Source organism: Citrobacter sp. wls716, assembly GCF_005280975.1.
Classification (GTDB): Bacteria; Pseudomonadota; Gammaproteobacteria; order Enterobacterales; family Enterobacteriaceae; genus Citrobacter; species Citrobacter youngae.
Window position 1 is genome coordinate 345,381 of record NZ_SZWX01000031.1, and the last position, 47,254, is coordinate 392,634.

45 protein-coding genes and 1 other RNA gene (1 of these 46 running past the window's edge) are annotated in these 47,254 nt (G+C 54.0%); 22 read left to right on the forward strand and 24 right to left on the reverse strand.

The window, feature by feature from the left end:
* From FDX24_RS11750 to FDX24_RS11785, 8 genes are all read right to left on the reverse strand, one after another.
* Positions 1–414, reverse strand: the 5' portion of a protein-coding gene (locus FDX24_RS11750) for an SDR family oxidoreductase (protein WP_137364345.1). 330 nt of this gene lie to the left of the window's left edge; 414 of the gene's 744 nt are visible here — the first part of the coding sequence; it begins with the start codon at positions 412–414; its stop codon lies off the left edge, out of view.
* Between the two features lie 61 nt (positions 415–475).
* Positions 476–3,349, reverse strand: coding sequence for an aminomethyl-transferring glycine dehydrogenase (gene gcvP, locus FDX24_RS11755; RefSeq protein ID WP_137364346.1), 2,874 nt, complete (start codon positions 3,347–3,349; stop codon positions 476–478).
* A gap of 177 nt (positions 3,350–3,526) precedes the next feature.
* Positions 3,527–3,916, reverse strand: a complete 390-nt coding sequence (gene gcvH / locus FDX24_RS11760; protein ID WP_005123344.1) for a glycine cleavage system protein GcvH — start codon at positions 3,914–3,916, stop codon at positions 3,527–3,529.
* A 25-nt stretch (positions 3,917–3,941) separates the two neighbouring features.
* A complete protein-coding gene (gene gcvT / locus FDX24_RS11765; protein WP_048213171.1) occupies positions 3,942–5,036 on the reverse strand; it encodes a glycine cleavage system aminomethyltransferase GcvT in 1,095 nt (364 codons plus the stop codon).
* A gap of 452 nt (positions 5,037–5,488) precedes the next feature.
* A complete protein-coding gene (ubiI, locus tag FDX24_RS11770; RefSeq protein WP_115642912.1) occupies positions 5,489–6,691 on the reverse strand; it encodes an FAD-dependent 2-octaprenylphenol hydroxylase in 1,203 nt (400 codons plus the stop codon).
* A 115-nt stretch (positions 6,692–6,806) separates the two neighbouring features.
* The gene (ubiH, locus tag FDX24_RS11775) at positions 6,807–7,985 is read right to left on the reverse strand and encodes a 2-octaprenyl-6-methoxyphenyl hydroxylase (protein ID WP_115642911.1); all 1,179 of its coding nucleotides are present in this window, start codon (positions 7,983–7,985) and stop codon (positions 6,807–6,809) included.
* Positions 7,982–9,307 carry a Xaa-Pro aminopeptidase gene (pepP, locus tag FDX24_RS11780; RefSeq protein ID WP_137364347.1) on the reverse strand — a complete coding sequence of 442 codons (1,326 nt, stop codon included), beginning with the start codon at positions 9,305–9,307 and terminating at the stop codon, positions 7,982–7,984. The genes ubiH and pepP overlap by 4 nt, the downstream gene beginning before the upstream one ends.
* Before the next feature lie 24 nt (positions 9,308–9,331).
* The gene (locus FDX24_RS11785) at positions 9,332–9,910 is read right to left on the reverse strand and encodes a YecA family protein (RefSeq protein WP_086523442.1); all 579 of its coding nucleotides are present in this window, start codon (positions 9,908–9,910) and stop codon (positions 9,332–9,334) included.
* A 167-nt stretch (positions 9,911–10,077) separates the two neighbouring features.
* On the opposite strand from FDX24_RS11785, the gene zapA reads away from it, so the two are divergent.
* The 3 genes from zapA (at position 10,078) to FDX24_RS11800 (ending at position 11,248) form a co-directional block, all read left to right on the forward strand.
* Positions 10,078–10,407 (forward strand): cell division protein ZapA, encoded by a 330-nt coding sequence (zapA, locus tag FDX24_RS11790; RefSeq protein ID WP_003026980.1) that lies wholly within the window; start codon positions 10,078–10,080, stop codon positions 10,405–10,407.
* Between the two features lie 41 nt (positions 10,408–10,448).
* Positions 10,449–10,632, forward strand: a non-coding RNA gene (gene ssrS, locus FDX24_RS11795) — 6S RNA.
* 19 nt (positions 10,633–10,651) lie between these two features.
* Positions 10,652–11,248, forward strand: a complete 597-nt coding sequence (locus FDX24_RS11800) for a 5-formyltetrahydrofolate cyclo-ligase (RefSeq protein WP_115642909.1) — start codon at positions 10,652–10,654, stop codon at positions 11,246–11,248.
* 380 nt (positions 11,249–11,628) lie between these two features.
* Here FDX24_RS11800 and serA read toward each other — a convergent pair whose 3' ends face one another.
* Positions 11,629–12,861: a phosphoglycerate dehydrogenase gene (gene serA / locus FDX24_RS11805; RefSeq protein WP_115642908.1), complete on the reverse strand. Its 1,233-nt coding sequence runs from the start codon at positions 12,859–12,861 to the stop codon at positions 11,629–11,631.
* Between the two features lie 271 nt (positions 12,862–13,132).
* Positions 13,133–13,792 carry a ribose-5-phosphate isomerase RpiA gene (rpiA, locus tag FDX24_RS11810; protein WP_086523812.1) on the reverse strand — a complete coding sequence of 220 codons (660 nt, stop codon included), beginning with the start codon at positions 13,790–13,792 and terminating at the stop codon, positions 13,133–13,135.
* A gap of 170 nt (positions 13,793–13,962) precedes the next feature.
* Here rpiA and argP point away from each other — a divergent pair, with 170 nt between their 5' ends.
* The 5 genes from argP to FDX24_RS11835 all read left to right on the forward strand — a co-directional run bounded on the left by argP (position 13,963) and on the right by FDX24_RS11835 (position 20,508).
* Complete coding sequence (gene argP, locus FDX24_RS11815; RefSeq protein WP_003026988.1) at positions 13,963–14,856, forward strand: DNA-binding transcriptional regulator ArgP; 894 nt, start codon at positions 13,963–13,965, stop codon at positions 14,854–14,856.
* 232 nt (positions 14,857–15,088) lie between these two features.
* The gene (gene scpA / locus FDX24_RS11820; RefSeq protein ID WP_115642907.1) at positions 15,089–17,233 is read left to right on the forward strand and encodes a methylmalonyl-CoA mutase; all 2,145 of its coding nucleotides are present in this window, start codon (positions 15,089–15,091) and stop codon (positions 17,231–17,233) included.
* Positions 17,226–18,221 carry a methylmalonyl Co-A mutase-associated GTPase MeaB gene (gene meaB / locus FDX24_RS11825; RefSeq protein ID WP_137364348.1) on the forward strand — a complete coding sequence of 332 codons (996 nt, stop codon included), beginning with the start codon at positions 17,226–17,228 and terminating at the stop codon, positions 18,219–18,221. Before scpA ends, meaB begins: the two co-directional genes overlap by 8 nt.
* 10 nt (positions 18,222–18,231) lie before the next feature.
* Positions 18,232–19,017, forward strand: a complete 786-nt coding sequence (gene scpB / locus FDX24_RS11830) for a methylmalonyl-CoA decarboxylase (protein WP_003026994.1) — start codon at positions 18,232–18,234, stop codon at positions 19,015–19,017.
* A 24-nt stretch (positions 19,018–19,041) separates the two neighbouring features.
* Positions 19,042–20,508: an acetyl-CoA hydrolase/transferase family protein gene (locus FDX24_RS11835; RefSeq protein WP_137364349.1), complete on the forward strand. Its 1,467-nt coding sequence runs from the start codon at positions 19,042–19,044 to the stop codon at positions 20,506–20,508.
* Here the strand turns inward: FDX24_RS11835 and FDX24_RS11840 are convergent.
* From FDX24_RS11840 to epd, 7 genes are all read right to left on the reverse strand, one after another.
* Positions 20,505–21,401, reverse strand: coding sequence for a LysR family transcriptional regulator (locus FDX24_RS11840; protein ID WP_137364350.1), 897 nt, complete (start codon positions 21,399–21,401; stop codon positions 20,505–20,507). The two genes, FDX24_RS11835 and FDX24_RS11840, sit on opposite strands and share 4 nt — an antisense overlap.
* A gap of 123 nt (positions 21,402–21,524) precedes the next feature.
* The gene (locus FDX24_RS11845; RefSeq protein WP_048213183.1) at positions 21,525–22,271 is read right to left on the reverse strand and encodes an oxidative stress defense protein; all 747 of its coding nucleotides are present in this window, start codon (positions 22,269–22,271) and stop codon (positions 21,525–21,527) included.
* 93 nt (positions 22,272–22,364) lie between these two features.
* Positions 22,365–23,000, reverse strand: coding sequence for an arginine exporter ArgO (gene argO / locus FDX24_RS11850; RefSeq protein WP_003027005.1), 636 nt, complete (start codon positions 22,998–23,000; stop codon positions 22,365–22,367).
* 149 nt (positions 23,001–23,149) lie between these two features.
* Positions 23,150–24,010 (reverse strand): small-conductance mechanosensitive channel MscS, encoded by an 861-nt coding sequence (locus FDX24_RS11855; RefSeq protein ID WP_048213184.1) that lies wholly within the window; start codon positions 24,008–24,010, stop codon positions 23,150–23,152.
* A 191-nt stretch (positions 24,011–24,201) separates the two neighbouring features.
* The gene (gene fbaA / locus FDX24_RS11860; RefSeq protein ID WP_003027029.1) at positions 24,202–25,281 is read right to left on the reverse strand and encodes a class II fructose-bisphosphate aldolase; all 1,080 of its coding nucleotides are present in this window, start codon (positions 25,279–25,281) and stop codon (positions 24,202–24,204) included.
* Positions 25,282–25,495: 214 nt separating this feature from the next.
* Positions 25,496–26,659, reverse strand: coding sequence for a phosphoglycerate kinase (pgk, locus tag FDX24_RS11865; RefSeq protein WP_003027032.1), 1,164 nt, complete (start codon positions 26,657–26,659; stop codon positions 25,496–25,498).
* Positions 26,660–26,698: 39 nt separating this feature from the next.
* Positions 26,699–27,727 carry an erythrose-4-phosphate dehydrogenase gene (gene epd, locus FDX24_RS11870; protein ID WP_137364351.1) on the reverse strand — a complete coding sequence of 343 codons (1,029 nt, stop codon included), beginning with the start codon at positions 27,725–27,727 and terminating at the stop codon, positions 26,699–26,701.
* 374 nt (positions 27,728–28,101) lie between these two features.
* Here epd and FDX24_RS11875 point away from each other — a divergent pair, with 374 nt between their 5' ends.
* Genes FDX24_RS11875 through FDX24_RS11895 form a run of 5 tightly spaced genes read left to right on the forward strand, consistent with a single transcriptional unit; the run spans position 28,102 to position 31,147 of the window.
* Positions 28,102–28,527 (forward strand): PPC domain-containing DNA-binding protein, encoded by a 426-nt coding sequence (locus FDX24_RS11875; RefSeq protein ID WP_003027037.1) that lies wholly within the window; start codon positions 28,102–28,104, stop codon positions 28,525–28,527.
* Between the two features lie 24 nt (positions 28,528–28,551).
* Positions 28,552–29,130 carry an ECF transporter S component gene (locus FDX24_RS11880; RefSeq protein WP_003027040.1) on the forward strand — a complete coding sequence of 193 codons (579 nt, stop codon included), beginning with the start codon at positions 28,552–28,554 and terminating at the stop codon, positions 29,128–29,130.
* Positions 29,131–29,838: an energy-coupling factor transporter transmembrane component T gene (locus FDX24_RS11885; RefSeq protein ID WP_137364352.1), complete on the forward strand. Its 708-nt coding sequence runs from the start codon at positions 29,131–29,133 to the stop codon at positions 29,836–29,838. It abuts the gene before it with no gap.
* Positions 29,826–30,503, forward strand: a complete 678-nt coding sequence (locus FDX24_RS11890) for an ABC transporter ATP-binding protein (RefSeq protein WP_137364353.1) — start codon at positions 29,826–29,828, stop codon at positions 30,501–30,503. The genes FDX24_RS11885 and FDX24_RS11890 overlap by 13 nt, the downstream gene beginning before the upstream one ends.
* Positions 30,497–31,147 (forward strand): ABC transporter ATP-binding protein, encoded by a 651-nt coding sequence (locus tag FDX24_RS11895; protein ID WP_137364354.1) that lies wholly within the window; start codon positions 30,497–30,499, stop codon positions 31,145–31,147. The genes FDX24_RS11890 and FDX24_RS11895 overlap by 7 nt, the downstream gene beginning before the upstream one ends.
* Before the next feature lie 60 nt (positions 31,148–31,207).
* On the opposite strand, the gene tkt is transcribed toward FDX24_RS11895, so the two are convergent.
* Positions 31,208–33,199: a transketolase gene (gene tkt / locus FDX24_RS11900; RefSeq protein WP_048213189.1), complete on the reverse strand. Its 1,992-nt coding sequence runs from the start codon at positions 33,197–33,199 to the stop codon at positions 31,208–31,210.
* 279 nt (positions 33,200–33,478) lie between these two features.
* Here tkt and FDX24_RS11910 point away from each other — a divergent pair, with 279 nt between their 5' ends.
* Positions 33,479–34,237 carry a M48 family metallopeptidase gene (locus FDX24_RS11910; protein ID WP_003027053.1) on the forward strand — a complete coding sequence of 253 codons (759 nt, stop codon included), beginning with the start codon at positions 33,479–33,481 and terminating at the stop codon, positions 34,235–34,237.
* A gap of 196 nt (positions 34,238–34,433) precedes the next feature.
* On the opposite strand, the gene speB is transcribed toward FDX24_RS11910, so the two are convergent.
* The 5 genes from speB to FDX24_RS23770 form a co-directional block, all read right to left on the reverse strand.
* A complete protein-coding gene (speB, locus tag FDX24_RS11915; RefSeq protein ID WP_137364355.1) occupies positions 34,434–35,354 on the reverse strand; it encodes an agmatinase in 921 nt (306 codons plus the stop codon).
* 135 nt (positions 35,355–35,489) lie between these two features.
* Positions 35,490–36,221 carry a hypothetical protein gene (locus FDX24_RS11920; RefSeq protein ID WP_061068541.1) on the reverse strand — a complete coding sequence of 244 codons (732 nt, stop codon included), beginning with the start codon at positions 36,219–36,221 and terminating at the stop codon, positions 35,490–35,492.
* Between the two features lie 151 nt (positions 36,222–36,372).
* A complete protein-coding gene (gene speA / locus FDX24_RS11925) occupies positions 36,373–38,349 on the reverse strand; it encodes a biosynthetic arginine decarboxylase (protein WP_115642900.1) in 1,977 nt (658 codons plus the stop codon).
* On the reverse strand, positions 38,342–38,488 hold the full coding sequence (gene yqgB, locus FDX24_RS11930; RefSeq protein WP_005123310.1) for an acid stress response protein YqgB: 147 nt from the start codon (positions 38,486–38,488) through the stop codon (positions 38,342–38,344). The genes speA and yqgB overlap by 8 nt, the downstream gene beginning before the upstream one ends.
* A gap of 91 nt (positions 38,489–38,579) precedes the next feature.
* The gene (locus FDX24_RS23770; protein ID WP_269149342.1) at positions 38,580–38,717 is read right to left on the reverse strand and encodes a hypothetical protein; all 138 of its coding nucleotides are present in this window, start codon (positions 38,715–38,717) and stop codon (positions 38,580–38,582) included.
* Positions 38,718–39,136: 419 nt separating this feature from the next.
* Here FDX24_RS23770 and metK point away from each other — a divergent pair, with 419 nt between their 5' ends.
* From metK to ruvX, 8 genes are all read left to right on the forward strand, one after another.
* A complete protein-coding gene (gene metK / locus FDX24_RS11935) occupies positions 39,137–40,291 on the forward strand; it encodes a methionine adenosyltransferase (RefSeq protein WP_115601494.1) in 1,155 nt (384 codons plus the stop codon).
* A 400-nt stretch (positions 40,292–40,691) separates the two neighbouring features.
* Complete coding sequence (gene galP, locus FDX24_RS11940; protein WP_003027074.1) at positions 40,692–42,086, forward strand: galactose/proton symporter; 1,395 nt, start codon at positions 40,692–40,694, stop codon at positions 42,084–42,086.
* A gap of 77 nt (positions 42,087–42,163) precedes the next feature.
* Entirely contained in the window at positions 42,164–42,661 is a 498-nt protein-coding gene (locus FDX24_RS11945) for a SprT family zinc-dependent metalloprotease (protein ID WP_003838223.1), read from the forward strand.
* 94 nt (positions 42,662–42,755) lie between these two features.
* Positions 42,756–43,463: a deoxyribonuclease I gene (gene endA, locus FDX24_RS11950; protein WP_061547624.1), complete on the forward strand. Its 708-nt coding sequence runs from the start codon at positions 42,756–42,758 to the stop codon at positions 43,461–43,463.
* A 74-nt stretch (positions 43,464–43,537) separates the two neighbouring features.
* Positions 43,538–44,269 carry a 16S rRNA (uracil(1498)-N(3))-methyltransferase gene (gene rsmE, locus FDX24_RS11955; RefSeq protein WP_137364356.1) on the forward strand — a complete coding sequence of 244 codons (732 nt, stop codon included), beginning with the start codon at positions 43,538–43,540 and terminating at the stop codon, positions 44,267–44,269.
* A gap of 12 nt (positions 44,270–44,281) precedes the next feature.
* On the forward strand, positions 44,282–45,229 hold the full coding sequence (gene gshB / locus FDX24_RS11960; RefSeq protein WP_003027083.1) for a glutathione synthase: 948 nt from the start codon (positions 44,282–44,284) through the stop codon (positions 45,227–45,229).
* 111 nt (positions 45,230–45,340) lie between these two features.
* The gene (locus FDX24_RS11965; RefSeq protein WP_048213499.1) at positions 45,341–45,904 is read left to right on the forward strand and encodes a YqgE/AlgH family protein; all 564 of its coding nucleotides are present in this window, start codon (positions 45,341–45,343) and stop codon (positions 45,902–45,904) included.
* The gene (ruvX, locus tag FDX24_RS11970) at positions 45,904–46,320 is read left to right on the forward strand and encodes a Holliday junction resolvase RuvX (RefSeq protein ID WP_061068855.1); all 417 of its coding nucleotides are present in this window, start codon (positions 45,904–45,906) and stop codon (positions 46,318–46,320) included. The genes FDX24_RS11965 and ruvX overlap by 1 nt, the downstream gene beginning before the upstream one ends.
* On the opposite strand, the gene FDX24_RS11975 is transcribed toward ruvX, so the two are convergent.
* Positions 46,317–47,254: type IV pilus twitching motility protein PilT (locus FDX24_RS11975; RefSeq protein WP_137364357.1), on the reverse strand; the 938-nt coding region annotated here is incomplete at its 5' end. The two genes, ruvX and FDX24_RS11975, sit on opposite strands and share 4 nt — an antisense overlap.

Consider the following 47,254-nt stretch of genomic DNA (forward strand, 5'->3'; position numbering starts at 1 on the left):
CACAATCGCCCCGCCCTGACCACCATGCTTAAACGACATTCGCTTTACCGCTTCCCGACAGCACAGAAAATAGCCGGTAACATTGGTCGCCATGACGCGATTAATGCGTTCAGCGGTTAAGTTTTCGACCGAGCTTTGCTCAAACAAGATCCCGACATTATTCACCAGGGCAGTCAGCGGCTCGCCTTCACGGTCAATAGACTCAAACATTGCTACAACCTGGCTTTCATCGCTGATATCCGCCCGTAAAGCAAACGCCTTCCCGCCAGCAGCGGCGATGCTGTTCACCACCTCCGTTGCCGCACGAATATTGTGATGAAAGTTCACCGCGACCATGTAGCCCTCTTGCGCCAGTTGCAATGCGGTTGCTCGGCCAATGCCACGACTGCCGCCCGTCACCAATGCTATAGCCATAACGTTTCTCCCAAAAAATAAAGGCGCCGAAGCGCCTTTAAAAGATAGTCGAATCAGCAGATTACTGATATTCGCTCATCGGTACGCAGGAGCAGAACAGGTTACGGTCACCGTAAACGTCATCAAGGCGTTTCACGGTTGGCCAGTATTTGTTCGCCACACCCACCGGGAAGACGGCGATTTCGCGGCTATAACCGTGATTCCACTCCGCTACCAGCTCGTTTTGCGTGTGCGGTGAGTTAACCAGTGGGTTATCTTCCAGTGACCATTCACCGGCTTTCACGCGATCGATCTCAGCGCGGATTGCCAGCATCGCATTGATAAAGCGATCCAGTTCCACTTTGCTTTCAGATTCTGTCGGTTCAACCATCAGGGTACCCGCGACCGGGAATGACATAGTCGGTGCATGGAAACCGTAATCGATTAGGCGCTTGGCAATATCCAGTTCGCTGATGCCGGTCTCTTCTTTCAGTGGGCGAATGTCGAGAATACATTCATGCGCCACGCGACCATCGCGACCGGTATACAGTACCGGATAAGCATCTTTCAGACGGCTGGCAATGTAGTTAGCGTTAAGGATCGCCACCTGGCTTGCCTGCTTCAGACCTTCTGCGCCCATCATACGGATGTACATCCAACTGATTGGCAGAATGGATGCGCTACCGAACGGCGCCGCAGAAACTGCGCCCTGACGGGTCAGCATTCCTTCAATCTGCACTACGCTGTGGCCCGGTACAAACGGCGCCAGATGCGATTTAACGCCGATCGGTCCCATACCTGGGCCGCCGCCGCCGTGCGGAATGCAGAATGTTTTATGCAGGTTGAGGTGCGAGACATCTGCGCCAATAAAGCCCGGCGTGGTGATCCCAACCTGAGCGTTCATGTTCGCGCCATCAAGGTAAACCTGGCCGCCGAACTGGTGCACAACGTCGCACACTTCACGGATCGTTTCTTCATAAACGCCGTGGGTGGATGGGTAGGTCACCATGATGCAAGAAAGGTTGTCGGCATGTTGTTCTGCTTTTGCTCGCAGATCGTCCAGGTCGATGTTGCCGTTCTTATCACAGGCGACAACCATGACCTGCATACCCGCCATCTGTGCAGATGCCGGGTTAGTACCGTGGGCAGAGGCCGGGATCAGGCAGATATCGCGATGACCTTCGTTACGGCTTTCGTGATAATGACGAATCGCCAGCAGACCCGCATACTCGCCCTGCGCGCCGGAGTTCGGCTGCATGCAGACGGCATCATAACCGGTCAGTTTTACCAGCCACTCGGAAAGCTGGCCGATCATCTGGTGATAACCTTCAGCCTGCTCTGGCGGGCAGAACGGATGCAGCTCAGCGAATTCAGGCCAGGTGATAGGGATCATCTCGGCAGCGGCGTTGAGTTTCATGGTGCAGGAACCCAGCGGGATCATTGCCTGATTCAGCGCCAGATCTTTACGCTCCAGTGAGTGCATGTAGCGCATCATCTCGGTTTCGCTGTGGTAGCGGTTGAACACCGGATGGCTGAGGATCGCATCGTCACGCAGCATGCTTTCCTGAATAGAACGGCTGTCGAGCGCCACGTCTTTATCCAGCGTATCGATGTTCAGAGCGTGACTGTCACCCAGCAGAACATTGAACAACTGCACCACGTTTTCACGGGTGGTGGTTTCATCGAGCGTAATACCTACCGCGTTATGGATATCGCTACGCAGGTTGATTTCTGCCGCTTCGGCACGCGCCAGCACCGCCGCTTTGTCGGCCACTTCAACACACAGAGTGTCGAAGTAGTGCGCGTGACGCAGCTTCAGCCCTTTCTGTTGCAGACCGGCTGCCAGGATATCAGTCAGGCGGTGGATGCGATTAGCAATGCGTTTCAGGCCAACCGGACCATGATAAACAGCATACAGACTGGCGATGTTGGCCAGCAGGACCTGCGAGGTACAAATGTTGGAGTTCGCTTTCTCGCGGCGGATATGCTGCTCACGAGTCTGCATCGCCATGCGCAGTGCGGTATTGCCCGCCGCATCTTTGGAGACGCCGATAATACGGCCTGGCATGGAGCGTTTGAATTCGTCTTTAGCGGCGAAGAATGCCGCGTGTGGACCACCGTAACCCATCGGTACGCCGAAGCGTTGTGCAGAGCCGAAAACGATATCCGCACCCTGTTTGCCCGGTGCAGTCAACAGTACCAACGCCATAAAGTCGGCAGCGACGCTGACCACAACTTTACGGGATTTCAGCTCAGCAATCAGTGCGCTGTAGTCGTGCACTTCACCGGTGGTGCCAACCTGTTGCAGCAGCACGCCAAACACATCCTGGTGATCCAGCGCTTTCGCCGCGTCATCAACTATGACGTCAAAGCCAAAGGTTTCTGCACGGGTGCGTACAACGTCCAGCGTTTGTGGATGAACATCAGCCGCCACAAAGAAACGGTTGGCATTTTTCAGTTTACTGACGCGTTTGGCCATCGCCATGGCTTCAGCCGCCGCAGTGGCTTCATCCAGCAGAGAGGCGGAGGCCATATCCAGACCGGTCAGATCCAGCGTCACCTGCTGGAAGTTCAGCAGTGCTTCCAGACGTCCCTGAGAGACTTCCGGCTGATACGGCGTGTATGCGGTGTACCAACCTGGGTTTTCCAGCATGTTACGCAGGATAACCGGTGGCAACTGCACGGCGGTGTAGCCCATGCCAATGTAGGACGTGAAGCGCTTGTTACGCCCGGCGATGGCTTTTAATTCAGCCAGCGCAGCGTATTCGGTCGCCGCCTCGCCAACCTGCGGCGGGGTTGCGAGCTGAATGTCTTTCGGCACAATCTGGCCGATCAGCGCGTTTAACGACTCGGCGCCAACCGCATTCAGCATCTCTTGCTGCTGCGCTGCGTCCGGTCCGATGTGGCGTTCAATGAAAGCGCCGCTGTTTTCAAGCTGGCTTAACGTCTGTGTCATGGGCGATGGTTCCTGAAACGTGCAGTGAATCGTAGGTGTCTCTACTTACCTGAATACGCAAAATAATTCGCGTTGCAGGACGGCGGCGACGCAGCACATCCCCAGGAGCTTACATAAGTAAGTGACTGGGGTAAGCGAGGAAGCCAACACACCTGCAACGTGAAGGATGAAGCGTATTTACTCGTCTTCTAACAATGCTTCATATGCGGTCGCATCCAGCAGCGATTCAATTTCGCTTTCATCGCTGGCTTTGATTTTGAAAATCCAGCCACCCGCATATGGCTCGCTGTTGACCAGTTCCGGGGAGTCGCTGAGCGCGTCGTTAACCGCCACAATCTCACCACCTACTGGCGCATAGATATCGGATGCCGCTTTTACGGACTCCGCAACGGCACAATCATCGCCCGCGCTGACGGTTGAGCCAACTTCGGGCAGGTCAACGAAAACCATGTCACCTAACAGCTCCTGAGCGTGTTCGGTGATACCAACGGTGTAAGAACCGTCAGCTTCTTTGCGCAGCCATTCATGTTCTTTGCTGTATTTCAGTTCTGCAGGTACGTTGCTCATCAATCAATCTCCAAAAAAGGATGAATTACGCGACGGCTTTGCCGTTACGCACAAAAACAGGTTTAGTCACTTTTACCGGCATTTCGCGGTTACGAATTTGCACAATCGCCGTGTCGCCGATACCCGCAGGGACACGAGCCAGCGCGATGCTGTAACCCAGGGTTGGGGAGAATGTCCCGCTGGTGATAATGCCTTCCTGCTGGTTGCCGGAAGCATCGGTGAAACGCACCGGCAGCTCATTACGCAGCACACCTTTCTCGGTCATCACCAGCCCAACCAGCTGTTCGTGGCCTTTTTCACGCTGCATTTCCAGCGCATCCCGACCGATAAAGTCGCGATCGACCGGTTCCCACGCGATGGTCCAGCCCATGTTGGCCGCCAGCGGAGAAATGCCTTCGTCCATCTCCTGACCGTACAGGTTCATACCAGCTTCTAAACGCAGCGTATCACGCGCGCCCAGACCGCAAGGCTGAACACCGGCTTCGACCAGCGCACGCCAGAAATCCGCGGCCTTTTCATTCGGCATGGCAATTTCATATCCCGCTTCGCCGGTATAACCAGTGGTTGCGATAAACAAGTCACCCGCCTGAACGCCGAAGAAAGGTTTCATACCTTCAACTGCATGGCGTTGCTCGTCAGTAAACAGGGTGGCTGCTTTTGCCTGCGCGTTTGGTCCCTGTACCGCGATCAGCGACAGGTCGTCACGAACGGTGATGTCGATAGCGTATGGTTCAGCGTGTTGGGTAATCCAGGAGAGGTCTTTTTCGCGGGTGGCGGAGTTTACAACGAGGCGGAAGAAGTCTTCAGTGAAGTAGTAGACAATCAGGTCATCTATCACGCCGCCCGACGCGTTGAGCATACCGGAGTAGAGGGCTTTGCCTGTCTTCGTTAGCTTCGCGACGTCGTTTGCCAGCAGATAACGCAAGAACTCCCGGGTGCGGCTACCGCGCAGGTCGACGATGGTCATATGCGACACATCAAACATTCCGGCATCGGTGCGAACAGCATGGTGTTCATCGAGCTGAGAACCGTAATGCAGTGGCATCATCCAGCCATGGAAATCGACCATGCGCGCGCCACATAGCGTGTGTTGTTCGTACAAAGGAGTCTGTTGAGCCATCTTTTCCTCGTTGAATAAGCGGGGCTACCAACTCTTTCGCGGTGAAATTTTCGCCACGAAACCCAGCACCGCAGCCGCTCCAGGGGCTACGACGCAAACGTTCTCTTTGTCCTGAACTTACCACCGAAACAGACGCTAAACCATAAGTCAAAATTAACCATCACATTAGCTTATGGCGAAAAACAGCTAGATCGACAACAGAATAAAACTCCATGTATATAGTAAGAAACCAGAATAACAAACAAAGATAAGCGCAAACTTACAGCACCAATCCACATTAAATGTGGAAAAAATGTCAAAAATGGCGTTATGAAAAAAACGTAATATTAAAAAAACTAATGCGAAAAAAGGCGTGGAATTAGATTATTTCAAATGAGAGAACCATCCCGGCGCGCAGGCCGGGAGAGGAAAGTGTGACGGGTTTCAAACTCTTAAGATTGTCCTTACGGACACTAGCGTAGCCACTCAGGAAGATCGTTCAGTCCCATCGCCTGGCGGATGAGTTGCGGTTTTACGCCTGGCAGGGTATCGGCCAGTTTCAGACCAATATCACGCAGCAGTTTTTTCGCCGGATTCTCGCCTGCAAACAGCTCACGGAAACCCTGCATCCCCGCCAACATCAGCGCTGCGCTGTGCTTACGGCTACGTTCATAACGGCGCAGATAGAGGTACTGACCAATATCTTTGCCCTGACGCTGTAGCCGCTTAAGCTCGTCGATCAGCTCTGCCGCATCCATGAAGCCAAGGTTTACCCCCTGACCCGCCAGCGGATGGATGGTATGCGCCGCATCACCCACCAGGGCCATACGATGGGCGGCAAACTGGCGGGCATAGCGTCCAGTCAGCGGAAACGTCTGGCGTTCGCTCTCAAGGCTGCACAGCCCCAGGCGATTATCAAAAGCGATATTCAGCGCCTGATTGAATTCGTCTACGCTTACCTGCTGCATACGTTCTGCTTCCTGCGGCGAGAGCGACCAGACGATAGAACACAGGTGTGGATCGCTGAGCGGCAGGAATGCCAGGATACCCTCACCATGAAACGCCTGACGCGCAACCGCACCGTGGGCTTCCTGCGTACGGATTGTCGCCACCAGCGCATGATGACGATAATCCCAGAAGGTGAGCGGAATATCCGCTTTGTTGCGCAGCCAGGAGTTAGCGCCATCGGCACCGACGACCAGGCGTGCCGTCAGCATTGCGCCATCTTTCAGGGTCAAAAATGCCTCGTTCTCACCCCAGGCCACCTGCTGTAATTCAGCGGGTGCCAGCAGCGTAATATCCGCTGAACGCTGCGCCTTTTGCCACAGCGCATAATGAATCTCTGAGTTTTCGACAATGTGCCCCAAATGGCTGTAGCCCATGCTCTGGTCATCAAACGCAATACGTCCAAAGCTGTCTTTGTCCCAGACTTCCATGCCGTGGTAGCAGCAAGCGCGACGGGCTACAATATCGGACCAGACGCCAAGACGGGTCAGCAGTTTTTCGCTGGCGGCATTAATGGCCGAAACACGAAGCTGAGGAGGAGCATCCGCCGCCAACGGCTGCGGGACATGTTGTTCCAACACCGCAACGCGCAACCCGCTGCCCTGCAAGCCGCAGGCAACCGCCAGTCCCACCATGCCGCCACCCACAATTGCTACATCAACACTTTGCACTGTTTATACCTCAAAACCTGTGATCCGTAGGCCTGATAAGCGCAGCGCCATCAGGCATTTTTGCGGAGACCCTTGCCGGATGGCGGCTTTGCCTTATCCGGCCTACAGGTCATATTTATCGCGCAACCCAACCGAGGGTTCGCTCCGCCAGCGCATCGCGCGCAGGGGTAAATAATTCCATCGCCATCAGCCCGACATTTCGTCCAACAACCAGCGGGGCCCAGCGATTGGCAAACAGATACACCAAATTATTAGTCACGCCAATCGTCGTTTCGCGATCGCGTTCGCGGCGATGCTGATAGCGTGCCAGCACCGCATAATCACCGACATCTTCCCCGCTGTTCTGCGCCTGGGTCAACGTTTCAGCCAGGCTCATCACATCACGCAGACCAAGGTTGAAACCTTGTCCGGCAATGGGGTGCAGCGTCTGGGCGGCGTTCCCTACCAGCACGGTTCGATGGGTAATCGCTTTTTGCGCCGAGGTTAACGAAAGCGGATAGGCGTTGCGTTTACCGGCCTGGGTAATACGTCCCAGTCGCCAGCCAAACGCGGTTTGCAGTTCACGGCAAAACCGTTCGTCGGACCAGGCCAGAATCTCATCGCGCCGTTCCAGCGGATGGCACCACACCAGCGAGCAGCGACCATCAGACATGGGCAGCATTGCCAGCGGGCCATATTGCGTGAAACGTTCAAACGCTCGACCGTCGTGCGGCACAGAGGTTGTGACGTTGGCAATTACCGCCAGTTGCTCATAGGGCTGTTGCTGCCAGTCAACGCCGCAGGCGGTAGCCAGTGCGGAGCGCGTACCGTCGGCGGCCACCAGCAGGCGGCCATCAATCATTTCGCCATTTTCCAGCGTAACTTCCACGCGCTCCTGCGTGCGTGACACGCTGGCTACGCGGTCGGGGCAGTGCAGCGTGACGCCCGGCGCTTTACGCAGTAGCGCAAACAGACGTAGCCCGACATCGTGCAGCTCTACAACTTGCCCCAGCGCAGGAATACGGTATTCCTGCGCATCCAGCGTTACAAATCCGGCATGGCCGCGATCGCTGACGTGAACGGTTTTGATCGCCGTTGCGCAATCGGCAATCGCCTGCCATATGCCAATTCGCGCCAGCTGTTGGCAGGTCCCTGCCGCCAGCGCGATCGCCCGGGCATCAAACCCCGGATGGCGATCAGAGTCAGGCGCGCTTGCTTCTATCAGATGAACTGGCAGCGTCCCATGGCTAAGCTCTGAAATGGCCAGCGCCAGCGTCGCGCCAACCATACCACCACCAACGATAATCACGCTCATTGCAGTCGCGCCGCAGCCATCAGGGCTTCAATGTCATCCGCTTTCTTCACCACGCTGGCGGTCAGGTTTTCATTGCCGTCTTCCGTGATAAGGATGTCATCTTCAATACGAATGCCGATACCACGATAGGCAGCCGGTACGTCGGCGTCCGGCGCGATATACAGTCCCGGTTCAACGGTAAGCACCATTCCCGGCTCGAGAATACGCGAGCGGTCCTGACCATAAACGCCGACGTCGTGTACATCCAGACCCAGCCAGTGACTAAGCCCGTGCATGAAGAAAGGTCGGTGTGCATTTTCGGTAATCAGTTGATCGACCTCGCCGTGCAGAATGCCAAGCCTCACCAGGCCGGTAATCATGATACGCACCACTTCGCTGGTGACTTCCTGGATGGATGTCCCGGGACGATACAGGCGCAGGCTGGTCTCTAAGGATTCCAGTACGATGTCGTAGATTTCACGCTGTGCAGGGGTAAATTTGCCATTTACCGGAAAGGTACGCGTAATGTCGCCCGCATAGCCTTTGTATTCACACCCGGCGTCAATCAGCACCAGATCGCCATCGCGCATTTCACTTTCATTTTCGGTGTAATGCAGGATACAGCCGTTTTCGCCGCTGCCGACAATCGTGTTATAGGACGGATAACGCGCACCATGGCGGGTAAACTCGTGGTGAATCTCCCCTTCTAACTGGTATTCAAACATTCCCGGACGGCATTTTTCCATCGCCCGGGTATGCGCCAGCGCGGTGATCTCTCCGGCACGGCGCATGAGCGCAATTTCTTCCGCTGATTTGAACAGGCGCATTTCATGCACCATTGGACGCCAGTCGATGATCGCGGCAGGCGCGCGCAAATTTTGCCTGGAACCTTTACGCAGTTTATCCAGCGCCGTGCACACAATCTCGTCAGCCCAGGCATATTCGCCCTGTGCGTGATACACCGCGTCCAGGCCATTGAGCAACAGGTGCAGCTGTTGGTTAATTTCGCTGAAGGCCAGCGCCCGGTCAACGCCGAGTTTTGCCGGTGCGGCATCCTGACCAAGACGACGGCCAAACCAGATCTCCGCCGTCAGATCGCGAACCCGATTGAACAAAACGCTATGGTTATGAGTGTCATCGCTTTTAATCAGCACCAGCACGGCTTCAGGTTCGTTAAAACCGGTGAAGTACCAGAAATCACTGCTTTGGCGGTACGGGTATTCACTGTCCGCGCTGCGCGTCGCTTCAGGCGCGGCAAAAATCAGCGCGGCGCTGCCGGGCTGCATTTGTGCCAGTAAAGCCTGGCGGCGGCGCTGGAATTCTTGCTGAGATATTTCGCTCATCACACTCTCCTTGGCGTTTTGTTCTTAATGCAGAGTCGGTTTACGGACTTCAGGCGCAGTCGGCTGCTGACGCGTAAACGTGTCATGACACAGCAAGGCGGCTACACGCACGTATTCGATGATCTCTTCGAGCGACATTTCCAACTCTTCCTGATCTTCGTCTTCGTCATATCCCAACTGAGCGATATTACGCAGGTCGTCAATCGCTTCCCCGGTTTCGCCGGTCACTTTGTCGAGCTTCGGTTGTGTCACACCGAGGCCCAGCAAAAAGTGGTTTACCCAACCAGCCAGCGCATCGGCGCGATCGAACACGCTAACGTCATCGCCTTCAGGCAGATAAAGCTGAAAAAGGAAACCATCATCTTCCAGCGCATCGCTGGTGGCAGAGTGCATTTTCAGCAGCGCCTGAGCCAGCTCGTGACCGAAGGCCAGACCTTCGTTCGTCAGGTCGTGCAGCAGCGGCTGCCATGAGCTGTCGTTGTTGCCGCCACAAATCATTCCGCTGATTAAGCCGTGCATTTCGGCCGGGGTTAATCCAGCCCCTTGTTGGTTCAAAAACTGGCTAACGTCGTTGTAGCCAGGCATTTCGTTCTGTATAGACATAAGCATTCGTCATCAAAGGGAGGAATATTCATGGTATGCTACCACTTTGGACCCTGGTGAACCAGAAAAGGGCTTGTATCTTGATACCAGGGTAGCTATAGTGTCGCCCCTTCGCGGACCCAAGGTCTGGAGACGAAGGCAGCGCAGTCAATCAGCAGGAAGGTGGCATGTCTGCACAACCCGTCGATATCCAAATATTTGGCCGTTCACTGCGAGTGAATTGCCCGCCTGAACAAAGGGATGCGTTGAATCAGGCTGCGGACGATCTCAATCAGCGATTGCAAGATCTGAAAGTTCGCACTAGAGTCACAAATACTGAGCAGTTGGTTTTCATCGCCGCATTGAACATCAGCTATGAATTAACTCAGGAAAAAGCGAAGACGCGTGAGTACGCGGCGAGCATGGAACAACGTATTCGGATGCTACAACAGACCATCGAACAGGCGTTGCTTGATCAGGGTCGCATAACCGAAAAAACGGGCCAAAACTTTGAATAACACTTTTCGGTTTACTGTGGTAGAGTGACCGTGAAGACAAAATTTCTCTGAGATGTTTGCAAGCGGGCCAGTCCCCTGAGCCGATATTTCATACCACAAGAATGTGGCGCTCCATGGTTGGTGAGCATGCTCGGCCCGTCCGAGAAGCCTTAAAACTGTGACGACGCATTCACCTTGAACCAAGGGTTCAAGGGTTACAGCCTGCGGCGGCATCTCGGAGATTCCCTTCTACCTGGCAACAGCCATGACACTACTTTCTGAACTCCCTTTATCCCGGCAAGAAATTCGTCAACTGATTCGTCAGCGTCGACGTGCGCTTACCTCTGAGCAGCAGCATCAGTACGGTCAGCAGGCCGCGACCCGAATGCTCAGTTTTCCTCCAGTTGTACTCGCGCATACCGTGGCGGTGTTTCTCTCGTTCGATGGCGAACTCGATACCCAGCCGCTTATCGAACAGCTGTGGCGAGCGGGCAAGCGCGTCTATCTTCCGGTGCTTCATCCCTTCAGCCCCGGTAATTTACTGTTCCTGCACTATCATCCGCACAGCGACCTGGTGACCAATCGCTTAAAGATCCAGGAACCACGACTTGATGTACGTGACGTATTGCCGCTGTCAAAGCTGGATGTACTGATTACACCGTTAGTGGCGTTTGATGAATACGGGCAACGCCTGGGCATGGGCGGCGGATTTTACGACCGTACGCTACAAAACTGGCAGCAACATAAGATCCAGCCTGTGGGCTACGCGCATGACTGCCAGTTAGTCGAGAAGTTGCCGGTTGAAGAGTGGGATATCCCGCTGCCTGCGGTGGTGACGCCATCAAAAATTTGGCAATGGTAGCCGTTTTTTAGCGATTGACAGCGTCGTTTTTTTGACCTAAATTCCTCGGTGAAGGGTGAGGGAGGCTAACCTCCCTCCTGCGTACTCTCTGTTAATATGCTGGGTAAGCGATGATTAACAGGATCAGCAGCATGATGACGTATCTCATCATCGTCCCTTTCCTTTTTAAAGCCCCTGCTCCGGTAGGGGCTTTCCCGTTTCAGCACTATGCTGAGCCCCTATCGTAAATTCCTTTTACTGCTGTACAACACGCAACGCTGCCTTTAGTTGCCAATTGCGGCAAGGCTCGAAAACAGAATGTATGCGTTACAGGAAGAGATTTGAGGCAGGAAAATCAGAGGAAAGATGGGCAGGTCAATTGCCTGCCCATGTAAAGGAAATCAGTACAGCAGACGGGCGCGAATGGTTCCCGGAAGGGCTTTCATCGCCAGCAGCGCTTTCTCCGCCACATCTTCATCCGCTTCAATATCAATAACCACGTAACCTACCTGTGCGGAAGTCTGCAGATACTGCGCGGCAATGTTGACGCCCTGCTCGGCAAAAATCTGGTTCAGCGCCGTCAGTACGCCTGGACGGTTTTCGTGAATGTGCATCAGACGACGACCACCGTGCAGCGGCAGCGACACTTCCGGGAAGTTAACTGCAGACAGCGTAGAACCGTTGTCGGAATACTTGGTCAGTTTACCCGCCACTTCAAGGCCGATGTTTTCCTGCGCTTCCAGCGTGGAACCACCAATATGCGGCGTCAGGATCACGTTATCAAAATCACACAGCGGCGAGGTGAAAGGATCGCTGTTAGAAGCTGGCTCCGTTGGGAAGACGTCGATGGCCGCTCCCGCCAGATGTTTCGTTGCCAGCGCATCACACAGCGCAGGAATATCGACAACCGTACCGCGTGCGGCGTTGATCAGCAGTGCACCTGGTTTCATCAGCGCAATCTCATGCGCACCCATCAGATTTTTGGTGGAGGCATTTTCCGGCACGTGGAGGCTAACCACATCGCTCATATTCAGCAGGTCGGAAAGATGCTGTACCTGCGTGGCGTTGCCCAGCGGTAGTTTATTTTCAATATCATAGAAGTAGACGTGCATCCCCAGCGATTCCGCCAGAATGCCTAGCTGAGTACCAATGTGACCGTAGCCGATGATCCCCAGTTTTTTGCCACGCGCTTCAAACGAGCCGGTAGCCAGTTTATTCCACACGCCGCGGTGCGCTTTGGCGTTCGCTTCGGGTACACCGCGTAGCAGTAGCAGTAGTTCGCCAATCACCAGTTCGGCAACAGAACGCGTGTTAGAGAATGGCGCGTTAAACACAGGGATCCCGCGCTTTGCCGCAGCAGACAGATCAACCTGATTGGTGCCGATACAGAAGCAGCCAATCGCGACCAGTTTCTCTGCGGCGTCAATCACATCTTCAGTCAGATGGGTACGGGATCGCAGGCCAATGAAGTGGGCATCACGGATGGACTCTTTCAGTTGTTCAGTGTCCAGAGCGCCTTTGTGAAACTCGATGTTGGTATAACCTGCTGCACGAAGGCTTTCGAGTGCTTTTTGATGCACGCCTTCTACCAGCAGAAATTTAATCTTCTCTTTCTCCAGTGATACCTTTGCCATTTCCCCGACCCTGTCTTTTTTTGTTCAAACTGATGTGTTGTGTGTGGGATTTTCATCCGCCTCTTCAACATATCAAAAAATAATATTGCGGCAATATGAACGTTTGCGTCGCCGTGCTGAGGAAATGTCATTCAGCGGGAATTGTCAGAGGAATATACTGGCGATAACTTTTTCTTTGGAGGGATCGGCAGGACAATATTATAAACGTGACACAAGTCACCAAATTTGCCCTGCCAAAATTTTTTTAACGGGAGAAGACGCTCCCATCAGATCATTTTACGATAGTTTTCACGCCGTCCGGTGTGCCAATCAGCGCCACATCCGCACCACGGTTGGCGAACAGACCTACGGTTACTACGCCCGGAATCGCATTGATGGCGTTTTCCAGCGCCACGGCGTCAAGGATCTCCAGACCGTGCACATCGAGGATCACGTTACCGTTGTCCGTCACCACGCCCTGACGGTATTCAGGACGGCCGCCCAACTTCACCAGTTGACGCGCGACTGCGCTGCGCGCCATTGGGATCACTTCCACCGGCAGCGGGAAGTTACCAAGAATATCGACTTCTTTGGACGCGTCCGCGATGCAGATAAATTTCTTCGCCACCGAAGCAATGATTTTTTCACGGGTCAACGCTGCACCGCCGCCCTTGATCATCTGCATGTGGCCGTTGATTTCATCCGCGCCGTCAACGTATACGCCAAGGCTGTCCACCTCGTTAAGATCGAACACGTGGATGCCAAGGCTTTTGAGTTTTTCGGTTGAAGCGTCCGAACTGGATACCGCACCTTCAATCTGACCTTTCATTGTGCCCAGCGCATCAATAAAGTGTGCGGCTGTTGAACCGGTACCTACGCCCACAATGGTGCCGGGCTGTACATACTGAAGTGCCGCCCATCCTACTGCTTTTTTCAGTTCATCCTGCGTCATGATCGTTTCGCCTGTGGTGTGAATATGGTGGGAAAATTCACGCGCATTATAGAACATTGTGCAGAAAAATGTTCCCACACCCGCTCGCAAGCGGCGGATTTCGTCTTTACCCAACCTAAATTTGTGTCATAGTGCAGAACAAGCAAAAATTTCAGGAGTGCGTCAAAGCAATGAAACGTCCGGACTACAGAACACTACAAGCACTGGATGCGGTTATTCGTGAACGAGGATTTGAGCGCGCGGCGCAAAAGCTGTGCATCACGCAATCCGCGGTTTCACAGCGCATAAAACAGCTTGAGAATATGTTCGGACAACCGCTGCTGGTGCGTACCGTCCCCCCGCGCCCTACCGAACAAGGACAAAAGCTTCTGGCACTTCTGCGCCAGGTTGAACTGCTGGAAGACGAGTGGCTGGGTGATGAACAAACCGGCTCGACGCCGCTGCTGCTTTCTCTGGCGGTGAACGCCGACAGCCTGGCAACCTGGTTACTTCCGGCGCTGGCCCCGGTACTGGCTAATTCGCCGATTCGCCTGAATCTGCAGGTTGAAGATGAAACCCGCACCCAGGAACGTCTGCGTCGTGGTGAAGTGGTCGGTGCGGTGAGTATCCAACATCAGGCGCTGCCAAGCTGTCTGGTGGATAAACTCGGCGCGCTGGACTACCTGTTTGTTGGCTCGAAACCTTTCGCCGAACGTTATTTCCCTAACGGCGTCACCCGCTCCGCCCTGCTGAAAGCCCCGGCGGTAGCGTTTGACCATCTTGATGATATGCACCAGGCGTTCCTGCAACAAAACTTCGACCTGCCGCCGGGCAGCGTGCCGTGCCACATCGTTAACTCGTCTGAAGCCTTCGTCCAGTTGGCCCGTCAGGGCACCACCTGCTGCATGATCCCGCACTTACAGATTGAGAAAGAGCTGGAAAGCGGCGAGCTGATCGACTTAACGCCAGGTCTGTTCCAGCGTCGGATGCTGTACTGGCACCGTTTTGCACCGGAAAGCCGCATGATGCGCAACGTTACCGACGCGCTGCTGGAATACGGGCACAAGGTGTTGCGTCAGGATTAAACCGTTTATTGCTCCAGAGTGCCGGATGGCGGCGTAACGCCTTATCCGGCCTACAAGCCTTTACCCTCTTTTCATGCTATTCCCGCCACGTCTTTGAAATACATCACAAAATAAAACACGCCACGCGGCAAAAAACGACGTCCTGTTGGCTATTTTTTGCTGGCGACAAGCCAAATGAAAAAGCACACCGTATTCGCAAAGATTCAACTTATTGCGTAATACGGAGCAAAAAATGGCAAACGTGCAGGAGTGGCAAACACTCGCCAACAAAGAACTCAGTCGACGGGAAAAAACCGTTGAGTCGCTGGAAAGACAGACGGCGGAAGGGATTGCCATCAAACCGCTGTACACCGAAGCGGACCTCGATAATCTGGAAGTCACGGGCACCCTCCCCGGTCTGCCGCCTTACGTGCGTGGCCCGCGCGCCACCATGTATACCGCGCAGCCGTGGACCATTCGCCAGTACGCCGGTTTCTCTACCGCCAAAGAGTCCAACGCCTTTTACCGCCGCAATCTCGCCGCCGGGCAAAAAGGGCTTTCCGTCGCCTTTGACCTTGCCACCCATCGCGGCTATGACTCTGACAACCCGCGCGTGGCAGGTGACGTCGGCAAAGCGGGCGTGGCGATCGATACTGTCGAAGATATGAAGGTGCTGTTCGACCAGATTCCGCTGGATAAGATGTCGGTATCAATGACCATGAACGGCGCGGTGCTGCCGGTACTGGCGTTTTATATCGTCGCTGCAGAAGAACAAGGCGTAACGCCGGAGCAACTCACCGGAACCATTCAGAACGATATTCTGAAAGAGTACCTGTGCCGCAACACCTACATTTACCCGCCAAAACCTTCAATGCGTATCATCGCCGACATCATCGCCTGGTGTTCCGGCAACATGCCGCGCTTTAACACCATCAGCATCAGCGGTTATCACATGGGGGAAGCCGGGGCGAACTGCGTCCAGCAGGTGGCGTTTACGCTGGCTGACGGCATTGAGTACATCAAAGCCGCGCTGTCTGCCGGGCTGAAAATTGATGACTTCGCGCCGCGCCTGTCATTCTTCTTCGGCATCGGCATGGATCTGTTTATGAACGTCGCCATGCTGCGCGCGGCTCGCTATTTGTGGAGTGAAGCAGTCAGCGGTTTTGGCGCAAACAACCCGAAATCTCTCGCTCTGCGTACCCATTGCCAGACCTCCGGCTGGAGTCTGACCGAGCAGGATCCTTACAACAACGTGATCCGCACGACCATTGAAGCGCTCGGCGCTACGCTTGGCGGTACCCAGTCTCTGCATACCAACGCCTTTGATGAGGCGCTCGGGCTACCCACCGATTTCTCGGCCCGCATCGCGCGTAATACACAGATCATCATTCAGGAAGAGTCAGAGATCTGCCGCACCGTCGATCCGCTGGCCGGATCGTATTACGTCGAATCGCTCACCGATCAAATTGTGAAGCAGGCGCGCACGATCATCAAACAAATTGATGAGGCAGGCGGCATGGCGAAAGCGATCGAAGCCGGGCTCCCTAAACGGATGATCGAAGAAGCTTCCGCGCGCGAGCAGTCGCTGATCGACCAGGGTAAACGCGTTATCGTCGGCGTGAACAAATACAAGCTGGATAAAGAAGACGAAACGTCGGTACTGGAAATCGACAACGTGAAGGTACGCAACGAGCAAATTGCCTCGTTGCAGCATATCCGCGCCACCCGCGACAATGATGCCGTTAACGCCGCGTTATCCGTGCTGACCCACGCCGCACAGCATAATGAAAACCTGTTGGCCGCCGCCGTTAACGCCGCCCGCGTTCGCGCCACGCTTGGTGAGATCTCCGACGCGCTGGAAAGCGCTTTTGACCGCTATCTGGTTCCCAGCCAGTGCGTCACCGGCGTGATTGCGCAAAGCTATCACCAGTCCGAAAAATCCGCCGATGAGTTCGACGCCATCGTTGCGCAAACCGAACAGTTCCTCGCGGAAAATGGTCGCCGACCGCGCATTCTGATCGCCAAGATGGGTCAGGATGGCCACGATCGCGGCGCGAAAGTGATCGCCAGCGCCTACTCCGATCTCGGCTTCGATGTTGACCTCAGTCCGATGTTCTCCACACCAGAAGAGATCGCCCGTCTGGCGGTAGAAAACGATGTGCATGTAATAGGCGCATCGTCACTGGCGGCGGGTCATAAAACGCTGATCCCGGAACTGGTTACCGCGCTCAAAAAATGGGGGCGTGAAGATATCTGCGTGGTAGCAGGAGGCGTTATTCCGCCACAGGATTACGCTTTCCTGCACGAGCATGGCGTGGCCGCCATTTATGGCCCCGGCACGCCAATGCTCGACAGCGTTCGCGACGTATTAACCCGTATCAGTCAGCATCATGATTAACGCCGCCACGCTTGAGGATACCGTCCGTCGTTTGCGACTTGGCGAACGGGCTACGCTCGCCCAGGCGATGACGCTGGTCGAAAGCAATCACCCGCGCCACCAGCCGCTGAGTACGCAGTTGCTGGACGCAATTATGCCGTTCACCGGTAACGCCCTGCGTTTGGGGATAACCGGTACGCCGGGCGCGGGCAAAAGCACCTTTCTGGAAGCATTCGGCATGCTGTTAATCCGTCACGGATTACGGGTGGCGGTGATCGCCGTCGATCCCAGCAGTCCGGTCAGCGGCGGCAGCATTCTTGGCGATAAAACCCGCATGACGGAGCTGTCTCGCGCCGAGTCTGCGTTTATTCGCCCGGTCCCTTCCAGCGGTCATTTAGGCGGAGCCAGCCAGCGCGCCCGCGAATTAATGCTGCTTTGCGAAGCGGCTGGCTTTGACGTGGTGATTGTGGAAACCGTCGGCGTTGGGCAGTCAGAAACCGAAGTCGCAGGCATGGTGGATTGCTTTATCTCACTGCAAATCGCCGGCGGTGGTGATGATTTGCAGGGCATCAAGAAAGGTCTGATGGAAATGGCGGATCTGGTCGTCATCAACAAGGACGACGGCGAGAACCATGCCAGCGTGGCCATCGCCCGCCATATGTACGAATCCGCCCTACATATTCTGCGCCGCAAATATGACGAGTGGCAGCCGCAGGTTCTGACCTGTAGCGCGCTGGAAAAACGCGGTATTGAGGAGGTCTGGCAGGCGATAACCGACTTTAAAACGTGCCTTACCGCCAGTGGTCGACTGGAAAAAGTCCGCCAGCAGCAGGCGGTGGACTGGTTACACCAGCAGGCTGAAGAAGAAGCCCTGCATCTGCTGTTTGCGCGGACTGATTTCGACCGCTATTTCCAGCAGACGCTACAGGCCGTCAAAAATAACGATCTGTCGCCGCGCACCGGTCTGCGGCACATCAGCGAATTTATCCAGCATCATTACTTTCACTAAAGAGAACATTATGTCTTATCAATACGTCAACGTGGTCATCATCCAGAAAGTCGCGGTTATTGAGTTCAATTACGCCCGCAAGCTCAATGCCCTGAGTAAAGTGTTTATTGACGATCTGATGCAGGCGCTGAGCGATCTCAATCGTGCGGACATTCGCTGCATCATTCTGCGCGCCCCGAGCGGGGCCAAAGTGTTTTCTGCCGGGCATGATATTCATGAACTCCCGACCGGACGTCGCGATCCGCTCTCCTATGACGATCCGCTGCGTCAGATAACCCGCATGATCCAAAAATATCCAAAACCGGTGATCTCCATGGTTGAGGGAAGCGTCTGGGGCGGCGCGTTTGAAATGATCATGAGTTCTGATCTCATCATCGCCGCTGAAACCTCTACCTTCTCGATGACGCCGGTCAACCTCGGCGTGCCGTATAACCTGGTCGGCATCCACAACCTGACCCGCGATGCTGGGTTCCATATCGTTAAAGAGCTGATTTTTACCGCTTCGCCGATTACCGCTCAGCGTGCGATGGCCGTCGGGATCCTCAACCATGTGGTTCCTGTAGACGAACTGGAAGATTTCACCCTGCAAATGGCACACCACATCTCGGAGAAAGCGCCGCTGGCGATCGCCGTCATTAAAGAAGAGCTGCGCGTGCTGGGTGAAGCACACACCATGAACTCAGACGAATTCGAGCGCATTCAGGGCATGCGCCGCGCGGTGTACGACAGCGAGGATTATCAGGAAGGGATGAACGCATTTATGGAAAAACGTAAACCTAATTTTGTCGGCCATTAATCACGTCTGAGGAAGGAGACGGCCATGAAACGGATGAGCGCCGAACAGGCGGCAGAAATTATCCAGCACGATGATATGGTGGCGTTTAGCGGCTTTACCCCCGCGGGTTCGCCAAAAGCGTTACCCACCACAATTGCCCAACGCGCCTGCGAACAGCATCAGAACGGACAGACTTTTCAGATCCGCCTGCTGACCGGAGCATCAATTGGCGCCGCCGCTGATGATGTACTATCCGCGGCGGATGCCGTTTCCTGGCGTGCGCCTTATCAAACGTCATCGGGCCTGCGCGACAAAATTAATCAGGGCCAGGTGAGGTTTGTCGATCTCCATTTGAGCGAAGTGGCGCAGATGGTTAATTATGGCTTTTTTGGCGAGATCGACATTGCCGTTATTGAAGCCTCCGCTATTGCGCCTGACGGCCGGATTTGGCTGTCCAGCGGTATCGGTAATGCCCCCACCTGGCTGCTGCGGGCGAAAAAAGTGATCATTGAATTGAATCATTACCATAATCCGCGCGTGGCAGAGTTTGCCGATATCGTGATACCCGGCGCGCCGCCGCGGCGTAACAGCGTACCCATTTTTCATACCATGGATCGCGTTGGCAGTCAGTGCGTACAGATAGACCCCAAAAAGGTGGTTGCGGTGGTGGATACCGAACTGCCCGATGCAGGAAATGCATCGGATAAAACCAATCCAGTCAGCCAACAAATTGCCGATAACGTGGTCTCTTTCCTGCTGGCAGAAATGGCGCACAAACGCATTCCTGCTGAGTTTCTGCCCTTACAAAGCGGCGTGGGTAATATCAACAACGCGGTAATGGCGCGACTGGGCGAGAACCCGGATATCCCGCCCTTTATGATGTATTCGGAGGTGTTGCAGGAGTCGGTGGTGCATCTGCTGGAAACGGGCAAGATAACCGGTGCCAGCGCCTCCAGCCTGACCATTTCAGCCCCGTCGCTACAGAAGATTTACGACAACATGGACTTCTTCGCCAGCCGGATTGTGCTGCGCCCGCAGGAGATTTCCAATAACCCGGAAATCATTCGTCGGCTGGGCGTCATTGCGCTCAACGTTGGTCTGGAGTTTGATATCTACGGTCATGCCAATTCCACGCACGTTGCGGGGGTGAACCTGATGAATGGCATCGGCGGCAGCGGGGATTTCGAGCGCAACGCCTACCTGTCTATCTTTATGGCGCCGTCGATTGCCAAAGGCGGGAAAATCTCAACCATCGTACCGATGTGCAGCCATGTCGACCACAGCGAACATAGCGTTAAAGTGATCGTGACCGAACAAGGGATTGCCGATCTGCGTGGGCTATCTCCGATGCAGCGGGCGCACACGATTATCAATAACTGTGCGCATCCGCTTTACAGAGATTATTTGCACCGCTATCTGGAAAAAGCGCCCGGCGGGCATATCCATCACGATCTCAGCCATGCGTTCGATCTGCATCGCAACCTGCTCGAAACAGGCTCGATGCTAGGTTAGTTTGCCGTACCGTCACGATCTTCAGCAATATGCTGGAGCATGGTGGCGGTATAGCGATGATTTTTCAGCGAATAGAGAAACTCCTGCATATACATTGGACTGCCGGGCGCGTCGAAATATTTCAGCGTCGACGGGTTCACCAGCCGCCAGGCGAAGTGAGGGATCACCGTCAAAAACTGCCCGCGCTCCACCGCGCTAATCTTGGCCATAAAGCTGTACGGACGATAGATTATCGTCGGGTTGATCCCGCAGGGTCGCATGTAGGCATCCAGCATCGCCTCAAAGTTGGCGCGATTCTGGAAGCGCATTTGCAGCCAGGGCAGCTCGCGCAGCAGATCCTGCGGCTGTTTTTCTTCATAGCGCCGGGAAACGAGAAACCCCAGGCGCAGCGGAGGCAGTTCGCTGATCGCCAGGTTTTCCAGCTCCTGCACGCGGGGGGAAACGTGCTGTGGCGAGATAATAAAATCCAGTTTGCGATCGAACAGGTTATCAATCACCCCATTCTCGCTGAATTCAACGGCCTGAGCCGTCACACCGTCATACTTGTCACCAAGGCTAATCAACTGGTCAAAAATAATCGTTGGGTAGGTATTGTCGATGCCGATAACGATTTCCCGCGAGCGGCGAGAGGCGTTATGGATTTCGTTATCAATGGCAGAGAGGCGCTGATAAACGGGAAACAGCTTCTGATACAACTCCTGTCCTGCTTTATTCAGGCTGATGTTGTTATCTTTGCGGGTAAACAGCGTATAGCCGATTTGATCTTCCAGTGCGGCAATGCTTTTACCGAAGGGCGATGCGGTCATATGTATTTTTTCTGCCGCTCTGGCGATGTTATTGGTTTGCGCCAGCAGAATGAAATTACGCATCTTTTTCGAGATAAAAATATCCATAGCGTCCCCTTAAAAATCGCTATGGCCTATCCTCATTACGGCGAAAAAAAAGACCGGATGTGAAGTCTCATTTTTACAGTTGCTCACAGAAAAAACCCGGCTGGAAAGCCGGGTCTGCAACAATTACTGAGTTTTGGCAGGCGTTGCGGCTGGTTGCCCCGCCGTCGGCTCAATCTGGAAGACGACATCAACCTGATCGTCAAACTGAATAACCGGCTGTTCGTAGGTTTCCTGAGCAGAGGTAGCAGGTGCCGCATCTGCTTTCATCATCCGTACCATCGGGCTCGGCTGATAATTGGAAACGTGGTAGCGCACGCTGTACACCGGGCCAAGTTTGCTATTGAAGCCCGCAGCCAGCTGTTCAGCCTGATGAATGGCATCATCAATTGCCGCTTTACGCGCTTTATCTTTGTAAGCATCCGGTTGAGCAACGCCCAGTGATACCGAACGGATCTCATTCAGACCCGCCTTCAGCGCGCCATCGAGCAGCGCGTTGAGTTTGTCCAGCTGACGCAGCGTGACTTCAACGGTGCGCACCGCACGATACCCTTTGAGGATACTTTTACCGTTCTGGTAGTCGTAGTCCGGCTGGGTACGCAGGTTTGCAGCGTTAATATCCTTCTTCGCTATCTGGTTTTGTTCAAGGAAGGACAGATATTGCGCCACGCGCTCATCGGCCTGCTTCTTAGCTGAGGCCGCATCCTTGGCAGCAACGTTCACTTCAATTGCCAGCGTGGCGATGTCTGGTGTCGCATCCACGCTTGCTGTTCCGGAAGTCACGATGTGCGGTCCATTTGGCAACTCATTTGCCTGTACCGATAGTGCGCTGAATCCGACTAATGCCGCCAGGGCCATTATTTTGAACTTCACGGTCGTTCCTCCATGTTTCATTAATTACCCCGAAACTCAGGGCACATGCAGGCAAGCTTAGCCGATCTCGCTGCGTTGTCCATCAGACAACACTTAGTTGAACAACGCATGAACGTGCGCAACACCTTCTTTTGCCAGCTGAAAAGCGATAAACCACATCACTAATCCTACCAGCGTATTGATGATGCGCTGCGCTTTAGCAGTACGCAGACGCGGAGCCAGCCAGGCCGCCAGCAATGCCAGACCAAAAAACCACAGGAACGAAGCGCTGACGGTTCCCAGCGCAAACCAGCGCTTAGGCTCAACGTCCAGTTGGCCCCCCAGACTCCCCAGCACCACAAAGGTATCCAGATAAACATGTGGGTTTAGCCAGGTTACCGCCAGCATGGTGGCTATGATTTTCCAACGCCCCTGCTTCATTACCTCGGCGCTGGCCAGTTCCAGATTACTGCTCATCGCCGTTTTTAACGCGCCAAAACCGTACCAGAGCAGAAACGCCACTCCGCCCCAGGTGACCAGCGCCATCAACCACGGCGACTGCATCAGCAAAGCGCTACCGCCAAAGATACCGGCGCAGATCAGCACTAAATCGCTGATAGCACAGAGTAAAGCAATCATGATGTGATACTGGCGGCGAATTCCCTGGTTCATCACGAAGGCATTTTGTGGACCAAGCGGAAGTATCATGGCCGCACCAAGTGCAAGCCCTTGAAAGTAATACGATAACACGTTAATCATCCCGAACTGTTTCTCTTAGGAGCAGACTATAGCGCGGGAAAATCATTAGCGGAAATTGATAATTTTAATCGCAGATTAGGGAAATTAATGGAAAGAAAGTTTTATCGGCCCGGAAAGCAAAAGCGCCTCCGGGCGCGTAATTACTCTGCCGTACTCTCTTTCACACGCTTGAAGTTCACATCCATCTGCGGATACGGGAAGCTGATACCATTGGCATCGAACTCGCGCTTAATGCGTTCCAGCACATCCCAGTAGACGCTTTGCAGATCGCTGCTGTTGCTCCAGACGCGTACGACGAAATTAATTGAGGAAGCCCCCAGCTCATTCAGGCGCACAGTCATTTCACGGTCTTTAAGAATGCGATCTTCCGACTGAATGATATCGGTGAGGATTTTTTTCACCAGATCGATATCGGAGTCGTAAGCCACACCGATAATAAATTCGTTACGTCGAACCGGCTCACGAGAGAAGTTAATGATGTTCCCGGCAATAATTTTACCGTTTGGGATCACAACAATCTTACCGTCAACGGTGCGCATAGTGGTGGAGAAAATCTGCACATTGAGCACGGTTCCGGCCACGCCGCCGAGATCGACATACTCACCCGCACGGAACGGACGGAACATTACCAGCAGGACACCTGCGGCGAGGTTAGACAGCGAGCCTTGCAACGCCAGACCGACGGCTAAACCTGCGGCACCGAGAACGGCGATCACGGAGGCAGTTTGCACCCCAACGCGGCCCAGCGCGGCAATCAGCGTGAACGCGATAATACCGTAACGCACCAGTGCAGAGAGGAAGTCAGCAACTGTGGCATCAATTTTACGCGCCAGCATCAGGCGGTTAACGGTATTTGATACGATGCGCGCCACGATCATACCGATAATGACAATCGCGATGGCCGCAACGATGTTGACGGCATAGCTCAACAGCAGTTCCTGGTTACGCACCAGCCAGGTGCCCGCACCGTTTATGCTGTCGACAACATTCAAATCTTCCATTCACTATTCCTTTTTTGCTTACCCAAACGGGAGAAATAAAGCCGCCCTGACGGGACTGGCAACCTGACAAGGGTAAACAATAAACCTGGATTTTGCCAAACAGATCACAGAATTCTCTGCCAGCAGTACATTGACATAGCAATAAAAAAGGCCCGCATTTGCGGGCCTCATGTCACGTGGAACGGCGTAAATTACAGAACGTCAACTGCGTTCAGTTCTTTGAAAGCCTGTTCCAGACGGGTGATCATGGTTGCCTGACCAGCACGCAGCCATACGCGCGGATCGTAGTATTTCTTGTTCGGCTGATCTTCGCCTTTCGGGTTACCCAACTGGCCCTGCAGGTAAGCTTCGTTTGCTTTGTAGTAGTTCAGAACGCCTTCCCAGGTAGCCCATTGGGTATCGGTGTCGATGTTCATTTTCACTACGCCGTAGCTTACGGAGTCTTTGATTTCCTGAGCAGTAGAACCGGAACCGCCGTGGAAGACGAAGTTCAGGCTGTTGTGCGGCAGGTTATGTTTCTTAGAAACATAGTCCTGAGAGTCGCGCAGGATGGTCGGGGTCAGAACCACGTTACCCGGCTTGTAAACGCCGTGTACGTTACCGAAGGACGCTGCGATGGTGAAACGCGGGCTGATTTTACTCAGCTCGGTGTATGCGTAATCAACGTCTTCCGGCTGGGTGTACAGTGCAGAAGCGTCCATGTGGCTGTTGTCCACACCGTCTTCTTCGCCACCAGTGCAACCCAGTTCGATTTCCAGAGTCATGCCCATTTTGGACATGCGCGCCAGATATTTGGAGCAGATTTCGATGTTCTCTTCCAGAGACTCTTCAGACAGGTCGATCATGTGAGAAGAGAACAGCGGTTTGCCGGTTGCTGCGAAGTGTTTTTCACCCGCGTCCAGCAGACCGTCGATCCACGGCAGCAGTTTCTTCGCGCAGTGGTCAGTGTGCAGGATAACCGGAACACCGTAGTGTTCAGCCATCTGGTGAACGTGATGCGCGCCAGAGATAGCACCCAGGATTGCAGCACCCTGAGGAACGTCGGACTTCACGCCTTTACCCGCGATGAAAGAAGCACCACCGTTGGAGAACTGTACTATTACCGGCGCTTTAACTTTTGCAGCGGTTTCCAGTACGGCATTGATGGAGTCGGTACCCACGCAGTTAACAGCTGGCAGAGCAAAGTTGTTCTCTTTAGCTACCTGGAAAACTTTCTGTACGTCATCACCAGTGATTACGCCTGGTTTTACGAAATCAAAAATTTTAGACATATTACGAGTCCTGTATCTTCGGCCGTTGTACACATCATCCTTCAAGCCGCCTCATCGTTGGCTGCCCTCGCTCGCCCCAGTCACTTACGTAAGTAAGCTCCCGGGAACTCACTCTGTTGCCGCCTTGATGCAACTCGAATGATTTTGTGTAAAGAATTGAAGCGTGCTCTAAAGCGCGCTGAAATAAGGGCAGGTTTCCCTGCCCATTAAAGTCTTACTTTTTAGCACGCTCTTCGAGCATGGCTACTGCTGGCAGGACCTTGCCTTCCACGAATTCGAGGAACGCGCCGCCGCCAGTAGAGATGTAGGAGATTTTGTCAGCAATGCCGAACAGGTCGATTGCTGCCAGGGTGTCACCGCCGCCTGCGATAGAGAATGCTTCGCTGTCTGCAATGGCATTAGCAACGATTTCAGTACCTTTGCGGAAGTTCGGGAATTCGAACACGCCAACCGGGCCGTTCCACAGAATGGTTTTCGCATTCTTCAGGATGTCAGCCAGCTGCTGTGCAGAAGCGTCGCCGATATCCAGGATCTGCTCGTCTTCTTTTACATCGCTTACGGACTTCAGAGTAGCCGGTGCGGTTTCAGAGAATTCAGTTGCAACGCGAACGTCGGTTGGGACCGGGATGTCGCAAGTGGTCAGCAGACGCTTAGCTTCGTCAACGAGATCTGCTTCGTACAGGGATTTACCCACGTTGTGGCCTTGAGCAGCAACGAAGGTGTTCGCGATACCACCGCCAACGATCAGTTGGTCAGCGATTTTTGACAGAGAATCAAGAACGGTCAGTTTGGTAGAAACTTTAGAACCACCAACGATAGCAACCATCGGACGAGCAGGTTCTTTCAGTGCTTTACCCAGTGCATCCAGCTCGGCAGCCAGCAGCGGACCTGCACAAGCGACATCGGCGAATTTACCGATACCGTGAGTAGACGCCTGCGCACGGTGAGCAGTACCGAAAGCATCCATTACGAATACGTCGCACAGAGCAGCATATTTTTTGGACAGCGCTTCGTCGTCTTTCTTCTCGCCTTTGTTAAAGCGAACGTTTTCCAGAACAACCAGTTCACCGGCAGCGACTTCAACGCCGTCCAGGTAATCTTTTACCAGGCGAACCGGAGCAGACAGTTTATCTTTCAGATAGTTAACAACCGGCAGCAGAGAGAATTCTTCGTTGTACTCGCCTTCGGTAGGACGACCCAGGTGGGAAGTTACCATCACTTTAGCACCCTGTTTCAGGGCCAGTTCGATGGTTGGCAGGGAAGCACGGATACGCGCATCGCTGGTTACTTTCCCTTCTTTAACTGGTACGTTCAGGTCCGCACGGATAAAAACGCGTTTACCAGCCAGATCCAGATCGGTCATCTTAATTACAGACATGGTGAATCCTCTCGTTGATTCATAAAGTTTTGTCGACGCTCAAGCGTCGAGCCTGAAACCAATAGCAGCCATCGCTAACGTCGTGTCGAGCATACGGTTAGCAAAGCCCCATTCATTATCACACCAGACCAGCGTTTTGATCAGGTGAGCGCCACTCACGCGCGTTTGCGTGCCATCAACGATGGCGCTGTGCGGGTCGTGGTTAAAATCTACTGAGACCAACGGTAATTCCGTATAGTCAACTATACCATGAAATGCACCTTGTGCTGCTTTTTGCAGCAACTGGTTGACTTCACTGGCTTTTACTGGTTTTTTCACCGTCACGCTTAAGTCGATCGCCGTCACATTTATGGTCGGTACACGCACCGCTATCGCTTCAAAACGATCGTTAAACTGCGGGAAAATTCGCGTGATGCCCGCCGCCAGTTTGGTATCAACCGGAATGATCGACTGGCTGGCCGCTCGCGTGCGACGCAGGTCAGGATGATAAGCATCAATAACCTGCTGATCGTGCATCGCGGAGTGGATCGTGGTGACGGTACCAGACTCAATGCCGTAAGCATCATCCAGCAATTTAATGACGGGTATTATGCAATTCGTGGTGCAGGAGGCATTGGAAACGATCCGGTGCTCAGCGCGCAGCTGATCCTGATTAACGCCAAACACAACGGTTGCGTCGATGTCGTGACTACCAGGATGTGAAAAGAGCACTTTCTTTGCGCCGGCGGCAATATGCGCCTCACCGTGTTCGCGATTGCCGAAAACCCCCGTACAATCCAGCACAACGTCGACACCCAGTTCGCGCCACGGAAGCGCATCGAGCGTTCGCTCATGCAGAATACGGATCGCGTCATCGCCAACGATGAGCTGGTCTCGTTCCTGACTAACATCCCAGGCAAAACGCCCATGGCTGGTGTCATATTTCAACAAATGCGCCATGCCTGCAGCTTCCGCCAGTTCGTTGATTGCCACCACGGTGATTTCCGCCCGACGCCCGGATTCATATAAAGCACGAACCACGTTGCGTCCGATGCGACCGAAACCATTAATCGCTACGCGTACGGTCATAGGTCTCCTGCAAGGATTTCTCAGAAACGATGTGGCAGACAGAGTAATGCAGCAAATCGCTCAGGGAAACCTTACCTGTCGCAAACTGCGACTAATTGGTTAATTGTCGAACATTTAATCGACTGAAACGCTTCAGCTAGAATAAGCGAAACGCGGAATAAAAGGAATGATTGTCCAGCAACAGAACACAGTTATCTGACTTACGTCACATTTTAACGTCCTTCAACGCGACTTTTATTCCATATTCCAGAATTACGAATAACCGTAGCAAGATTATTTCGTTGCCATGTCACAAATCCTGATTTATATCAGAAAGCTCCCTAACCCGCGTCTATATTATCAGCGCAACGTCCGAGTCTCGGAGTCCCTCAACTATGGCAACATTCTATCCCCAACCATCTGAAGCTCGCTTTCATGCGCTGCGTTTATTACCGGGCCAGGAAGTCTTTTCAGCGCTACACGCTTTTATCCAGCAGCATCAACTACAGGCAGCCTGGATAGCGGGTTGCACCGGCAGTTTGACCAATATTGCTCTGCGCTTCGCCGGACGTGAAGAAACCACATTACTTACGGGTACGTGGGAAATTATCTCTCTGAACGGCACGCTGGAGCTTACCGGCGAGCATCTCCATCTGGCGGTTGCTGACCCACACGGCGCGATGCTGGGCGGACACATGATGCCGGGCTGTACCGTACGAACCACGCTGGAACTGGTGATTGGCGAGTTGACGTCTCTGGCATTCAGCCGTCAGCCCTGCGCCGTTTCCGGTTATGACGAACTGGTTATTTCATCCCGCTAACGCTTCACTTATACGAGGTCTTTTATGGCGCGTCGCCAATTTTCCAGCCAGTCTCTGGTTCTTATTGTCATTGCTATCGCCATCAACATGGTCGGTGGGCAGCTTATCAGCATGTTGAAATTACCTATTTTTCTCGACTCGATTGGCACGTTGATCAGCGCGGTGCTGTTAGGTCCGGTTGTGGGGATGCTAACCGGATTACTCACTAACCTGTTGTGGGGGTTGCTGACCGATCCGATCGCCGCCGCCTTTGCGCCCGTTGCCATGGTTATTGGACTGGTCGCCGGTTGGCTGGCACGGGCGGGATGGTTTCGCACCTTACCTAAAGTCGTGGTCAGCGGCGTAATTATCACACTTGCCGTGACCCTCGTTGCCGTGCCGATTCGCACGACTCTGTTCGGCGGTGTCACTGGCAGCGGCGCGGATCTTTTTGTCGCCTGGATGCACTCGGTCGGTCAGAACCTGGTGGAGTCCGTCGCCATTACCGTCATCGGAGCGAATCTGGTCGATAAAATCCTTACGGCAATCATCGTCTGGGTGCTGCTGCGACAGCTTCCGCTGCGCACCACGCGCCATTTCCCTACGATGTCTGCCGTGCGCTAAATGCATCCGTTTACGTCGTTAACTCTGTGGGCGCTTGCCGCCTGCTCCACGCTCCTGCTGCCAGCCGGAGTGCCGCTCAGCTTGTACAGCGCCGCGACGTTTGTCGGTTTGCTATGTATGAAGGCTACGCGGTCGCGGGCGAAATACGTACTCTGGCTGATGATCCCCTTAGGACTGGGGCTATGGCTGGTACACGGCGGATGGCTTACCGAGTGGATTAGCGGGCAGCCGCGCACGCCGGAACGCTGGGCCGATGCCGTTACGCTCTGGCTGCGGATCCTGGCCATTGTGTCGACATCGCAGATGTGGATGCAGTACGTGCCGGTTGCGCGCTTTATGCGCGCCCTGTTTGCTTCACGCCTGCCGCCAGGCGTTGCCTATCTGTTTGCAGGCCCGCTGCTGGTGGTTGAACAGCTCAAACGCCAGTTGGCGATTATTCACGAGGCTCAGCGCGCACGCGGCGTACCGCTGGATGAATCCTGGTACCAACGTTTACGCGCTATGCCGGCATTAATTGTGCCGCTCACCCATAACGCGCTCAATGACCTGGCCGTTCGCGGTGCAGCGCTCGATATGCGGGGATTTCGCCTGCATCGCTCACGCACCACGCTGTGGGCGCCGCCAGACAGCACCTTACAGCGTCTGGCCCGCTACGGCATGGTCGTTCTAATGGCGGTTGAGACAGGAGTCTGGATATGGTTACGTTAGAGCAGTTTCGCTATATTCCGACGCACGCTATGCGGCCATCCGCCTGTTACGATTTCCATTACGCCAGGCCTGGTATGGTGGCTATTTTTGGTGAGAACGGCAGCGGGAAAAGTACGCTGGCACAGCTGATGGCTGGCTGGTACCCCGACTTCCTTCCGGGAGAAATTGAGGGCACAGGCGCGCTACTGGGTAATCCCATCGGGAAACTGTCGCTGGTCGAGCAGTCGAGTACCATCCAGCTTGTGCAGCAGTCACCTTACCTGCAGCTTTCAGGTTGTACTTTCAGCGTGGAGGAAGAAGTGGCGTTTGGCCCGGAAAATCTCTGCCTTACCGAGACTGAAATTATGCAGCGCATAGATGCCGCCCTTACGCTGACGGAATGTCAGCCTCTGCGCCATCGTCATCCCGGCACCCTTTCCGGCGGGGAAACCCAGCGGGTGGTGATTGCCAGCGCACTCGCCATGCAGCCGAAAATATTGATTCTGGATGAAGCGTTCAGTCGCCTGACGGCGCAATCCACAGCAATGCTGCTGGCTCGACTGCAACAGTGGACACAGGAACAGCATGCTTTGGTGATACTTTTCGAACGCAACCCTTCACCTTTTCTCAGCTACTGCCAGCATGCATGGCAGCTGCGCGACGGAGCATTGTCATCACTATGCTAACGCTAAACCAGGTCAGCTATCGCTGGCCGAACGCCGCCGATGACTGTTTACGCAATATTTCGCTGGAACTCCTGGAGGGGGAATGGCTGGCGCTAACGGGCGATAATGGCGCAGGAAAATCCACACTTTTGCGCATCATGGCCGGGCTACTGACGCCCTCATCCGGCACAATAACCGTTCAAAATCGTGCGATTGCGCAACTGAAAAACCGGGAGCGCGCCAGGGTGCTCGGCGTACTGTTTCAGGAGGCGGAGAATCAAATCTTTCACAGCAAGGTTGCAGAGGAAGTGGCCTTCGGATTACGGCTACAGAAGCATCCGGCGACTGAAATTGCGCAACGCACGATGGCGGCGCTGCGATTATGTCAGTTAGAGGATGTCGCCGACGCGCACCCGCTCGATCTGCATACTGCACAACGACGTATGGTTGCCGTCGCCAGTCTGGAAGCCCTCGAACCTGCTATTCTACTGCTGGATGAGCCCAGCCGGGACTTTGATGCGCACTGGCTTGGCGTCTTTGAAAACTGGCTGGCAGTGTGTCGTACGCGTGGCGCCAGCGTTGTGGCGATCAGTCATGACGCAGCATTTACGCAGCGCCATTTTTCGCGCGTAGTACGTCTTGAAGCAGGTCAGCTACGCACGTAACTACCCTGATAAGCAAAAAAACGGGCCGCCTGAGCGACCCGTTTTCACCTGTAATCGAAATTACAGCAGTTCTTTTGCTTTCGCGACCACGTTGTCTACGGTGAAGCCGAATTCTTCAAACAGCAGTTCTGCCGGTGCAGACTCACCAAAGGTAGTCATACCAACAATAGCACCGTTCAGGCCCACGTACTTGAACCAGTAGTCAGCGATGCCAGCTTCGATAGCGACGCGAGCAGAGACGGCTTTCGGCAGTACGGATTCACGGTAAGCCGCATCCTGCTTGTCAAATGCATCGGTAGATGGCATGGAAACCACGCGCGCTTTCACGCCTTCAGCGGTCAGTTTGTCCCAGGCAGCGACAGCCAGTTCAACTTCAGAACCGGTGGCGATGAAGATCAGCTCCGGCTGACCCGCGCAATCTTTCAGCACGTAGCCACCGCGAGCGATGTTCGCCAGCTGCTCTGCGGTACGTTCCTGCTGTGCCAGGTTCTGACGGGAGAGGATCAGCGCGGTCGGGCCGTCCTGACGCTCAACACCGTATTTCCATGCTACTGCGGATTCAACCTGGTCACACGGACGCCATGTGCTCATGTTCGGGGTCACACGCAGAGAAGCAACCTGCTCTACCGGCTGGTGAGTCGGGCCATCTTCACCCAGACCGATGGAGTCGTGAGTATAGACCATCACCTGACGCTGTTTCATCAGCGCAGCCATACGCACCGCGTTACGGGCATATTCCACGAACATCAGGAAGGTGGAGGTGTACGGCAGGAAACCACCGTGCAGGGAAATACCGTTGGCGATAGCGGTCATACCGAATTCACGTACACCGTAATGGATGTAGTTACCGGCAGTATCTTCGTTGATGGCCTTAGAACCAGACCACAGAGTCAGGTTAGACGGTGCCAGGTCAGCAGAGCCGCCGAGGAATTCAGGAAGCCAAGGACCGAAGGCTTCAATCGCGTTCTGAGAAGCTTTACGGCTGGCGATTTTCGCCGGATTAGCCTGCAGCTTAGCAATGAATTCGTTGGCTTTCGCGTCGAAGTCAGACGGCATTTCACCTTTCATACGACGGGTGAATTCAGCAGCTTCCTGCGGGAAAGCTTTGGCATAAGCAGCAAACTTCTCGTTCCATGCGGCTTCTTTTGCCTGGCCGGCTTCTTTCGCATCCCACTGCGCGTAGATTTCAGACGGGATTTCGAACGGCGCGTATTTCCAGCCCAGCTGTTCGCGGGTCAGTGCGATTTCTGCATCGCCCAGCGGCGCACCGTGAGAATCGTGGGTACCGGCTTTGTTCGGAGAACCGAAACCGATGATGGTTTTGCACATCAGCAGGGACGGTTTGTCGGTCACTGCACGGGCTTCTTCTACTGCGCGCTTAATCGCGTCAGCATCGTGACCATCTACACCACGAATCACGTGCCAGCCGTAAGCTTCGAAACGCTTCGCGGTGTCATCGGTGAACCAGCCTTCAACGTGGCCATCGATAGAGATGCCGTTGTCATCATAGAACGCAACCAGTTTACCCAGCTTCAGCGTACCGGCCAGGGAACATACCTCGTGAGAGATACCTTCCATCATGCAGCCGTCGCCCATGAAAGCATAGGTGAAGTGGTCAACGATGTCGTGACCAGGACGGTTAAACTGCGCCGCCAGCGTTTTTTCAGCGATAGCCATACCCACTGCATTCGCAATGCCCTGACCCAGAGGACCGGTCGTAGTTTCAACACCCGCGGTGTAACCCACTTCCGGGTGGCCCGGCGTTTTGGAGTGCAGCTGACGGAAGTTCTGCAGCTCGGACATCGGCAGATCGTAGCCGGTGAGGTGCAGCAGACTGTAAATCAGCATTGAACCGTGGCCGTTAGACAGCACGAAGCGGTCACGGTCAGCCCAGGACGGGTTAGTCGGGTTGTGGTTCAGGAAATCACGCCACAGGACTTCGGCAATGTCAGCCATACCCATCGGGGCACCCGGGTGACCGGATTTGGCTTTCTGTACTGCGTCCATGCTCAGCGCACGAATAGCATTGGCAAGCTCTTTACGTGAGGACATTTTGACTCCAGATCGGATAATGAAGGCCACGCCCTAAACGACTTGACGACAGCGCGTTTTGGGCTACGCCGGAAAAAAGTGCCAACAATGTAACCCAAGCCGCGTGTCATGTACATGGAGCATCCTTTTACCGCTTCAGAAATCTCTGGATCATGCGCGCAAGTTGCGCAATCTTCTCGCCCGCTTATTGTTCTTTTCTTTATACTTATGCCGAGCGTCGGTTCACCTGCAAACGACGCATTTTTTAGAATAATCCTGACTTTGTGCGGAAGAGAAAAAATGAAAATTCGCGCTTTACTGCTTGCTACGAGCATGGCGGCGGCATTGACCGGCTGCCAGAACATGGACTCAAACGGACTGCTTTCCTCAGGCGCAGAGGCTTTCCAGGCCTACAGTCTGAGCGATGCGCAGGTAAAAGCGCTGAGCGATCAGGCCTGTAAGGATATGGACAGCAAAGCTACCATCGCCCCGGCTGGCAGCGAGTATGCAACGCGTCTTGGCAAAATCGCCGCCGCGCTTGGCGATAACATTAACGGCCAGCCGGTGAACTACAAAGTGTATATGGCGAAAGATGTGAATGCCTTTGCCATGGCGAACGGCTGTATCCGCGTATACAGCGGCCTGATGGATATGATGACCGACAACGAAGTCGAAGCGGTGATCGGCCACGAAATGGGTCACGTTGCACTGGGCCACGTGAAAAAAGGGATGCAGGTTGCGCTGGGTACGAACGCCGTGCGGGCAGCTGCGGCTTCCGCTGGCGGGATTGTCGGCAGCCTGTCGCAGTCGCAATTGGGCGATCTTGGCGAGAAACTGGTGAACTCGCAGTTCTCCCAGCGTCAGGAATCCGAAGCGGATGATTACTCGTATGATCTGTTGCGCAAACGAGGGATCAATCCGGCAGGCTTAGCCACCAGTTTTGAGAAACTGGCAAAACTGGAAGCAGGACGTCAAAGCTCAATGTTTGACGATCACCCGGCATCCGCAGAACGTGCGCAACATATTCGCGATCGCATGAGCGCAGACGGGATCAAGTAATCTTCGAACAGTGCCGGATGGCGGCGTGAACGCCTTATCCGGCCTACAGAATGACAAATTTAGTCCAGCGATCGGGCGTTATTGGCGAAGTCAGTTTGAGACCGGACAGCGCACAGCCACCGGAGCGTACACGTAGTACGTGAGGATGGCGAGCACTGCCCGGGTTCAAAATGGCGAGTAAAATAGCCCGAAACCGTTACTCGCCTTTCTTAGCCGCCTGGATATAGAGCATTTCTAATGCTAACGTTGCCGCCGCCAGTGCGGTGATCTCTGACTGATCGTAGGCCGGAGCCACTTCAACAACATCCATCCCGACGATGTTCAGATCTTTCAGACCACGTACCAGTTTTATCGCGCGATCGGACGTCAGGCCGCCGATCACTGGCGTACCGGTTCCTGGTGCAAACGCCGGATCCAGACAGTCGATATCAAAAGTCAGGTATACCGGCATATCACCGACAATCTGCTTAACCTGAGCGATAATGTCATCAACGCTGCGGTCGTTAACCTGGCATGCATCCAGCACGGTAAAACCGTTGTCTTTGTCGAACTCGGTACGAATACCGATCTGCACAGAGTGATTCGGATCGATCAGACCTTCGTTCGGCGCGGTGAAGAACATGGTGCCGTGGTCAAATTCACAGCCGTTAGCGTAGGTGTCGGTGTGGGCATCGAAGTGCACCAGCGCCATTTTGCCAAAGTGCTTAGCGTGCGCGCGCAGCAGCGGCAGCGTGACGAAGTGGTCGCCGCCGAAGGAGAGCATGCGCTTACCGGCCGCCAGCAGTTTTTCCGCATGCGCCTGCAGTTTTTCACTCATCTCACGGGCGTCGCCGAAAGCGTAAACCAGGTCACCGCAGTCAACCACGTTCAGGCGCTTGCGCATGTCGAAGTTCCACGGGAAGCGGTTGTGCTCCCAGGCCAGGTTGGTGGATACCTGACGGATCGCCGCCGGGCCATGGCGGCCACCCGCGCGACCTGACGTTGCCATATCAAACGGTACGCCGGTGATCACCCAATCGGCGTCGCTGTCGTAAGGCATGAAGTTCATCGGCAGACGCAAAAAACCAAAGGCGTTAGAAACCAGGGAGTTGTCGTATTGATGACCTAAGGTGCTCATGTACTGACCTCTTTTAAAATCGGTGAAAAAAAATCCCCTCCGCGTCGTTAAGCCCGACGAGGAAGGGATTGATTTACGTGACTACTTGTATGGGCGAATTATCGCCTTAAAACTGCGCGGCTTCAAGCAAAGCGTTTATTTCCGGCAAGGCGGCGGCGCGTAACCGTTACTGTCCGCTGGAAACGCCTGGGCAGAGCACGGCGGTATCGCCTTCGCAACTTTTCCCTGTAGCTCAAAGGCGGCAAAACCAATCACTCCGGTGTTACGTACATCGCCCTGTGCGGAATTAGCCGCGTAAGAGTCCGAGGCAGAGGAAAACTGGAATGCCGCTTCGGTAGTGCTGTCTTTGCGGAATCCTTTGATTGCCAACGAATCTCCCGCATTCACAATATAGCCATTGTGACTCAGTGAACCCGGCTTGCCAGTAAGAACATCCAGTCCATCGACTGTGGCCACAATTTCATAATTTGTATCGCGACTGTTGTTACGCACATACAATTGATAGGTCATGCCCAATTTTGCCGGAATAAGATATTGCCATTTGCCGAAAGAATTATTGTAGTGCCGGGTAATAGGAATAGATCTGAAATTTGCATCACGAACCGCATACTCCAGGTCGCTAATACGAATGCTGTAAATCTGGTCATAACCAGACTGATATGCCGTCGAGTAATTAATGACTATCATCTCAGTCGGTTCACGGTCTACGCGTTCAGCGGACACGCCAGTCACCGTAGAGTGAACATCATTACCCCAGGCAGTTCCCACCTCGGAATCCGGAGCATTGCTGCGCTGCATCTGAGATGAGCAGCCCGTGATAAACAAAAAAACAACCGCAAATAATGCGTTAAATTTAAATCCTTTCATATCTGTTCCTTTACCGATGACGAGTTAATCTGGCAACAATGCTAGGGGTATTAAATAAGAAAGGAAGGGATTAACATCCTATTTCAGATATTGTTTAATAAAAAGGGCCGACTTATATAAATAAGTCAGCCCTCAAGAGGAATAATCTTAATTATTCGTCTTCGAGATAAGTGTATCCGTACAGACCCGCTTCGAACTCTTCGAGGAATTGCTGTTGCAGCTCAGCATCCAGATCGGTTTTTTTCACCTGGTCACGGAACTGCGTCAGCAGGGTGTTCGGATCCAACTGCACGTACTGCAGCATATCCGCCACGGTATCGCCTTCATCAGAAAGCTCAACTTCCACGCTGCCGTCGGGGAAGACGAACACGTCAACCGCTTCGGTATCACCGAACAGGTTGTGCATGTTGCCGAGGATCTCCTGGTACGCACCCACCATAAAGAAGCCCAGCATCGGCGGATTTTCCGGGTCGTATTCCGGCATCGGCATGGTCGTCGCAATCCCGTCGCCGTCGACGTAGTGGTCGATAGCGCCGTCGGAGTCACAGGTGATATCCAGCAGCACCGCGCGGCGCTCTGGCACCTGGTTCAGTCCTTCCAGCGGCAGCACCGGGAACAGTTGATCGATCCCCCATGCATCCGGCATCGACTGGAACAGCGAGAAGTTGACGTAAATCTTATCCGCCATACGTTCCTGTAGCTCGTCGATAATCGGACGGTGCGCGCGGTTGCTCGGGTCGAGCTGTTTCTGCACGTCATGGCACATGTTCAGATACAACTGCTCTGCCCACGCACGCTCCTGCAGGCTGAAGGTGCCTGAAGAGTAACCCACGTGAATATCATGCAGATCCATCTGGCTGTCGTGCAGCCATTCGCGCAGCGAACGACGGGTTCCCGGCTCGTGCATCTCTTGCCAGGTTTCCCACATGCTTTGCAGGGCACGCGGCGCATCGTCAGCCGGCGGCGTGGCTTCGGTATGTTCGCTACGCTCAACGCCGATAATGTTAGACACCAGCACAGTATGGTGCGCGGTAACCGCACGACCAGACTCGGTGATGACCGTCGGATGCGGCAGACCATGCTCTTCACAGGCATCGCCAATGGCCCAAATGATATTGTTGGCGTATTCGTTCAGGCCGTAGTTTACGGAGCAGTCAGACTGCGAACGGGTACCTTCGTAGTCCACGCCCAGACCACCGCCGACGTCGAAGCACTGGATATTCACGCCCAGCTTGTGCAGCTCAACGTAGAAACGAGCTGATTCACGTACGCCGGTGGCGATATCACGAATGTTCGCCATCTGCGAACCGAGGTGGAAGTGCAGCAACTGAATGCTGTCCAGACGACCGCGCTCGCGCAGTATTTCCACCAGTTGCAGCACCTGGTTTGCCGCCAGGCCGAATTTTGATTTCTCTCCGCCGGAAGACTGCCATTTACCGGACCCCTGCGATGCCAGACGCGCACGCACGCCCAGACGCGGAACCACATTCAGACGTTCAGCTTCATCCAGCACGATAGCGATTTCAGACATCTTCTCGATGACCAGATAGACCTTATGGCCCATCTTCTCGCCAATCAACGCCAGACGGATGTATTCACGGTCTTTATAGCCGTTACACACGATCACGCTACGGGTCATTCCGGCATGGGCCAAAACGGCCATCAGTTCAGCTTTGGAACCGGCTTCCAGCCCCAGCGGTTCGCCGGAGTGGATCAGCGATTCAATCACGCGACGATGCTGGTTGACCTTGATCGGGTAAACGAGGAAATAGTCGCCGTTGTAACCGTAAGATTCACGGGCGCGTTTAAACGCGGCGTTAATCGAACGCAGTCGGTGTTGCAGGATCTGCGGGAAGCAGAATAATGCAGGCAGACGCTGGCCCTGCGCTTCACGGGCTTTCACCAACTCAGCAAGGTCAACGCGCGCTTCTGGTACGTCCGGATCCGGGCACACGCTGATGTGGCCCAGCTCATTGACGTCATAGTAGTTATTACCCCACCAGGCAATATTGTAAGTACGCAGCATCTTGCTGGCTTCCTCGGAACTCATTGCAACCTCCTGCATGGAGCGTAGTACACCGTGTTCGCCTGCTGACGAAGGCGAACCCAAAGAAATGTCGTCAGACATAGCGAACCTCAATTTTATTAACAAGTGTAAAACAGTTGACTACTATCGCAATCCATAGACGCGATAACAACCCAAATACAGGCAGAATTTCCAGCAGATAGTGCTGACGCTCCGACTGTGCGACCGGTTTCTTTTTCATATCAATGTAAACACGTAACCGAACTTAATGCTGACGGTTCGGCGAAACCACGAGAAAACTCTTGTTTACCAAGAGCGCCCTTGTTCAGTTCTTAGTGACCGTTACCGGCTCTTGAGTCCTGAGAAGCGCCGAGATGGGTATAACATCGGCAGGTATGCAAGATGCAGATTGCGGGGGACATATGTACACCAGAACGGTGCGACAGATTCAGCAGAATACAACGGTTCATTATCTCGTATCACCTCCACGGTTGCTCCTGACGGAACGAACCCACAAGCCAAAGCTAAAGTGTTAACCCGGCTGGAAGTGGCAACACGATGAAAACGTCGTGTGCTTTTTGTATGAGCCGCGCGCCGCGTTTTATACCGACAACAGTACGAAAATGCAAAAGATAAATACGTACATTGCCAGCACCGTCAGGAAAAATTTCCAGTTACATTTTCAGTACAATGCGACCTCAATCAAAAAAAGCTGGAAATCAGGCGAAGAACTGTCCTAAAATAGCCGTCCAGATGTTAATCCATCTATACCGATTAACACTCAGACTGCCAGTGTCCGTCATCTGCAGACTCATGGTAGAATCTTCTACACATGGCTATTCCACTCGACAGTTTGAGCTAACTAAATATTCCTTAGGTGAAATTAAATATGGCAAAACACCTTTTTACGTCCGAGTCCGTATCAGAAGGGCATCCTGACAAAATCGCTGACCAAATCTCTGATGCCGTGCTGGATGCAATCCTCGAGCAGGATCCGAAAGCACGCGTAGCCTGCGAAACCTATGTCAAAACCGGTATGGTTTTAGTTGGCGGTGAGATCACTACCAGCGCCTGGGTAGATATCGAAGAGATCACGCGTAACACGGTTCGCGAAATTGGCTATGTGCATTCCGACATGGGCTTTGACGCCAACTCTTGCGCGGTTCTGAGCGCCATCGGTAAGCAGTCTCCGGATATCAACCAGGGTGTTGACCGCGCGGATCCGCTGGAACAAGGCGCTGGCGACCAGGGCCTGATGTTTGGTTATGCAACCAATGAAACCGACGTGCTGATGCCAGCGCCAATCACCTACGCGCATCGTCTGGTACAGCGTCAGGCTGAAGTACGCAAAAACGGTACTCTGCCGTGGCTGCGCCCGGATGCAAAAAGCCAGGTCACTTTCCAGTATGACGACGGTAAAATTGTAGGTATTGATGCCGTGGTTCTGTCGACTCAGCATGCTGAAGATATCGACCAGAAATCTCTGCAAGAAGCCGTCATGGAAGAGATCATCAAGCCGGTACTGCCGACTGAATGGCTGAGCGCTGCGACCAAATTCTTCATCAACCCAACCGGTCGTTTCGTTATCGGCGGCCCGATGGGCGACTGCGGTCTGACCGGTCGTAAAATCATCGTTGATACCTACGGCGGCATGGCGCGTCACGGCGGCGGTGCATTCTCTGGTAAGGATCCATCTAAAGTTGACCGTTCTGCAGCCTATGCAGCTCGTTACGTCGCGAAAAACATCGTTGCCGCTGGTCTGGCTGACCGTTGTGAGATTCAGGTTTCCTACGCCATCGGCGTGGCTGAACCGACCTCTATCATGGTAGAAACGTTCGGTACTGAAAAAGTGCCTTCTGAGCAACTGACCCTGCTGGTGCGCGAGTTCTTCGACCTGCGTCCGTATGGCCTGATTCAGATGCTGGATCTGCTGCACCCGATCTACAAAGAAACCGCAGCTTACGGTCACTTTGGCCGCGAACATTTCCCATGGGAAAAAACCGACAAAGCCGCTCTGCTGCGTGAAGCTGCCGGTCTGAAGTAATTTACTGAAGACTGTCCGCTTAGTAAGACCAGCCTCGTGCTGGTCTTTTTTTATTCCCCAATTTTCCCCCAACGCCTCGTCACCTGAACAATGCAGTGAAGCGTTCCTCTAACAACAATGAAAGCGATTACATAGCACCGATTTTCTATCCACAACAAGTTAACATCTCTTTTCCGTCAAGCTTGCGTCACTGTTACATTATTTTTCAGGATCGTCTTAATTCCAGGCAATTAACCATATTTAATTGTATTATAAAATGTTAATTTTCAAATAGTTAATCGACAATCATGATAAATGCCAGTGTAACCGATTACACTAATGTGATGTGATTCGCATTTTTTTACCCCGTACTCACCTACCCTTAACATCAACAAAACTAGCTACCCAACCGGAGGGCATCATGCCTGACAATAAAAAAACGGGGCGTTCCAACAAAGCCATGACATTTTTTGTCTGCTTTCTTGCAGCCCTGGCTGGATTACTTTTTGGCCTGGATATCGGTGTTATTGCCGGTGCTTTACCGTTCATCACCGACGAGTTCCAAATTACCCCCCACACTCAGGAATGGGTGGTGAGTTCGATGATGTTTGGTGCTGCCGTGGGTGCCGTCGGCAGCGGTTGGCTCTCCTTCAAACTGGGGCGTAAAAAGAGTCTGATGATCGGCGCAATCCTGTTTGTTGCCGGTTCACTGTTCTCCGCCGCGGCGCCAAACGTTGAAGTGCTGCTGGTTTCCCGCGTGCTGCTCGGCCTGGCGGTGGGCGTTGCGTCTTATACCGCGCCGCTGTACCTGTCTGAAATTGCCCCGGAAAAAATTCGTGGCAGTATGATCTCTATGTATCAGCTGATGATCACCATCGGTATTTTGGGTGCGTATCTTTCCGATACGGCGTTTAGCTACAGCGGCGCATGGCGCTGGATGCTGGGCGTGATCATCATCCCTGCCCTGCTGCTGCTGGTTGGCGTCATCTTCCTGCCGGACAGCCCACGCTGGTTTGCTGCTAAACGTCGTTTTGTCGATGCTGAACGTGTTCTGTTGCGTTTGCGTGATACCAGCGCAGAAGCCAAACGCGAGCTGGATGAAATTCGTGAAAGTCTGCAGGTGAAGCAGAGCGGCTGGGCGCTGTTTAAAGAGAACAGCAACTTCCGCCGCGCGGTATTCCTTGGCGTCCTGTTACAGGTGATGCAGCAGTTCACCGGGATGAACGTCATTATGTATTACGCACCGAAAATCTTTGAGCTGGCGGGCTACACCAACACCACCGAGCAGATGTGGGGGACGGTTATCGTCGGCCTGACCAACGTGCTGGCAACCTTTATCGCCATTGGCCTGGTTGACCGTTGGGGCCGCAAGCCTACGCTGATCCTCGGCTTTATCGTCATGGCCGTCGGTATGGGCGTGCTGGGTACGATGATGCACGTGGGTATTCACTCGGCGGCCGCGCAATACTTCGCTGTACTGATGCTGCTGATGTTTATCGTTGGCTTTGCCATGAGCGCCGGTCCGCTGATTTGGGTTCTGTGCTCTGAAATCCAGCCGCTGAAAGGCCGCGATTTCGGTATCACCTGCTCTACCGCAACCAACTGGATTGCCAATATGATCGTCGGTGCAACCTTCCTGACGATGCTGAACTCGCTGGGCAGCGCCAACACTTTCTGGGTCTACGGTGGCCTGAACGTCCTGTTCATCTTCCTGACCCTGTGGCTGATACCTGAAACTAAAAATGTCTCTCTGGAACACATTGAACGTAACCTGATGAAAGGTCGTAAACTGCGCGAAATTGGCGCACACGACTAATCACGAAAAGCTTCCTCCCCCGCGGGAGGAAGCCTTCCTCTTGCAGTCCCTTCCCTGTCGCACTATCCTCTGGCGTTATGAAAACCTCCCGTCTCCCTATCGCCATCCAGCAAGCCGTTATGCGTAGCCTGCGGGAAAAACTCGCTCAGGCCAACCTCAAGCTCGAACGCAATTACCCGGAGCCAAAGCTGGTTTACCAACAGCGCGGAACCGCCGCGGGTACCGCGTGGCTACAAACCTATGAAATTCGCCTTAATCCCGTCCTGCTGATGGAGAACGTTGACGCGTTCGTTAACGAAGTGGTGCCCCATGAACTGGCGCATTTACTGGTGTGGAAATACTTTGGCCGCGTGCCGCCGCACGGCAAAGAGTGGAAATGGATGATGGAAAGCGTGCTGGGCGTGCCAGCCCGACGCACACATCAGTTCGAACTGCAATCCGTGCAGCGTAAGACCTTTACTTACCGCTGCAAGTGTCAGGAACACCAACTGACCGTACGCCGCCATAACCGCGTGATACGCGGCGAAGCCACCTACCGCTGCGTTCACTGCGGCGAACCACTGATTGCAGAATAATCTTCAGAATTATCATGAACTTTTCTGATCTAACTGATTGCATACAGGAATGACTTTCGCTACGTTGCGGGCTCGTTTTGACACGGAGTTCGTGATGTACCGTAATTTTTCTTTTGCTGCGGCCCTGTTAGCCGCAGCATTTTCAGGCCCAGCTTTAGCCGAAGGCATCAACAGTTTTTCTCAGGCAAAAACGGCGGGCGTCAAAGTTAACGCCGATGCGCCAGGCGATTTCTACTGTGGTTGTAAAATTAACTGGCAAGGCAAAAAAGGGGTCGTGGACCTCGAATCCTGCGGCTATAAAGTGCGAAAAAACGAAAACCGCGCCAGTCGAATTGAATGGGAACACGTTGTCCCCGCCTGGCAGTTTGGTCATCAGCGCCAGTGCTGGCAGGACGGGGGGCGTAAAAACTGCGCTAAAGATCCGGTCTATCGCAAAATGGAAAGCGATATGCATAACCTGCAGCCTGCGGTAGGTGAAGTGAATGGCGATCGCGCAAACTTTATGTACAGCCAGTGGAACGGTGGCGAAGGCCAGTATGGACAGTGCGCGATGAAGGTTGATTTCAAAGAGAAAGTTGCCGAACCGCCTGCCCGCGCACGTGGCGCCATCGCGCGTACCTATTTTTATATGCGCGACCAATACAACCTGACGCTCTCCCGCCAGCAAACCCAGCTTTTTAATGCCTGGAATAAGCAGTATCCGGTCACCGACTGGGAGTGTGAGCGCGACGAACGCATCGCGAAGGTACAGGGGAATCATAACCCTTATGTGCAACGCGCTTGCCAGGCGCAAAAGAGCTAACCTACACTAGCGGCAATATTTTTAACCATGCCCTGGCCTTTAATAGCTCAGGGCCATGACGCGGATGTTTAACTATGCGCATTCCCCGCATTTATCACCCTGAGCCAATCACTTCCGGTAGCCAAATTTCATTGTGTGAGGATGCCGCCAACCATATCGGCCGCGTACTACGTATGGGGCCAGGCCAGCCGCTACAGCTGTTTGATGGCAGCAATCAGGTATTCGACGCCGAAATTACCCATGCCAGTAAGAAAAGCGTGGACGTGAAGGTACTTAACGCCGAGCTCGACGATCGTGAATCACCGTTGTATATCCACCTGGGCCAGGTAATGTCGCGCGGTGAAAAAATGGAATTTACTATCCAGAAATCGATCGAACTGGGTGTAAGCCTCATTACGCCACTTTTTTCTGAGCGCTGCGGCGTTAAACTGGACAGTGAACGCCTGAACAAGAAGCTCCAGCAGTGGCAGAAAATTGCCATTGCCGCCTGCGAACAGTGCGGTCGTAATCGGGTACCTGAAATTCGCCCGGCAATGGATCTGGAAGCATGGTGCGCAGAACAGGACGAAGGTCTGAAACTCAATCTGCATCCTCGCGCCAGCGCCAGCATCAACACGCTGCCGCTCCCGGTGGAGCGCATCCGCTTGCTGATTGGCCCGGAAGGTGGGCTATCGGCAGATGAAATTGCCATGACCGCACGGTATCAGTTTACTGATATTCTGTTAGGACCTCGCGTTCTGCGTACTGAGACAACTGCGCTCACCGCCATTACTGCGCTACAGGTGCGTTTTGGCGATCTGGGCTAACGGAGAAAAACAATGATCAAGCTCGGCATCGTGATGGATCCCATCGCAAGCATCAACATCAAGAAAGATTCCAGCTTCGCTATGCTGCTGGAAGCGCAACGCCGCGGTTATGAAATTCATTATATGGAGATGGCCGATCTTTATCTGATCAACGGTGAAGCCCGCGCCCATACGCGTACCCTGAGCGTAGAGCAGAACTACGACAAATGGTATGAGTTCAAGAGCGAGCAGGATCTCCCACTGGCAGACCTGGACGTTATTCTGATGCGTAAGGATCCGCCGTTTGATACCGAGTTCATCTACGCGACCTATATTCTGGAACGTGCAGAAGAGAAAGGAACGCTGATCGTCAATAAACCGCAGAGCCTGCGCGATTGCAACGAAAAGCTGTTCACCGCATGGTTTGCCGATCTGACGCCGGAAACGCTGGTCACGCGTAACAAAGCGCAGTTGAAAGCCTTCTGGCAAAAACACAGCGACATCATTCTCAAACCGTTGGACGGCATGGGCGGAGCCTCTATTTTCCGCGTGAAGGAAGGCGATCCGAACCTTGGCGTTATTGCGGAAACGCTGACCGAGCACGGTACCCGCTACTGCATGGCGCAGAACTATCTGCCGGCCATTAAAGATGGCGATAAACGCGTGCTGGTGGTCGATGGCGAACCCGTTCCGTACTGCCTGGCGCGTATTCCGCAGGGCGGCGAAACCCGTGGCAACCTGGCTGCAGGTGGTCGTGGCGAGCCACGTCCATTAACCGACAGTGACTGGGAAATTGCCCGTCGCATTGGGCCGACGCTGAAAGCCAAAGGTTTGATTTTTGTCGGTCTGGATATCATTGGCGATCGTCTGACGGAAATTAACGTCACCAGCCCAACCTGTATTCGTGAAATTGAAGCGGAGTTCCCGGTCTCTATTACCGGTATGCTGATGGACGCCATTGAAGCGCGCCTGCAAAAATAAAAGAACTCGCCGGTAGAAGGGACCCTACCAATACTAATAGTGACAGCGCTCCTGTTTGTACGCATACTGGGCGCTGTCGCTTTTTTGAACCAGGAAACAGAACCTCTGACAATGAATTTACAGCATCACTTTCTAATTGCCATGCCTGCTCTCCAGGATCCAATTTTCCGCCGTTCCGTGGTGTATATCTGCGAACACAATGAGAACGGAGCAATGGGGATTATCGTCAATAAACCCCTGGAAAACTTACAAATTGAAGGGATTCTGGAAAAGCTGAAGATCACGCCTGAAGGACGCGATCCGTCCATCCGTCTGGATAAAGCAGTGATGCTCGGCGGCCCGTTGGCGGAAGACCGCGGATTTATTCTGCATACTCCGCCCGCCCGTTTTGCATCCAGTATCTTAATTTCTGATAACACTATCATCACGACCTCCCGCGATGTATTAGAAACGTTGGGCACGCAGGAGCAACCGTCCGAGGTGCTGGTGGCATTAGGCTATTCATCATGGGAAAAAGGCCAACTGGAACAAGAGCTACTGGATAACGCCTGGCTCACCGCCCCCGCCGATCTCAACATTCTGTTTAAAACGCCGATTGCCGACCGCTGGCGCGACGCTGCCAAACTTATCGGAATAGATATTCAGACCATGCCCGGCGTGGCGGGACACGCATGATGAGCGGAACATTACTCTCTTTTGATTTTGGTACGAAAAGTATCGGCGTCGCCGTGGGTCAGCGCATTACCGGTACGGCCAGGCCATTGCCCGCCATCAAAGCGCAGGACGGTACGCCGGACTGGAATTCGATTGAACGCCTGCTAAAAGAGTGGCAACCAGATGAGATCATCGTCGGCCTGCCGCTCAACATGGACGGTACCGAACAACCCCTTACCGCGCGCGCGCGTAAATTCGCCAACCGCATTCATGGTCGCTTTGGCGTAACCGTAACGCTGCACGATGAACGTTTGAGCACCGTCGAAGCCCGCTCAGGCCTGTTTGAGCAAGGCGGTTACCGGGCGTTGAATAAAGGCAAAGTGGACTCCGCTTCTGCCGTTATTATCCTCGAAAGCTATTTCGAGCAGGGCTATTAAAGCCGCCCCTGCGCCTGTCGCTGCTGCAAACTTTGTGCAAACGTCTGCATACCTGTCTGCTGCCCGGTTTGTATCACGCCGGGTAGCTGATGCGTTTTCCCTTCGCGGATCAAATTGCCCACGGCGGGCGTGTTAACGAGCAGCTCGAATAGCGCCACGCGTCCCCCCTGCTTATCCTCCTCCAGTTTTTGCGAAAGAACCGCCCGCAGGCTGTCTGCCAGTTGATTACGCACCGGATCTTTCTCTGATGCAGCAAAGGAATCCACCAGCCGCGCGATGGCTTGTGCAGCCCCACGCGTGTGTAGCGTTGCCAGCACCAGATGTCCGGTCTCCGCCGCCGTTAATGCCAGCCGAATGGTTTCCACGTCGCGCAGCTCGCCCAGCAAAATAACGTCGGGATCTTCGCGTAACGCACCGCGCAAACCGGCGGCGAAAGAGACGCAGTGTACGCCCACCTCCCGCTGTTGAATGAGACAACGCTGGCTGGCGTAGCGGTATTCAATAGGATCTTCCAGCGTCAGAATGTGTCCCTCAATATGCTGATTAAGATACTCCACCATCGCCGCCAGGGTCGTAGATTTACCGCTGCCGGTGGCGCCTGTCACCAGAATTAACCCATTTTCACTGCGCAGCAGTTCAGGTATAGCCTCGGGAGTCTGGAGATCGTCTAAATGAGGACAATCCAGCGGTAGCAGTCTTAGCGCCAGTGACGTTCCTTGCTGATGGGCAAATGCGCTGGCGCGCAGCCGCCGGGAGTCCGTCAGGGTAACGGCAAAATCAACCTGCCCTTGCTCCCGCCACTGTACCTGTTGTTGCTCACTGAGCCAGCACATCAGCAGATTCTCTACGTCAGGCGCGGTAAACGGCGCATTTTCGATTTTTCCATGTCTGCGCCAACGCGCGGGCCATGCATTGCACAGGTGTAGATCCGACA

What these genes read in the sequence shown, in the direction of transcription:
- gcvP (WP_137364346.1), bottom strand. Translation starts at nt 3,349, where the DNA reads ATGACACAGACGTTAAGCCAGCTTGAAAACAGCGGCGCTTTCATTGAA.
- gcvH (WP_005123344.1), bottom strand. Translation starts at nt 3,916, where the DNA reads ATGAGCAACGTACCTGCAGAACTGAAATACAGCAAAGAACATGAATGG.
- gcvT (WP_048213171.1), bottom strand. Translation starts at nt 5,036, where the DNA reads ATGGCTCAACAGACTCCTTTGTACGAACAACACACGCTATGTGGCGCG.
- ubiH (WP_115642911.1), bottom strand. Translation starts at nt 7,985, where the DNA reads ATGAGCGTGATTATCGTTGGTGGTGGTATGGTTGGCGCGACGCTGGCG.
- pepP (WP_137364347.1), bottom strand. Translation starts at nt 9,307, where the DNA reads ATGAGCGAAATATCTCAGCAAGAATTCCAGCGCCGCCGCCAGGCTTTA.
- FDX24_RS11785 (WP_086523442.1), bottom strand. Translation starts at nt 9,910, where the DNA reads ATGTCTATACAGAACGAAATGCCTGGCTACAACGACGTTAGCCAGTTT.
- zapA (WP_003026980.1), top strand. Translation starts at nt 10,078, where the DNA reads ATGTCTGCACAACCCGTCGATATCCAAATATTTGGCCGTTCACTGCGA.
- FDX24_RS11800 (WP_115642909.1), top strand. Translation starts at nt 10,652, where the DNA reads ATGACACTACTTTCTGAACTCCCTTTATCCCGGCAAGAAATTCGTCAA.
- serA (WP_115642908.1), bottom strand. Translation starts at nt 12,861, where the DNA reads ATGGCAAAGGTATCACTGGAGAAAGAGAAGATTAAATTTCTGCTGGTA.
- rpiA (WP_086523812.1), bottom strand. Translation starts at nt 13,792, where the DNA reads ATGACGCAGGATGAACTGAAAAAAGCAGTAGGATGGGCGGCACTTCAG.
- argP (WP_003026988.1), top strand. Translation starts at nt 13,963, where the DNA reads ATGAAACGTCCGGACTACAGAACACTACAAGCACTGGATGCGGTTATT.
- scpA (WP_115642907.1), top strand. Translation starts at nt 15,089, where the DNA reads ATGGCAAACGTGCAGGAGTGGCAAACACTCGCCAACAAAGAACTCAGT.
- meaB (WP_137364348.1), top strand. Translation starts at nt 17,226, where the DNA reads ATGATTAACGCCGCCACGCTTGAGGATACCGTCCGTCGTTTGCGACTT.
- scpB (WP_003026994.1), top strand. Translation starts at nt 18,232, where the DNA reads ATGTCTTATCAATACGTCAACGTGGTCATCATCCAGAAAGTCGCGGTT.
- FDX24_RS11835 (WP_137364349.1), top strand. Translation starts at nt 19,042, where the DNA reads ATGAAACGGATGAGCGCCGAACAGGCGGCAGAAATTATCCAGCACGAT.
- FDX24_RS11840 (WP_137364350.1), bottom strand. Translation starts at nt 21,401, where the DNA reads ATGGATATTTTTATCTCGAAAAAGATGCGTAATTTCATTCTGCTGGCG.
- FDX24_RS11855 (WP_048213184.1), bottom strand. Translation starts at nt 24,010, where the DNA reads ATGGAAGATTTGAATGTTGTCGACAGCATAAACGGTGCGGGCACCTGG.
- fbaA (WP_003027029.1), bottom strand. Translation starts at nt 25,281, where the DNA reads ATGTCTAAAATTTTTGATTTCGTAAAACCAGGCGTAATCACTGGTGAT.
- pgk (WP_003027032.1), bottom strand. Translation starts at nt 26,659, where the DNA reads ATGTCTGTAATTAAGATGACCGATCTGGATCTGGCTGGTAAACGCGTT.
- epd (WP_137364351.1), bottom strand. Translation starts at nt 27,727, where the DNA reads ATGACCGTACGCGTAGCGATTAATGGTTTCGGTCGCATCGGACGCAAC.
- FDX24_RS11875 (WP_003027037.1), top strand. Translation starts at nt 28,102, where the DNA reads ATGGCAACATTCTATCCCCAACCATCTGAAGCTCGCTTTCATGCGCTG.
- FDX24_RS11880 (WP_003027040.1), top strand. Translation starts at nt 28,552, where the DNA reads ATGGCGCGTCGCCAATTTTCCAGCCAGTCTCTGGTTCTTATTGTCATT.
- FDX24_RS11885 (WP_137364352.1), top strand. Translation starts at nt 29,131, where the DNA reads ATGCATCCGTTTACGTCGTTAACTCTGTGGGCGCTTGCCGCCTGCTCC.
- FDX24_RS11890 (WP_137364353.1), top strand. Translation starts at nt 29,826, where the DNA reads ATGGTTACGTTAGAGCAGTTTCGCTATATTCCGACGCACGCTATGCGG.
- FDX24_RS11895 (WP_137364354.1), top strand. Translation starts at nt 30,497, where the DNA reads ATGCTAACGCTAAACCAGGTCAGCTATCGCTGGCCGAACGCCGCCGAT.
- tkt (WP_048213189.1), bottom strand. Translation starts at nt 33,199, where the DNA reads ATGTCCTCACGTAAAGAGCTTGCCAATGCTATTCGTGCGCTGAGCATG.
- FDX24_RS11910 (WP_003027053.1), top strand. Translation starts at nt 33,479, where the DNA reads ATGAAAATTCGCGCTTTACTGCTTGCTACGAGCATGGCGGCGGCATTG.
- speB (WP_137364355.1), bottom strand. Translation starts at nt 35,354, where the DNA reads ATGAGCACCTTAGGTCATCAATACGACAACTCCCTGGTTTCTAACGCC.
- FDX24_RS11920 (WP_061068541.1), bottom strand. Translation starts at nt 36,221, where the DNA reads ATGAAAGGATTTAAATTTAACGCATTATTTGCGGTTGTTTTTTTGTTT.
- speA (WP_115642900.1), bottom strand. Translation starts at nt 38,349, where the DNA reads ATGTCTGACGACATTTCTTTGGGTTCGCCTTCGTCAGCAGGCGAACAC.
- yqgB (WP_005123310.1), bottom strand. Translation starts at nt 38,488, where the DNA reads ATGAAAAAGAAACCGGTCGCACAGTCGGAGCGTCAGCACTATCTGCTG.
- FDX24_RS23770 (WP_269149342.1), bottom strand. Translation starts at nt 38,717, where the DNA reads ATGAACCGTTGTATTCTGCTGAATCTGTCGCACCGTTCTGGTGTACAT.
- metK (WP_115601494.1), top strand. Translation starts at nt 39,137, where the DNA reads ATGGCAAAACACCTTTTTACGTCCGAGTCCGTATCAGAAGGGCATCCT.
- galP (WP_003027074.1), top strand. Translation starts at nt 40,692, where the DNA reads ATGCCTGACAATAAAAAAACGGGGCGTTCCAACAAAGCCATGACATTT.
- FDX24_RS11945 (WP_003838223.1), top strand. Translation starts at nt 42,164, where the DNA reads ATGAAAACCTCCCGTCTCCCTATCGCCATCCAGCAAGCCGTTATGCGT.
- endA (WP_061547624.1), top strand. Translation starts at nt 42,756, where the DNA reads ATGTACCGTAATTTTTCTTTTGCTGCGGCCCTGTTAGCCGCAGCATTT.
- rsmE (WP_137364356.1), top strand. Translation starts at nt 43,538, where the DNA reads ATGCGCATTCCCCGCATTTATCACCCTGAGCCAATCACTTCCGGTAGC.
- gshB (WP_003027083.1), top strand. Translation starts at nt 44,282, where the DNA reads ATGATCAAGCTCGGCATCGTGATGGATCCCATCGCAAGCATCAACATC.
- FDX24_RS11965 (WP_048213499.1), top strand. Translation starts at nt 45,341, where the DNA reads ATGAATTTACAGCATCACTTTCTAATTGCCATGCCTGCTCTCCAGGAT.
- ruvX (WP_061068855.1), top strand. Translation starts at nt 45,904, where the DNA reads ATGAGCGGAACATTACTCTCTTTTGATTTTGGTACGAAAAGTATCGGC.